Here is a 57,671-nt window from a genome sequence, read left to right as displayed (position 1 = left end):
CGGTGAGAGCGACCGCCGTACACCATTATCGGATAGCCAACAGTTCTATCAAGCGCTTAAGCTTCAAGGCGTGGATACGGCGCTTGTGCGTGTGCCAGGCGCTTACCACGGGGTATCAAGCCGGCCTTCGCGCATGATCATGAAAATCGAGCACGCGCTAGCATGGTTTGAGCAATATAAAAAATAGAGAAGAGGCAGCTACTGGCGTGGTAAGAAACTTTCACCATATTCAGTAGCTGGTAACCCTAGGTGGCTCGCTATGCTTTGGCCAATATCGGCAAAACTTGCGCGCCGGCCTATGTTGCCGCCACTTTCGGGTATGGTTAAATCTGGGCCAAAGCAAATTACAGGAATGTATTCACGTGTGTGATCGCTTCCAGGCCATGTAGGATCACAGCCATGATCTGCTGCAATAAACACTCTATCGCCGGGCTTTAAGGCCGCAATTAATTCCGGTAGGCGTTTATCAAAATCTTCTAGTGCTTTCGCATACCCGGCTACATTTCTGCGATGGCCATATTCCATATCAAAATCTACGAAATTCGGAAAAATAATACTTTGCTCTGGCGCTGTTTCAATTGCCTCAAGTGTGGCATCGAAGATAGCGTTGTTGCCGCTCGCTTTAACCTTTTGGGTAATACCCTGATGTGCATAAATATCGGCAATTTTGCCAATACTAATTACTTCGCCGCCAGCATCTACGAGTTTATCGAGCACAGTAGGAGCGGGTGGCAATACCGAATAATCGCGCCGATTTCCGGTTCGTTTGAAGTTCTCTGCACGGGTTCCCGCGAAGGGGCGAGCAATAACACGGCCTACGCGCAAACCATGGGCATCGAGCTTTTCTCGCGCGAGTTCGCAAAGTGTGAGCAAACGCTCTACACCAAAGGTTTCTTCATGGGCTGCGATCTGTAGCACGCTATCCGCTGAGGTGTAAAAAATAGGTTTACCGGTAGCCATGTGCTCAGCACCAAGGCGGGCGATGATTTCTGTACCGGAAGCATGGCAATCACCCAAAATACCCGGTAAATCGGCTTCTTGAATGATTTCATTAATGAAATCAGCAGGGAACGTAGGCACTGTAGTAGGAAAATAATGCCAATCGAATAACACGGGTACACCGGCTATTTCCCAGTGGCCGCTCGGCGTATCTTTGCCTCGGCTTAATTCTTGGGCGTAGCCATATAAGGATGGGCAAGGGCCAGCAAAAGCAAAGCCTGCAGGGCGCTCGCCGCCGCTTTCTTCGGCTAACAACCCTAAGCCAAGTTTCTCTAAGTTAGGTAACTTCAATGGCCCTTGCCGTTCAACATCTGCTTTTCCTGCTGCGCAGGCTTCGGCAATGTGGCCAAATGTATTTGCGCCCACATCACCAAAATCTTCGGCATCGGCAGAAGCGCCAACGCCAAAGGAATCAAGCATGAGAATAATTGCACGAGCCATAGGTTACTCCTTACGCATCATCTGCAGTAAGTGTCTCATAAACAACAGGATCAAGCTCAGGCAAAGTTTCGCTTAAGCCAATCGAAGCTTTCAACTCAACCGACGCGGCTATCGCACTTACTTCATCGCGAGCGTGAATCATAGCAATTGGACGATTGTTATCCACAAAGGTACCAATTGGCGCAAGTTCACTTAAGCCTACTGCATGATCAATGTTGTCAGCTGGGTTTGTACGCCCGCCGCCCAGGCTCACAACCACTAGGCCTAAATCACGTGTGGACACTTCAGCGATGTAGCCAGGAGAATCGGCGTAAACTGGCATAACTACCGGTGCTTTTGGTAAATAACCTTGCCAATTTTCTAGGAAATCACTGGGGCCACCCAATGCATGTACCATCTTTCCAAAAATTTCCGCTGCCCGGCCAGAATCGAGAACATCATTCAGTTTTGCTTTCGCTTCTTCTTTGCTTGCTGCAATGCCACTGAGCAACAACATTTGTATCGCTAATGTCATGGTTACTTGATGCAAGCGCGGGTTGCGGCGCACGCCTGTGAGGTATTCAATCGCTTCCCGCATTTCCGTAGCGTTACCGGCGGTATCGCCAAGTGCTTCGTTCATATCCGTAATTGTAGCTGATGTGCGCACGCCTGCACCATTTGCTACGGCAACAATGCTGCTCGCGAGTGCACGCGAATCTTCTAGGCTGGTCATAAACGCGCCGTTGCCGGTTTTCACATCCATAGCAAGGGCTTCAAGCCCGGCAGAAAGCTTCTTAGAAAGAATTGAAGCAGTGATTAATGGAATGGAATCTACCGTAGCGGTAACATCGCGAATGCTGTAGAAACGCTTATCAGCTGGCGCTAAATCTGCGGTTTGGCCAATAATGGCAACACCAACATCTTTCACAATACGTTGAAAATCAGCAAGATCCGGCTGAATATTATAACCCGGAATACTTTCGAACTTATCCAAGGTACCGCCCGTATGGCCTAAGCCACGGCCAGCAATCATCGGCACATAACCACCACAAGCTGCTACCATCGGACCGAGCATTAGGCTCACCGAATCACTTACACCACCGGTTGAGTGTTTATCAACGATGGGGCCGCCTAGATTAAAAGAATCCCAGTTGAGCACCGTACCGGAATTCATCATCTCTTCAGTAAGCGCTACCCGCTCAGGCATCGCCATACCGTTAAAATAAACCGACATCGCAAATGCGGCTACTTGGCCATCGGTAACGTTTCCGTTGGAAATACCTTTTACGAAAAAGGCAATTTGTTCGCGAGTAAGGGTTTTACCATCGCGTTTTGCTTTAATAATCTCTTGGGGCAACATCTCAGTATCCTCCTGATGCCGTGTGTTCTTGACCACCTTCCAAAGTGGCCACTAAATTTGCGCGTACCGAGCTTGCACCTAAACGAAAACGGCTCGGGTGTATGCCTTCTGCACCCAGCACGTTCTCGGCTGCCTGCATGTAAACGAGCGCATCGTCCAAATTTCGAATACCGCCGGCGGGCTTAAAGCCAATTGCGTGAATAGCGTGCGCTGCGCTTTTGCTAGCACGTTGCTTTTCAATGTGCGCCTGAATCACCGAAATCATAACTTTAGCCGCTGCTGGAGTGGCGTTTTCGGCTACTTTACCCGTCGATGTTTTAATAAAATCAGCGCCACCCGCGATAGCAATTTCACTTGCCTGCTTTATCAAATCCGGAGTTTTAAGCTCGCCGGTTTCAATAATCACTTTTAATTGCGCATGGTTCCCACATGCAGCTTTACACGCCTGAACCAATAGTAACGGTGTTTTTGCATCACCAGCGATGAGTGCTCGGTAGGGAAACACCACATCTACTTCATCGGCCCCATAGGCAATGGCAGCACGGGTTTCTTTTACCGCGATATCAATATCGTCGCTCCCATGCGGAAAGTTCGTTACCGTTGCTAATCGGACGGAATATAGATCTTGTTCATCAAGCAACTTGCGAGCCAGCGGTAAAAACCGCGGGAAAATACATAAAGCAGCTACTTCAATGCGTTTGCCATGGGCATCGCGCCAACTGGCATTATTAACTAATGCGGCAATATCATCGGCACTTTCTTGGTCAGTAAGGCTAGTTAAATCGAGTAGCGAGAATGCTTTGGCCGCCAAAGCTGATTTAGGATCCTGCATGCCTTTATTCCTTACTCGGTAATAATTGCTCAGGGCCGAACGAGTGAGGCAACAATTCTTGCATCGTCATTACGGCGCGCACACCCTCGGGGCCGCAAATATGAATCGTGGTGTTTGCGTTTGCGAATTCACGAATTCGTTGCCGGCACCCACCGCACGGGGAAACTAAGCCTTCGCCGTTACCGATCACGTAAATTTGATTAATTTGGGTTACGCCCGCCATTACCATGGCCGCGATTGCGCTTGTTTCTGCACAATTGCCCTCAGGATACGAGGCATTTTCCACGTTACAGCCACTAAAAATTTCGCCATTTGGGCCAACAATAGCCGCGCCCACTGGAAACTCTGAATAAGGTGCGTAAGCCTTTTTTTGCGCGGCTTTTACAGCGTTTAACATTTGCGTTTCTGATACAGCCTTTACTGAACTCATCTATGCTACTGCCATGTTGTTGAAACACCGGGGCAAAACACTACTTGTAAGTATTTCACCATTGTTTATTCCCATTATTCGCCCGTTACTTGCGTTCTCGGGCTATTCAGCCGAAAGCCCTTGGCAAGCATCATTTTTAAAATGGGGCAGTTATCTTACCTGACTTTTGCTATAGCCGCTAACCAACGTTTATGAAGGTGCTGTCGATCTGCTTTCGAGCTTTCCGGGGTGAATGTTCCTTTACTACCACAAAGCTTGGTCAACTCATTGAACGAATTGAACAGGCCAACTTCTAAACCGGCTAAGAAAGCAGCGCCGCGCACACTAATTTCGGCAGTGTCGGCGCGTACTACGGAATGGCCAGTAATATCAGCGAGTGCTTGCATAAACCAACCATTGTCGGTCATGCCACCATCCACTTTTATCATATCGATAGTTTGGCCATCGGCTACCATGGCTTGTAATAAATCGCGCGTTTGCAGCGCTACGCTGCGCAAAGCGGCAGCCGCCAGTTGTTTTTTACCGGTATCACGGGTCATTCCGAAAATGGCAGCTCGTGCGTTTGGATCCCAATACGGCGCGCCAAGGCCCGTAAACGCGGGAATAAGAATCTCGCTTTGTTCGCAATCAATACCTTCCGCTAGTTGCTCAGTTTCCGCAGCTGTTTGAATAATTCCGAGTTTATCGCGGAGCCACTGAACAATAGCGCCGGCCATAAAAATACTGCCTTCAAGAGCATAGGTGGGCTTGCCATCTATTTGGTAACCCAAGGTGCTCAATAAACGGTGTTCCGATTTCACCGGCTTATCACCCGTGTTCACTAAGGCAAAACAACCTGTGCCGTAAGTGCTTTTAATCTGGCCTGGTTCAATACATGCTTGGCCTACGAGTGCGCCTTGTTGATCACCAATCATGGCACCAATAGGTATCCCAGCCGTTTCGTGTTTATCTGCGTTTTGTGGAGAAAACCGAATCGATGCGCCTTCACGAAAGAGATCAGGATTCGCTACGCCAAATGCACTCGCATTATCTTTAATTTCTGGCAACATTTCGCTCGGCACACCGAAGGTCTCGCATAACTCGCTATCCCATTCGCGTGTATGTAGATTCATGAGTAAAGTGCGAGAAGCATTAGTGGCATCGGTTGCATGCACTTGGCCACCGCTTAAGTGCCAGAGCAAAAAGCTATCAATAGTGCCAAACGCAAGTTCACCTGCTTCTGCTTTTTGCCGCGCGCCTTTTACATGGTCAAGAATCCATGCAATTTTAGTGGCAGAGAAATATGGATCGAGTAATAAACCGGTTCGTTCTTGTACTAAGGCTTCGCAACCTTGTTCCCGTAACGTTTGGCAATGCGCTGCGGTACGCCGATCTTGCCAAACAATGGCGCGATAAATGGGTTTGCCGCTGGCCTTATCCCACACAACAGTAGTTTCCCGTTGGTTGGTAATGCCGATTACAGCAATATCGGTTACCTGAATTCCGGCATCTTTAATGGCTTTGCGGCAAGCAAGTAGCGTGGTTTCTAAAATATCACTAGGGTCGTGTTCTACTTGGCCATTGGCAGGGAAATACTGAGGGAACTCACTTTGGCCGCGGCCTTGTGCGCGCAACTTAGTGTTATAAATCATGGCGCGGCTTGAGGTAGTGCCTTGGTCGATCGCCAATATATATTGGCCTTGATGCTTGGCGGCAGAGCCGCCAGCAGAAGCAAAAGTGCTCATAGTAAACTCCTGAAAGGTCAGGCGATTACGATAGCACTTGTAATGATGGTGTCCAGTGTTTGCATAATGCTTCGGCGTCTGGCCGTGAAGAAATACGCATGTTTACGTGGCCAACTTTACGCCCAGGCCGCGAATCTTTGCCATACCAGAATGCTTGCGCACGGCTATCCTGCCATAACTCAGCGGGAATTTGTGCACAGCCGATAGCGTTTAACATCAGGGTGGGCTGAACCGCTAACTCCGGAAACGGCATATTGGTAAGGCTACGGATATGCAAATCAAACTGGCTAGCATTGCAGCCACTTAGCGACCAATGGCCAGAGTTGTGCACACGCGGTGCTATTTCGTTGACTAACAATTCCGCTGTGTCGCCTTCGCCTACCACAAAGAATTCAATGGCCAAAGTTCCTACGTAGCCAAGGTGCTCAGTGATACGGCGAAATGCTTCTTCTGCCGTGGCTTGCAAGCGCTCATCAATATGCTCAAAGCCGGCAAACGTGTGGCTTAAAATGCCATTCGTATGCACGTTCTCAACTAGAGGATAGCAAAGGATGCGGCCATCTTTAGCACGCGCACCCACAATAGACATTTCTTTGCTAAACGGAATCATCGATTCGATAATGCCTGCTTGTAGGCCAGCAGAACGCTCAAGCGCAGCAGCTTCTGTTTGCGCGGAAGTACTTTGTGGATTCCAGCGCCATTGGCTTTTTCCATCATAGCCACCAAAGGCAGCTTTTATGACCACCGGCTCTTGCCACGTTTGCAGTGCTTGGCTGAATTGATCCGCTGTTTGGAACGATTGCCATGGCGCGGTAGGAATGCCTAAATCATCGCACATCTTCTTTTCAAGTTGGCGGTGCGTAAGCGGCCGTATCTTATCGGCATCGGTGAGTAACTTGGCAGCGGCTAGGGCCACGTGATCAGGGTCAAGCTGCTCATGCTCCCAACTTACTATGTCGGCCCATTGCATGGCTTCTTCAATGCTTAAGCTCAAAGGAACATGCGCACCAGCGGGCATTACTTTGTTGGTGCGGGTATTTACTAATAAACATTCGTGGCCGAGTTGAATACTGCTTTGCGCAAGCATTTGCCCAAGTTGGCCATTACCGAGTATCAGAAGTTTCATGAATCAAGATCCAATTTACTATGAGCGATAACGGTTTCCCGTTGTTTGCTTCTAAATTCGCGAATTTTGTTCTGCACTTGCGGATCAGTAGTACCAATAACCTGAGCTGCGAGTAAACCAGCATTTGCGGCGCCGGCTTCACCTACGGCTAAAGTGCCTACGGCAACACCTTTTGGCATTTGCACAATGGATAAAAGGCTATCTAGGCCTTTTAGTTGCTTACTGGCTACCGGAACACCAAACACGGGTAGGCAAGTGAATGCCGCTAACATGCCCGGAAGATGAGCAGCACCGCCAGCGCCGGCGATAACTACGCGTGTTCCGTTCTGTTCTGCTTCCGCCATGGTGGTAGCGAGCAAATCAGGTGTGCGGTGCGCGGAAACAACACGCGCTTCCCAACTTACCCCAAAATCTTCTAACATGCGGGCAGCAGCCTGCATAGTTGGCCAATCAGAGGTTGATCCCATTAAGATAAGCACAGTGGCCATTTACAGCTCCTGCTATTCTTCGCGAATAGGTGAATATGAGGGTTGTATTTCTTGAAAGCCGCGGATTATAGCAGAAAAGTGGTTACTTCGCATACGTTTAATCGCATACCGAGGTGGCTTGTATCGAACTATTTAGATTTGAGTTCTTTTTACAGCGAAAAATGAAAAATAGGCTGAGAAAGGTTAAGGGGCAGGCTTTACCGCTAAAATATTAAAAATAAAATGTAAATCTGCGGTAAACTATGGAGTAAATCAACAGCCTCGTTGTGGAAAAGGTCTAAACTTAAGAGAACTACGTAAACAGCGATATTTACATTTATGGATAAGTGAGAAAAACGTTGATCAAACTGCAGTATCAAGGATGGCCAGCGCGGTTGTGGCGGCATTTACCCAATTGCAATTTTAAGGCGCGCAAACTCCGAGTAAAAGCAAAGTTCGTATTCATGGTAATGAGTATGGGCCTTTTTTGCAGCGCCCAAGCTGCGGAAGGTTTATGGCTGCCTGAACAACAACCTGATTGGCCGATTCAGCCGCATGGCTCTGCTGTATTAAAGGTGGGAGGTTGTACCGGTACATTTGTTTCACCCGATGGCTTAGTGCTGACCAACCACCACTGTATTCTTGATTTACTACAATACCGCTCAACCCTAGAAAACAACTACCTTTCGTTGGGTTTTTTAGCCATTAATAGAGAGCTTGAGTTGTTGGCGCCACCAGATTTCACGGTATCACAAACACTTGAACGAACCGATGTTACTGGCCAAGTACTGCAAGGTGTGAGCGATCGAACAACCGGCAGCGCGCGGTTTAATCTCATTGCTAGAAATCGGAATGAAATTCTACGGCAGTGTGAAACAGAGAGGGATGTTAGCTGTCGAGTGGTAGAGCATTACGATGGCCAAGGTTATTTATTGGTGCGCGATCAGAATTTTGCGCAAGTAAAACTGGTGTGGGCTCCACCGGTTAATGTGGGCCATTTTGGTGGCTTAGAAGATAACTGGCAGTGGCCTCGGCATAGTGCAGATTTGGCACTGTTGCGTGTTTATAATGCTGATGGCAGCGTATATACGCCAAGCCATTGGCTACCGCTTTCTCCTGCAGCGCCAGCTGATGGCGAACCTGTTTATGTTGCCGGTTTTCCGGGTATTACTCAGCGTTATCGCTTGCAGCAAGAAGCCGATATGGCCTTCAACGAATTTTATCCAAATCTTATTCAGTATTCAGAGCGTTGGTTAGCGCTTATTCAAACAGCCATGGAGAATAACCCGGATATCGCACTGCGATATATTCCAACTTTGGTGCGGCAGGGCAACCGCTTACAAAACTTAGTGGGTATGCTCGCGGCTGTTGATAAGTATGGAGCAAGTGATCTGCTCGCAGCCCAGGAGCGGGAATTACGAGATTGGATAGCAACAACACCGGATAAAGATCGTTTTAACACCGCGTTAAGGCAAACTGAAAGTGCGCTTGAATTTCGCCAAGCCACCCTACAGCGCCAGCTGTGGTGGAATTTTTTCCAAGAACTGCAATTACCGTTGGTTGCGCAGCGGCTCTATCGGTTGGCGGAAGAATCTGAGCGTGCGGATGCGAATCGAACGCGAGGCTTCCAAGTGCAACAAGTGCCAGCGATTCGTTCTCAGTTGATTAGTCAAGTACGTCAGTTTGCCCCAGAAGTTGAGATTAAACTACTAGTCGAATTGCTCATGCTGTATCAAGAGCTTCCCGAAGCGCAACGAATTCCGTTTATTGAAACGTTTTTTGGTTTAGATAGCAGTTCAACCCGTGAATCGATCTTACAGCGCGTACAAGTGATATATACCAACACAGCGCTTGGCGATTCTGCTGTAGTTGAAGCGTTAATGAAAACTTCGTTGGCTGATTTTCGGCGCAATAGCGATCCTTGGATTCAGTTTGCCGTTATGTCGGCAGAACAACGTTTGCAGTGGGATTTGCAAGAACGCGAGTTACGAGGCTTAGAACAGCAGGGGCGCTCTGTACTCATGGAGGCTTTTCGCCGGCATGCTCGCTCGAAAGGCGCTCGATTACCTGATAACGCGAATAGAACCTTTCGCTTAAGTGCGGGGCATGTAGCGGCAGAACAAACCGGGGTTACTACAAGTGAAGCCAACGCACAGGATACGCTAGACAACGAAGTGCTGGCTGAGCACCAGGCGCCAGCGGCACGAACCACATTGAAAACACTACTGGCGATAGCAGGCACCGAAGATCGTTATGAATTACCATTCAATATGCATGCGGCTGTTGCTGTGCATGGCGCGGGTTGCCTAGCCGAAAGTGCAGAACAGTTAACGTTGAACTTCCTTTCAACCGCAGATGGCACCGGCGGTAGTTCGGGTAGCCCTACCGTAAACAAGCGAGGTGAGTTGATCGGATTAGTATTCGATTCAACTACCGATGCGATTTTAAGTGATTGGCATTTTGATGAATCGCGGCATCGCCTAATACATGCCGACGTTCGCTATATTCTTTGGTTACTGCGGTATGTGTACCAAGCGCATGAACTAATGGCTGAACTGGGCTTTGAGGAAAATGCTGATGGTTGCAGCTTAAATGGGCAACCGATTATTCCAAGGCCAGCTCGAGTTGACGATTTTCATCAGGATCGGGAAGAGTAAAACCGATACCAATTAACCGCACTGGTCGGCTTTTGGCTCGAGGCCAAGCTTCTGTAAGCAGTTGATAGTATAAAGAGGGTGAAACGCGATTACTCACCTTACTCACTGTCGTTTGGTTGAAATCATTGAACTTCAATTTCAATGTTTGCCCTTTTGCATGGAGATCTTGCCAGCGATGTCCGCCAGCTCGCTTTTGCAATGATGGCAGTAGCGTATTTTCCAAGAAGCGTTCGGCGTCTTTGATTTGCTTAAAATCTCTATGTAACGTTTCTTCGACACTAATTTGCTTGCGCAACCGGGTAGTTTGCACCGGCCTATCATCTACACCTAAGCAGCGCTGAAATAACAGCATACCCGAATGCTCGCCAAGAAGGCGCTGTAGTTTCGTAGGGTCCGCTGTTTGAATATCGCGCACTAAGCGAAAACCAGCCGCATTGAGTCGCTCTTGGCTCTTTGGTCCTGCACCGGGAATACGCTTCAGGGGCAAGTTAGCCAAGTATTGAATTATCTGATCCGGTGGCACAACAAATTGGCCATCTGGCTTGTGTTCCTCAGACGCAATTTTCGCCACCATTTTCTGGCACGATATACCCGCGGAGGCGGAAACGCCGAGTTCACGTAGCTCGGCGCGGATAGCCTCAAGCGTTAAACTGGCGCTGCCTTGATAGCTTTTGTTCTCGGTTAAATCTATATAGAACTCATCAATCGAAGCGGGCTCAATGCGATCGGTATAACGCAGGAGTATGGTTTGCACCTGCTTCGACATCGCTTTGTAACTGGCCATATCGGGCTTCACAAAAACCAAATCAGGGCATAAACGGCGAGCTTGGTGTCCGGGCATAGCACTGCGAACACCAAATTTTCGAGCCAGGTAATTTGCGGTAGCAACTACTCCACGCTCACCGCCACCGCCAACGGCGAAAGGCCGGTGTGCAAGTTTTGGTTCTTTCAATACCTCTACAGCCGCGAAAAAGGCATCGAGGTCGAGTAGGGCTATTTTTCGGTTGCTGGTATGTTCTGACAAAGGAGGCTCATTCGTAATAAATTAGCAGATCAAAAATGGCTTTATTTAATCTAAATCACGTTTATTGCGTATACACTTAGGTACACTTTATCTGCTGAAAGTGTACCACAGCGAAGAAAATCAGCGCACTGAAAAGGCTAACCTGGATAATTAGTGCGCAAGGGAGTTTCACGAGAAGCAATTTCTCGTTATAATCGCTGCACGTAATCAGCACTCGAATTATTTTTCGCTCTAGTTGTTAATCGCATTAGTTGCGAACAGGAGAAAGCCGTGAAGTTTTTAAGCCAAATTAAGTGGAAGCAAGTATTAGCCGTGTTTGCCGGTGTTGCCGTTGCCGGTAGCGTAATGGCTATGTCTGTGGATATGTCGCGCGAAGCTATTGCAGAGCGCATCAAGCCTACTGCTAAAGTTCGTTTAGCAGGCGATGAAGTAGCGCAAGCGAATGGTGCTGCTCAAGAAGGTGAGCGTTCTGGTGAAGCGGTTTATAACCAAGCGTGTGCTGCATGCCATACGAGTGGCGTGCTGAATGCACCGCGGAAAGGTAATGCTGACGATTGGGAAGAGCGCATTGCCAAAGGTATGGATACACTTCTTGAACATTCAATTAATGGCTTTAATGCGATGCCACCACGTGGTACCTGTATGAATTGTTCAGACGATGAGATTTTAGCTGCTATCGAATATATGATCGAAGATATCTAAATTCGAGCTCGAATCCACTAAAGCCGCCTTTATAGGCGGCTTTTTTGTTTTAAATCAAGGTGCTTGGTTAAATAGAAGTTGTTGGCTTTTCATTCAATAAAAGTAGTAATATACTGGGTTATTGACATTATAATAACATTTCGATTTTTAGCACTCACGGAGTAACTCATTTACAAGTGAGTGCAAAATCGAGCGCATTAATGAATGCGGTACTAAATGGAACACCAAAGTTAAAGGTGCAGTTTTCTTTTTTAATGAGCAGATGAGAGTTTGCTTGCGAGATAAACCTACACTATGTTTGTTGCAATATTCAACAAAGCAGCGTAATACTGGTGTTGCAGGAAGTTTCCTCGTTTACAGGGGGGTTGCTCAAGGGTGAGCGAAAAGAACCAAGGTACTTCAGAACTGACACCGGCTACGCAAATACGTCGACTAGAACGCGTTGTAGCTCGATTGAAAGTTTTGACTCAGAAGTATCGGCAAGCTGAAGTAATTCAGCAGGCCCTTTTCCGTATTTCCGAATCTGCATCCTCTGCGCAAAACATGGAACAAATATATCGCGATGTGCACCGTATTATCGGTCAGCTCATGACAGCGAAAAACTTCTACATTTGCCTTTATACCGAAGACCGAAAATCGTTTACCTTCCCTTATTTTATCGATCAGTACGATGACGCGCGCATGGTTGCCGAAGTACCTGCCGAAGCATTGATGCGCGGGATGACAGGCTACGTGCTACGCAGGGGTGAGCCAATACTCTGTACTAAGAATGATATTGAAGCATTGGTGGAAGCCGGCGAAGTTAATTTCCTTGGTTCATTACCTGTTGATTGGCTCGGTGTTCCTCTGATTGCGAACGATGAGTTTATTGGTGCAATGGTGGTGCAAAGTTACGTAGAAGAAATGCGGTATAAAACGGAAGATCTTGAGTTGCTCATGTTCGTTTCACAGCACGTTGTAAACGCGCTAGAACGCTTCCGACACCGCGAGTACTTAGAATCTGAAGTAACAAAGCGGACCGCGGAACTAAGACAGACCAACGTTGAACTTCGCAGCGAAATAAAAGAGCGTGAAAAAGCAGAGTTGCAAAACGCGGTATTGTTTTCGATCTCAGAGTTAACCAATACTGCCGAAGATATGTCTACTTTCTATCGTCAGTTACATATTGAAGTTTCCCGCTTAATTCAAGCGGAGAACTTTTATATAGCACTGTTAACGGAAAATCGTCAGCAGGTTTATTTCCCATATTATGCCGATGAAAATGGCTTTCAAGCGCGACAGCGTAGCCTGCAAAAAGGCTTAATAGAATACGTTCTTCGTAACCGTAAACCGGCTTATATTGATGGTAAAATCCGAGATTCCTTGGTTGCTAAAGGTGAAGTAGTGCTATCGGAAGCACGCGGGATCCTTGCACATCAATGGTTAGGTTCGCCGTTAATGCTTGATGGCCGCACATTCGGTGTAATTGCTACGCAAACTTACGCGAAAGATAAACCTTTTTCCCGCGAAGATTTAGAACTCTTAAACTTTGTTGCTCACCATGTTTCTGTGGCTATTGATCGCCGGCGGGCATCTGAACAGCTTGCCAAAGCGAACAGCTTCTTGGAAAAACGAATTGCTGAACGTACCGAAGAGCTAGTAGAAGAGATTGAACGCAGAAAAGAGATTGAAGCCCAACTTTATCATGATGCTCATCACGATAATCTTACAGGATTACCCAATCGTGCTATGTTCGCTGATCGGGTAAATCAGGCTTTAGCGCGGCAAAAACGGCAGCCGAAAGATAATTTTGCGTTATTGTTTGTGGATCTCGATCGGTTCAAGAATATTAACGATACGTTAGGGCATTCCGCGGGCGATGAATTCCTACTCGAAGTAGCTCGGCGTATTCATGGCGCTATTCGAGAACCTGATTTCCTTGCTCGTTTAGGTGGCGATGAATTCGTTATATTGCTAGAGCCGGTAAAAACCGTAGACGATACCAAAGATGTAGCAAGCCGCATCATTGAAGTGATGAAGGCACCGTTCCGTTTGAATGGCCAAGAGCACTTTTCGGGTGCCAGTATTGGTATTGCAACCTGCCGGGGCCCCGATGATACAACCGATCGCTTGCTACGCGATGCCGATGCTGCCATGTATGAAGCGAAGAACCTTGGCCGAGGCCGGTATGTGGTATTTGATGAAGCGATTCGGAGTGGGTTGGTTGATGCACTGAATCAAGAAGCGGCGCTCCGCCATGCTAAAGCAAAAGAAGATTTCCGGTTGTGGTATCAACCTATCTTTGCGCTTAACAGTGATACCATTGAAGGTTATGAAATGTTAGTGCGGTGGCAGCGTGGCAAGCAAACAGTGCTTCCAGGCGAATTTATGGCCTTGGCCGAGCGTTCCGGTGCCATTATTGAAATTGATCTGTGGGTACTATCGGAAGCGTGCCGGCTAATGAAAACGCGGAAGGTGGGTGCTGATGCTACAGTACCGATTCACGTGAACTTGTGCGTACAACACTTGCTAAGGCCGCGCCATGTACAGTCGCTTATTGATCTAGTTGCGAGTAAAAAAGTACCGTACAAAAACATAGTGTTGGAGTTCGATGAAGATTCATTACAAAAAGAAGATTCAAGAAGGATTCTAGCAAGCTTACGTAAACTGAAAGAAGCAGGTTTCTTATTGGCCCTTGATGACTTCGGCAGAATAACGGGGCCGCTTCATTTCATTTACAATTATCCGTTCGATATCATTAAATTGGATCGCAATTTTGTTGCGCAAGTTGATCGGAAAGATCGTGCGCAGGCGATGGTTCGCCACATTGTAACCTTATGTAAGGAGCTTGGTATTGAGCTGAGCGCCGAAGGTATTGAAACGGATTCCCAGCGCAAAGAGCTAGAACTTCTTGGGGTTACAAAAGGGCAAGGTATTCTGCTTAGTCCTGCGCGAACAATTGAAGGCACGCATACGATTCCGCTTGCTACCCGAGCTCAACATGGCAAGCCGGAAAACAATCAAGATGCTGACCAAGACGATGATGCCCAGAGCGCTACTTCCGCAACATCTCGCGTAACCGAGCAAGATTAGATTCAGTTTTTTCCAACTGTTCTTCCTTACTCACTGGCTTCCGCTGATCTTCCCAATCTATATCATCTTGAGGCAACTCCATTAGAAACCGGCTTACTTCTGGCCGAATTGTTTCGCCATACTGCCGGCGTTGTTTGGCGAGCGTAAAAGTAAGTTTGCGCTGAGCACGCGTGATCCCTACGTAGGCTAAGCGCCGCTCTTCTTCAATATCATCATTATCAATGCTGGTTTGATGAGGCAGTAAACCTTCTTCCATGCCAACTAAAAACACATAGGGAAACTCCAAGCCTTTCGAAGAATGCAGCGTCATTAGCTGCACTTGGTCAGCATCGTCTTCTTCATCTTGGCGTGAGAGCATATCGCGAAGTACTAAACGTGAAACAACCTGATCAAGCGACATCGGGTCGTTCTCGGGGCTCCCCATAAGCATATCGCTGACCCAACGGAATAGCTCATTTACGTTTTTAATGCGCATTTCTGCGGCGGCAGGGCTACCGCTACTTTCAAATAACCAATCTTCATAATGAATGGCTTGGATCAAAGCTTTTACGGCCTGAGTAGCGTGCTGTTCGCCAGAATCGCTTTCCCGGGCAGTATGTAATATGAGTTGAGTGAACTCTTGAACATCATGGTAGGCCCGCGTAGCCAATAAGGTTTTTAAGCCTTGGTGTTGGCACGTAGCAAATAAGCTAAGGTTTTCTTGATGTGCGAGTTGGCCAATGCGCTCAATGGTATTCGGACCAATTCCGCGGCGCGGAGTATTGATGATGCGCAAGAAGGCATTATCATCGTTAGGGTTCACCACTAAGCGTAAATAGGCAAGAATATCCTTCACCTCAGCACGCGCGAAAAACGATTGGCCCCCCGTGATTTTATAAGGGATTCGGTTATTCATGAGTGCTTTTTCGAAAATGCGCGCTTGGTGATTACCGCGATACAAAATCGCGTAATCGCCATAACGCGTGCTATCCATAAAGCGCTCGCGAATAATTTCGGCCACTACCCGTTCGGCTTCATTTTCTTCATTTTTACCAAAAATAACCCGCAGTGGTTCACCATATTCCATGGCCGAAAACAGCTTCTTCTCAAATACGTGTGGGTTGTTGGCAATAAGAATATTCGCGTTTTTCAAAATTCGGCCAACCGACCGATAATTCTGTTCTAATTTAATGACTTTGAGCGTAGGAAAGTGTTGCTGTAACAATGCTAGATTCTCGGGCTGAGCGCCACGCCACGAATAAATACTTTGATCATCATCGCCCACCACAGTAAAGCGACCACGTTCACCAACCAAGAGCCGCACCAACTCGTATTGGCTCGTATTCGTATCTTGATACTCATCCACTAATAGGTAGCGAATGCGCTGCTGCCAACGTTGACGTACCTCAGGAACCTGCTTAAGTAATAATGTAGGAAGTAAAATGAGATCATCAAAATCAAGTGCGTTGCAGGCTTTTAAATGGCGTTGGTATGCCGTGTAGAGTTCGGCAAACACGGCATCATCGGGCATGTTGCTATCAGGCTGCACGTGTTCGGGCAGCAACATGGCGTTTTTCCAATGGCCTATTCGCTGCTGCAGGCGTTGCAACATAGCCTTATCAGCATCAATGGTATCTTCACTAAGCGCACTGAGTAGGGCGAAGGTATCTTGATCATCAAACAGCGAGAAACCGGGCTTGAAACCAAGCATTGCGGCCTCTCGGCGAATCATATCAAGGCCCAATGTATGGAATGTTGATACTCGCAAGCCACGGCAGTTTTTCCGGCCTAAGCGCTGTGAGATTCGCTCGCGCATTTCGCGAGCGGCCTTGTTGGTAAAGGTAACCGCGGCAATATGGTTGGCTTTATAACCGGCTTGATTAACAAGATATGCAATCTTTTCCGTAATAACGCGGGTTTTACCACTACCCGCACCTGCGAGCACAAGCGTAGGGCCGCTGATATACTCTACTGCCCCTTGCTGTTGTGGATTTAATTGCATGATTAAGCCGCCGCCAGATGTGAACCGTATTACTAAATACTGAAGCGCGCATTGTACCCGAATTCGGCAATATGCCATAACCACAATTTACGGTATGCTGTAGCTACGATGCTGTGGGTTACGAAACAGCAACAACAATCAAACGAAGTGGGTGATGAACATGATTGATGCGAAGAAAATTGAACAGATTGCAAAACAGATTACTGAAAGCATTCCACCAGGCGTACGTGGTATGGCTGATAACGTTGAGCAAAAAGTGAAGCAAGCCGTGCAAGGTCAGTTGAACAAGCTCGATGTGGTGACGCGCGAAGAAATGGAAGTGCAGCAACACTTGATTCTGCGTTTACGCCAGCGCATTGAAGCTTTAGAAGCCAAATTGGAAGAGCAAGAAAAGAAATAACATTCAGATTCTAAGAGGAATTCGCCGGTGTTCTCATCTTGGCTGCAGCGATTTAGTACCCGCACGCAATTTTTCATTGCGATAGCGGGCACGGGTGTTTTCTTGGTCGCAGTGGTATTGCTTGGTGTTCGTAGCTATTTTTTGAATAACTTTTCAAATTATATCGCAGAGCAAGAACAACAACGTTTGCAGCCGGTAGCCGCAGTATTTTCTGAATACTATGGCAATGTTGTAGCGCAACTTACTAACCGCGGAATTGCCGAAATTGATGAGGCCGAACTATGGCGAATGGTAGTAGCCAGCATTCAACGCGATCTTTTAATCAATCCAAGCCGCGTGAATCTCGATCCTGAACTCAGTTTCAGTGAACTCAATCTAGAAACGCTTGCCGGCTATCGCGTATTTGGTGTAGCCATTGAAGATCCGGTATCGGTGGCGGTATTAAGCGACGGTGAAATTATTGCAACGCTAAGCACCACCATGCCGCGAGGCCAAATGCAGCCGATTGATGCGGTATTTAGCCAGCAGCAAGAGAAAGCCATGCTCTGGGCTGGTGCTTTTGCGCTAGCGGTTGCCGCGTTGGTGGCTTGGTTACTCGCCACACAGCTGCGAAAGCGTTTGTTGTTGTTACGGAAAAACACGCAAGAAATCGCATCAGGCAACTATCAGTATTTTCAGAACGGCCAGCCAATCGCTGACGATATGTCAACAAACGATGATATCGGTGAGCTTTCAGTTGCTATCAATAGCCTTGCCGAAACCTTGGCCAACACAGAAAACCAACGCCGGCAATTCATGGCTGATATCGCCCATGAGCTTCGTACGCCCCTAACCATCCTAAAAGGCGAATTGGAAGCCGTTGAAGATGGTATTCGCACACCAAGCAAAGCGTTTTGCCAGTTATTGTTGCAGCAAACCGAACAGTTGAATCATTTAGTGCAAGATTTGCATTCATTGGCCCAAGCTGAAGCGATGCAATACCAGTGGCAGCCCGTAGATCTCAGCCAGCTTCTCGCCCGCACCATACAGCAAATTGCTACGCAAGCAGAAGCGGCTGGTTTGCATATCGATTACTTGGGGCTTTCAAGCCCCGTATGGATTCGTGCAGACGCTAGCCGCTTGCAACGCGCCTTGATGAATTTGCTACAAAACAGTGTGCGTTATACCCAAACTCCCGGCCAAATTACCGTTGAGTTGCAAGTTGATTCTGTTTCGAACTGCGCAGATATCGCTATTGAAGATAGCGCGCCAGGCGTTGGTGCAGAACATATTCCGCATTTATTCGAGCGCTTTTACCGCATTGATGAGCACCGACAACGCGCAACGGGTGGCAGTGGCTTGGGCTTGGCAATTGTGGCGCAAATTATTCAGGCGCACAGCGGTACTGTAAATGCACAGCCGAGCACGCTCGGTGGTTTGAAGATTGAACTTAAGTTGCCCCTGTTAGCTCGAACTGAAATACCGGAAGCTTAATGGGTAAAGGCAATGATTCTAAGGAGTAGGCGCGCGTGAGTTACTTGTTGGTTGTCGAAGATGAAGCGGCGATACGCCAGTTACTGGTTGATTATTTACAACAAGCAGGGCACGAAGTGAAAGCTGTTGAACGTGGTGATGATGCGCTTGCGCAAATCCGCGAAGCAGCGCCGGAGTTGGTATTGCTGGATGTTATGCTGCCGGGCGTTGATGGCCTCGAAGTGTGTCGGCAAGTGCGAGAATTCAGCCATGTACCTGTGATTTTCTTAACCGCCCGGCACGATGAAATTGATCGTATTGTGGGGTTGCGCCTTGGCGCTGATGATTACATTGTAAAGCCATTTAGCCCACGCGAAGTGGTTGCTCGAGTTGAAGCCATGCTTAGACGCAGCCGCTGGTATACGGAAGTAGCCGCAAAAGCTCCGGAACTAGGTTTGCATTTAAATATCAGTGATTACCAAGCCTTTTGGGGTGAACAGTTGCTTGATTTAACACCGGTGGAGTTTCGGTTACTTGCGGCTTTGCAGGAGCACCCAGGTCGGGTTTATCGCCGTGATGAATTAATAGATGTTGCTTACGATGATCATCGGATTGTGAGCGATAGAACGGTTGATAGCCATATTAAAAACCTGCGCCACAAGTTACACGCGGCTGGCGCTGAAGAAGTTATTCAGGCGGTTTACGGCGTAGGTTATCGCTACCTTTTATGAACCTCCATATTTTCTCCATATTTAACGCATATTCACTGCATCTTTGCTGGGCATACTGATTGCGAGTGATGAAGCCAATGTGGCTTATAAGGAGTGAGTGATGAAAAAATTAAACAAAGTAATGAATATCCTGGTTTGTTTGGTGCCTGTAATCGCAATGGGCGCAGCCATTGCAGATGAACGCGATGAACGTGGCGTTGGTATGCGTATAGTACATGGTGAAGCTTCGGCTGCCCCATCTGCGCCGCCAACACCACCAAAGCCAACTCGCATGATGTGGGTTGAACATATCAACGTAGATGGTGATATAGACAGCGAAGAGCTGCGCGGTCGTGTCAATGAAATACGGGCTGAGGCGTTGCGCGAGCAATTTCAGCAGTTTGATTTAGATGGTGATGGCTTCATTACCCAGGCAGAGTTTACTGAGGTATTGGTGCAACGTACAAAAGACACCGCCGAGCAAATGTTTCAACGTTTTGGTGACGATGGTACGGGTACCATTAGCGAAGAGCGATTTATCGAAAATTATCAAGAGCGCCGTATTCATGTGAGCCGTGGCCGTGGTGCGCGAGATCTTTCAACAGAAGATCGTGAGCGTATTCGTCAGGCTCGTGAGTTGGCGCGTGAAGCTGCGGCTGAGGGGCGGGAGCGCATGATTGTGTTGCGCGCTGATGAGCTTCGGCTGCAGTTTGAAGATGGTGAAGCTCTAAACATGGAAGGCGAAGAAGTTACACGCACCGTTGATGAAGACGGAAACCAAGTGATTATTATTAAGCGTAAACAGAAAAAAGAAGATTAATTTTCTACGCGTTTACCACGAAAAAGAGAGCTCATGAGCTCTCTTTTTTATTTTAAGAATACAGAACTTTGCTTGCCGTTAGCTTGGCAGTTTACTCAAGGCTTCCTTCAGGTTTTCATCGTTTTCAGCATTAACCTGCGCCTCAGCCTTCATTGCATTTGCCTCTTCAACAAGCCCTTGATGAAGATAGATTTGGGCTAACCGGTATTGCGTCCAACCCACGGGCATATTTTCTGGCACTCGGTTTTCTGCTAAAAGCGCTTGTAAATGGCGAGCACCATTTTCTAACTCTTCACCAGATTCCGCGGCAAGTTTACCCCATTGATAGGAAACCTGAGCCGCAAGCGCTTGGTGCTCTTCGTCATCAGCACTAACGTTATCAAGTACGTAATGCATCTGCGTGAGTGCCTCGGAATATTTTTCTTCATTTACCCGTTGGGAAATGTAGTTCACGCGAATATCTAGGTTCTCCGGCTGATCCTGAAACCATGCCAGCCAGGCAGCTTCCTCCGCAGCGAAATCTTCGGCTACTGCGGCTATGATGATATCGGCTTGAAAACGAAATGGGCTATTCAGTTCGTGTAGGCGTTCGGCGTGGAACTGCACTTGATCTTTATCACCACCGGCAATACCCGGTGCGTTGGCGTGAAATTGTAAGAGGCTTAAATGTGCAAGTTCGTGGTCAGGATCTTTCTCTAACGCCTCGCCCCATTGGTTTCGCATGCGGCGCGCTAAAAAAGGTAAACGAATGGCGCTTGCATCGTTCATTGAAAGTACGGTAACGATGCCTTCAAGAAAATGATAATCACCGGTATTGCCCATACTCCGGCGCAGCTGCTTCAGTGCTTTTTCGGCAGCTTTATGATCATTCTCGCTGAGCGCAGCTACTACAGGCTCGAAGCGTTCGTCGAGGTGATCAAAATTAAAGGATTGCTGTTGCGCGTTCGCGCTCGTTGCAATGCCAAACCACAATAACGCAATGACGAAAAGATGCGAAACGCGAACGTTCTTCAAAAATACCTGGAGCATAAATACCTACAGAATAAAAATTGGCCAAACACCAGCATAACTCAGAATATTCGCGGCAAGTTAGTGAAAATGTGTTTCAGAATATGTTCACTAACGTGCTTCGCTTATACGCTATGCTATGTATTCTTTAGTAAAGGTAAGATATCAACAAGTGGCATTGGCTTGTAGAAGTAGAAACCCTGAATGGCATCACACTTATGTGCCGAACTAAATTCAGCTTGTTTTTTCGTTTCAACGCCTTCAACAATTATTTTTTTATCTAAGCTTTTAGCTAAATAAATAACCGACTCAGCGATTTTTAAGCTTTCAGAGCTTTCAGAAATATCTTTTATAAACGACCGATCAATTTTAATGATATCTACCGGTAACCGATGTAACAGGCTCAAACTTGAGAAGCCGGTGCCAAAATCATCTAAAGATACCTGTACACCAAGCGCGCGTAGCTCATTTAATTTTGCTGATAAGTGCGCATGATCCTTGCTCAAAACGCTCTCGGTTAACTCTACGTGTAACGTATTTGGTGAAACTTTATGGTGGTTTAGCGTGCTAATAATTGAATTAACGAGATTGCCTCGGTCGAACAATTGCGCGGAAAGATTGATAGCCATGGTGAGCTGAGGTGCTAATTTTTGTAATTGCGCAAGCGATTCAACCGCTTCTTCTAGCACCAGTGCCGATAGTGCAATGATTTGGCCTGTTTGTTCCGCCACGGGAATAAATGCGCCCGGGGGAACAAAGCTGCCATCAGGTTGAGGCCAGCGAGCTAGCGCCTCAAATCCAATAATTTTATGGTTACAAGCTGAAACAACGGGTTGGAAATGAACACGGAATTCTCTATTTTCAATGCCGCGCTGAATTTTTGCCCGTAGCAAGTACTGCTGTTCATAACGCATTGCCATATCGTGGCTGAAAATAGAATACGTATTTCCGCCTTTAATCTTCGCTTCCGACATTGCCACATCGGCATTTTGAATTAATTTCGTGGCGGTTTCTTCTGCATCGCCCACCGAAGCAATTCCGATACTTGCCGTTAAATGGACACTTAGCGAATCGATAGCGAAGTTTCGCTCTATTTCCAAATTGAGTTGCATCGCAAGCTGTACGGCTTTGGCCTCAGAAGAGTTCGGCAAGAACACAATAAATTCATCACCACTGAAGCGAGCAGCTAGAGCATCGTCCGGTAAACAGCCTTCAATGCGCTTTGCTGTTTCTGCAAGTAAGCGGTTACCAACCGTTAAACCAAGGCTATCGTTGATTGGCTTAAAACCATCGAGGTCAATGAAGAGTACACGAATACTATGCGCCGTGTATTCCGATAATATCGATTTAATATTCTCCTCAAGAACATCTCTTCTCAATAACCCAGTGACGCCATCAAACTTCGCCATTCGATCGAGCTTCTGGCGCTCAGTTTTGAGTTTATTATTGGTATCAATGATGAAGATAAATAAAAGAGAGAGTACGAAGGCGAAAATGAGTACGAGTTGATTTGTACGCGCTTGAGTCCAAAGTAAACTGAAATCAGAAATCACAACCGTGAAATTAGGCGCGTACGCGTCCATTAAGTTACGCGAGCTTGAAAACTGAAATGGGTACCGATTGGCAAGGCCATTTTCCGTAAGTACTTGGAAATTCGGAGTGTTGATAGAAATGAGTAAATCATTATCTAGTTCTAGATAAAGTTGAAAGAATCTTAAATGTTCAACTTGCCGAAAAGTAGCAAACCCCATTAAATCTATCGCTACTAATATTTGCGCCTCAAGAATATCGTCTTCGAAAATAGGCTCTGAGAAAAATAGAATGGGATATTCTTTATCTAATGATGCTCCAGAAACAGCGAATGCTCGCACGCCTTGGTTCTCAGAAAACCAGCGGCTTACTAAACTCGTTATTTCTTGATCTGAGAATATTGTAGCATCGAGTTCATCACTAAATTCAGATTTGCTTGTATGCGTGAGATCTCCATTCGCATCAAACACGGTGATAGATAGAGCTTGATTATGATCGCGAATAAATAAATCTAAATCGAGTTGTTTCAAGGAAGGATTGGAGTCTGACAATACCCAGCGAGTGGCAACTTTTTCAATAGAATTGTTATATGTAGCAAGTTTTTGCTGGAGTTCATGTGTAGCTTGATTGATAAGTGATTGCGAGCGTTTTTCTAATTCTTCGGTATTGATAATTGACAGGGCAAGCCATAGCAATAAGCCGACAAAAGATACTAAAACAGGCGGTACTATGCGGGCTTTTATTTCCCGAAAAGGCACTGAGTAACAGCTACATCTTACCAACGATGCTAACCCGAGTATGCCGATAATAACGGCCAGCAACGAAATACCGAGTGGGTTATCAAGCGTTGTGGTGGGGGTAAACTGGAATATCCAACCGGTAATAATCACGATAAGTGAAAACAGAAGTGAAACGGAACCCAAGAATAACCATGCGATATCGCTTATCTTGCTCTTTAAGTCCAACAGGCTGCAAACGCCAAGAATAAATATGAAGGTTGCAAGAGCAAACGGTGCTATGCCGTATCCATTCGCTGCTATCGGAAGAACGGTGGGAAATAGAACACCGGTAAATAAAAAACAGGCGTAGGCGATACAAATAAGCGCACCGAACACACGCTTTCTGGGATTGCGGGAAACCCCTAAAAGCATTGTTGTGCCAACCACGATCATAGCAGTGCCGGAAACCACCATAAACTCAGGCCGTAAGAGGTCAACTTCCCCTAAAAAGCGATAAGTAATAGCGATTAATCCTGTTAACACCGCAGTAAGTGCTGCAGTTGCATAATATGCAGCTGATACCTCTTTGTTCTTGAGAATAAGCACTTTGAATTCTTCTGTGTTGAACCGTGAAAAGATAATCACTTGTTGGCTGAGTGATGCGAAACGGTGCGGTAGCCAGAGCAAGCGGGTATTCGGATGAAAAGGACAATCTCTTTAAATGTGATTCAAGAATAACAACGCGGAATTGGTTTATACAAGTGTTTTAGTGGTTAGATTTGAAAATACCTAAAACGAGGTAGATTTTATGTGCTTTTTCTACACCCATAACTGTCGATTTCGTACGCCGCTGGATGCGAGAAAGTCAGTAAATACGTACGTCACAGAACTTGTCGACTGAGTTCAGGAACGCTAACACTGTTAGTGTCCTGTCCCGGCGTAATGTGGCTTGTATTTAATTCCGGCTGCGTCAACTGCTGACGTTAAATTCATGTTCTCTACAGAGAACGAGATATGGTAATTACCGTCTACATCCACAGGAAGTTGAATTACATCATCGTATATGTACTCGTTTTCCGTAAATGCAACTGCGGTCAGCGAGAGAAAAATAATATAGGCGCTAGAGTTAGCGTGTAGTATATTTTTGAATGCACAGTATATTTCTTGTGTGAGTGATGTGATTTCCCATTCCATTATTAATTACACAAGAGCTTTCCGGATACAATGGTGAATAGCTGGAAATGTATTTGGTTACGTTTTTTGGTTTTTGAAGTTTATGAATTGTGCTGTAGAGGTAGGATTCATATGTGGTTAATACATCATTAATTTAAGGAAAAATAATGAAATTTCAAATAATGAATATCGATCTCGGTGTTATTTTAAGAAACATAGTAGCCTTTGGGCTTGCTTTGTTGCTAATTCAGAGCTTTTTGGAAGAGCCTTGGTCCTTACGTACGGTAGTGTGGACGACTGCGATTTTTGTAGTGGGTTATCTCCTTGGAATGTTCATAATGAGAAAGCCCAAAACACCTAGCTGAGATATCATTCCGCCGCAAAGATCTTTACAAGCAGCGGCCCAACAGTTATCAACATCTTTATTAGCAGCCAAGGTTTGGCAACTAAAATAATTTTTTCACTTCCATTGATTTACCGCTCACGCTATCAACTACACGCACGGTGGAACCAAACGGCTTCTCGCCATTAACACTTTCCCAATTGGCCGTGTCTGCAGCAATATCGAGTAATGCTTTATAGCTTTCTATATCTTCATTTCGGAGAGCCTGACATGATGCAGCGCATTCGATTTCATCACCGCTAGAGCCGTTACTAAAAGTGGAGTATGAGCTAGCTGAATCTGAGTTTCGCTGAGATATCTGCTGTTCGAGAAGCCTTTTACCACTTTCGAATGTTCTAATAAATGCCCGATAAAAAGGTGCAAACTTGGATAGTTCGACATCGGCTTCTTTCGCGAGCATCGCGGTCTCTATTTCGTACCGCTTCCATATAACCATCATGGATTCATTGGTTATTTCTGAATAAGGTTCAGCGTAAAAATCAATTTTACTTAGAATTTCGCTATCGGATAGAGCATCAAGTTCTGGGAGGGTTAGCATACCTGCTTGAAATTTGGATATAACGAGGAAGGCGCGGTTCAATTCAGCTTCATTCATTCCTAGTGAATGTGCGGAAACTCGCATCACTTCAGCAATTGGGTTTATTCTCTTTTGCTCAGTCTCAGCTATTCCCTCAAAGGTAATAAAGCATGAGAAAATTGCGAGTGAGGCCATTCTTATTATTGATTTGAACATTGGTTAATTCCTTTTAAATTTTAGCTAAATCTTACTCTATCAAGGCTAAATATTTTATAACGTAATTTAAACATAATAACAACGTGTGGCAATCAAAGCGCTAAATGACGCCTAAGAGCGCACTGGCTTTACCCGTAATTATCCGAGCCTCCAGAGATATCACTGGCTTTATCGATTCTTTCATACTTTATTTCGGCGGCATCAAACGCCGAAGTTAGATGTACTTCATTTGCAGAGAACCAAAAGTGGCTGCAAGAACTCGATTTTCTAGGGTTTTCAAAATAAATACAGAAAGCATAAGACTGAATTTTCCCATACTCATCTGTTTCGCTAAGCTCCCCAAATGGTTTTAGGGAGAAACTGCGCGGACGTTCCTTTGATAAATACTTAACAGCGCTAATGAAATCATCGATTCGCTCATCGGTAGTTGTGAGTCGTCCGTCTTTACGCATAAGAACGGAGGATCTATGCAGTGCTCGTTCTTGATTTTCCTGAGCAGCGGTCAAAGGTTCTAATTCATTAGCAAAAAACGAGATATGATAATTACCGTTTGCATCTACAGAAAGCTGAATTACATTATCGCGATGTGCGTTATCACTTTCATTTGCTGTAAACGCATTCGCAGTGAAAGGTGCTATTGCTAGCGCAGAGGCTAGGATAAGAGAGTTGATACTTGCTAACGTCATGTCATTTTCCTTGTATTTTATATGCTTGCAGTCCTTTCATTATTAAAATCATATCTTCTCGATAAGTACAAAATAAAAAGTGGTTTCCGCTCCGAATGGTGATCTATGATCTGTTTCAGCGATTAATTTTAGAGAGAAAGACAAAGTAAATTAGTGATTATCGGTATCATATTAATTTGTTGGCGATCGCGGAAACACTCGTTTGTTCGCGGTAGATGCGCTATTTCACGCTACACTTTTTGTTTTGCAGGAAGCAATCGAGGTAGCTATGGGATTGGCAGTGGTGTTAACGCGGGCGCAGCTAGGTATGGAATCGCCCTTAGTTCGGGTAGAAGTAAATGTAGCGCGGGGTGTGCCGGGTTTTCAGATTATCGGTATGCCAGAAACAACGGTTCGGGAAGCTCGCGATAGGGTTAAAACAGCGATTCTCAATAGCGGCCTAGAGTTCCCCACAGCAAAAATCACCATCAACTTATCGCCTGCCGAATTGCCCAAACAAGGAGCGCGCTTTGATTTAGCGATGGCGCTGGGTATTTTAGTAGCCGATGAATTAATTCAAGAAGGTGAATTAAGTCAGATCGAATGTTACGGAGAGTTAGCGCTGGACGGGGCTGTGCGACGCATTGATGGCGTTTTACCGGCTCTACTTGCTGCTAACACCGCAGGGCGCAGAGCACTGGTTCCGGCCGCGAATACAGCGGAAGCTGCGCTTCTGCGCGTGCCGAGTGCATATGCGGTTACTTCATTAGCGGCAGCGGTACGACATGTGGAGCAAACTTCGTTGTTAGGGCTTATCGAGCCGGTGGATCTGCCTTCGCATCCGCAGGGGGTTGGCGATATTGCTGATGTGGAGGGGCAAGAGCAAGCAAAGCGTGCTCTATTATTGGCCGCCGCCGGTGGACACAATATTTTGTTTGTAGGTCCACCGGGCACGGGAAAAACCATGTTGGCGAAGCGCTTAATTGGTTTAATGCCACCCCTTCCGGAAAATGAAGCGCTTGAGGTAGCGGCTATTAATTCGCTTACGGGTGAGAAGTTTAATCCGGATCAATGGCGACAACGCCCGTTTCGTGCGCCACACCATTCGTGTTCTGCCGCTGCTTTGGTAGGGGGTGGCAGTATTCCAAGGCCTGGAGAAATCACGCTTGCGCACCGAGGGATCTTGTTCATGGATGAGCTTACCGAAACACCAAGGCATGTGCTCGATTCTTTGCGTGAGCCTTTAGAATCTGGTCGAGTAAGTATAAGCCGAGCACGCCAGCAAGTAACTTTCCCAGCTCGCTTTCAGCTCGTTTGTGCGTTGAATCCTTCACCTTGCGGAACTTTTAATGGTGATATTCAAAGTTCGCGCTCCACACCGGAACAAATACTTAAATACCTTGGCAAAATTTCCGGGCCTTTCCTCGACCGAATTGATTTGCAGGTGGATGTGCCTCGCCAGCCAGATGCGCTGCGCAGCACGTCAAACCGCACCAAGGTCACGAGCGCTGAGCTACAACAAAAGGTAATTGCTGCGCAAGCATTGCAGTTGCAACGCCAGCAATGCCTGAATCATGCACTAGCGCCTAAGCAGTTGGCAGTCGCTGCAGAGCTGGAGGAGCATGATCACGATTTTTTAGTGGCGGCGATGGAGAAGCTATCACTGTCTCATCGTGCCTACCATCGTACATTGCGAGTAGCACGGACCATTGCCGATCTTGCAGGCCAAGCTCGGTTGACTCGCGAACACCTGCTGGAAGCGTTGAGCTACCGAGCTCTTGATGCATTGCTAATACAACTGCGCGCTTTGTAATTGAGCTTGTAGTGCATTTTCTCAGTGATGTTTGCTATTCTGCGTGTTCACTCGTTTAAATAGCAACACGCAAGAGGGTACCTATGCAGCGACAAGATACAGGTGGTAACGAACCTACACCAAAGCAGCCTCCTATGGCAGTGCAACAGCGTGTTATCTGGATCGGATTGGCGATCATCTTACTCACTATTCCAGTGTGGTTTGATGCTGTGGTTATGCCGGGTGACTATGTTTTTATTTGGCGCTGGACAGAATCACAGATAATTTTCGAGAGCCTGATCACGGTTGGCTTTTTAATCGCGGCTATTGTGGGATTCTTCGTTTTGCGCAAAGCAGCGTTGGATTGGCAGTATTGGAAGATCGCGCGATTGGGCGTGAGTATTTGGATTGCCATGCTGGTGTTGCTTACGCTGTTTAGTTTGCTTATTTATTACGCCGGTGATCAAGATGTACGCGCGGAGTTTGAGGGCGAAGGATTTACGGTATCGGCTTTGGGTTCAGGCGTAGAGGAAAACTCTCAATTCTTTGTAGTAATGAGCTGCGATCAAAGGGGCATGTATAAACGTGTCATTCATATCGACCGTTTTATTGGTGCCGATGATGTTGAGTTTCGTGCCGACGGTGAGAATTTAAACGCGCACTATACTATTGAAGGGCGCGAGCTGCGCTACCAAACCTACGTATTACCCGAACTATATCAGCAGTGCCTTACTGGCGAATCACCGCGGCCATTTGAACAGTAACGCCACGCGCTAGGTTATTCCCGAATCGAGTAGAGGTAATCGGAGCTGCATAAAAAACGCCGCATAGGAGTAGAATAATCTCCATGCGGCGTTATTGTGTTCGATCTTCACTAAGTAAATCGAACGTTAATATTGGTAGTTATCTTCCCAGCCCCAAGGCGCAGGAGGAGCTTCCACCTCTTGGCTTAAATCAACATCTACGTGAAACTCCCGATTCGGACGCGACAAGCGATATCGGAACGTGTTTTCATCAGGAAATGACATCCACCATGTGTTCGTAAGTGAAACCGTGGCGTCTAATTGTGTGAATAATTGTTTGCTGTATTCATCAGCGGGGAACGCTTGTGCGTCCGCCGTGCCCAAAGTAACAGTTGTACCACCGTACATTGTCATCGGGTCGTGGCTACCATCTTCTAAACGGTGATCATGCTTGAGCTCTAAACCCATTTGCGTTTTGGTAATGACCCAAGTGCGAGAACGATTATCGCCCACATGCAAAGGGATACGGATGCGATCTTCGGTGCATTCCCGTATTTCAATAACGATGCGGTTGTTCATCCAAGTGGCATCCGTTTCTGGATTACCGGACGTAACTTCGCCTTCGTAAGCTTTACCGCAGTGCTCTGCAATGGTGTTAAAAAAAACTTCCTGCGGATCAGGTTCCGCCGGCGTGCAGGCTGCAAGAGCGCTAGCCGCTCCTACTACGAGTAAATGCATTTTATTCAGGCGCATGGTTATTCCTCATATTTATCGAATCTGTTTCATTTAAAATAACATAGAAACAACTGGCATAGATAGTAAGCGTCTTGTCGCGTAGAATATGGCCAAAGTAAAATACACCGCAAAATGAAAAGGCAGGCTCATGAAGGTTTATAACAACGCTTTAGAAATGATTGGTAACACACCAATGGTTCGGGTGAACCATATCGATACTGGCCCTTGCGAACTGTATCTAAAACTCGAAACACAGAATCCAGGCGCCTCGATTAAAGATCGCATTGCTGTAACCATGATCGCGGCCGCAGAAGAGCAAGGCAAAATTAAGCCGGGCGATACCCTAATTGAAGCTACTGCGGGCAATACCGGTTTGGGCTTAGCGTTAGTGGCAGCGCAAAAAGGTTATAAATTAATTATTGTGTTGCCTGATAAAATGAGCCGCGAAAAACTATATAACTTGCGTGCTCTAGGTGCCGAAGTCATTGAAACGCGCTCTGATGTGCAAAAGGGCCACCCGGAGTATTACCAAGATTTAGCATTGCGTCTTTCAGAAGAACGTAACGCGTTTTACATCAACCAATTTGAAAATCCAGCAAACGTGCAAGCGCATTATGACACCACTGCACCAGAAATCTGGGAGCAGATGGAAGGCAACCTTGATGCCTTTGTATGTGGTGTTGGTTCTGGCGGCACACTTACCGGGGTTGGCCGCTATTTACGCGAACAGAAAGCAGATATCGATTTAGTATTAGCCGATCCAGATGGTTCAATTTTGGCGCCGTTGGTTAATGAAGGGAAAGAGGTTGAAGCCGGGAGCTGGCGCGTTGAGGGCATTGGTGAAGATTTTATCCCAGTGATCTGTGAAATTGCGCTTGCGGGCAAGGCCTATAGCATTAGCGATAAAGAATCGTTCGCTATGGCGCGTGAAGTATTGCTGAAAGAAGGCATTATGGTTGGATCTTCAAGCGGCACCTTGATAGCTGCAGCGGTGCAATATTGCCGTGATCAAACTGAACCGAAGCGCGTAGTTACGCTGGCCTGTGATACGGGTTGCCGTTACCTATCGAAATTATTTAACGATGAGTGGCTTGCCGCTCAAGATCTAAGTTAAGAGGTATTCAATTTATGCGCGATACAAAAAATTTAGCATTTGCCACTCGCACCATTCATGGTGGCCAAGCGCCAGAGCCAATTACCGGCGCGGTCATGCCGCCCATCGTAACAAGTTCTACTTATATTCAGCCAAGCCCCGGTGAGCATTCGGGATTCGAATACTCGCGCTCGCAAAACCCAACGCGTTTCGCGTGGGAGCGTTCTGTAGCAAACCTTGAAGGCGGTAGCCGTGGCTACGCGTTTGCCTCGGGTATGGCCGCAACAGCAACTATTCTTGAGTTACTCGATACTGGTGATCATGTAGTAGCTATGGACGATTTGTACGGCGGTAGTTTCCGGTTATTCGATAAAGTGCGTGGCCGTTCTGCTGGTTTAGATTTTAGCTATGTCGATCTAACCGATATGCAGGAACTCACGGCATCGTTTACGCCGAAAACCCGCATGGTGTGGATAGAAACGCCAAGTAACCCGATGTTAAAGCTGGTAGATATTCGTGCTGTGGTTGCTAAGGCACGGGAACACAACCCGGATATGATTGTTGTGGTTGATAACACTTTTGCTACGCCATACAACCAGTTACCGTTGGAACTGGGTGCTGATATCGTCATGCACTCAGCAACCAAATACTTGAACGGCCATTCCGATATGGTGGGTGGTATTGCGGTAGTGGGTGAACGCGAAGATCTGCAAGAGCAAATGGCATTTTTACAAAACTCGATAGGTTCAATTGCTGGGCCGTTCGATAGCTATTTGGCGCTTCGTGGTGTGAAAACCTTGGCTTTGCGAATGAAGCATCATAACCAAGCCGCACTAGAAATTGCCCAGTGGCTTGAACAACACCCACGCGTTAAAACTGTGATTCATCCGGGTTTAGAGAGCCACCCGCAACATGAATTAGCTAAACAGCAAATGAGTGGCTTTGGTGGCATGATTTCAATTTTCTTGGATGGCGATTTAGATACTGCGCGCCGGTTCTTGGAAGCTGTTGAAATCTTTGCTCTGGCTGAATCCTTGGGTGGTGTAGAGAGTTTGATTGAGCACCCAGCGATCATGACGCACGCTTCAATTCCGGCTGAAAACCGCCAGAAACTTGGAATTCACGATAACTTCGTACGTATTTCTGTGGGCATTGAAGATACCCAAGATTTGATTGCAGATCTTGAGCAAGCGTTGGAGAAAATGTAATGGCGGTTGCCCCATTTCATTTAGCTATTCCAGTAGATGATCTTGATAAAGCGCGCGCCTTTTATGGTGAGCTTTTGGGCTGCGGCGAGGGCCGTAGTAGTGATCATTGGATTGATTGGAACTTTTATGGCCATCAGCTGGTAACCCATGTTGCCCCTGACCGTTTACTGCCACCTGTGAGTAATCCGGTAGATGGCCATGATGTTCCGGTGCCGCACTTTGGTGTTGTGTTGGATATGGAAAGTTGGGAAGCCTTGGCGGCTCGTGTTCGTGCAGCCGGCATTGAATTTGTTATCGAACCCTATGTTCGGTTCAAAGGAAAGCCTGGTGAACAAGCCACTATGTTTTTTTACGATCCTGCCGGTAACGCGCTTGAATTCAAAGCGTTTGCAGATATTGGCCAGTTATTCGCCAAGTAGCTCTTGCGCTTCAATACAAGCGTGCAAGATTAAATTACCGTGCACTCGCCATTAAAGGCGGCCATCACCAAACAAGAATGAGCTGGAACGATGATTAATAAATCGCCCAGCTCTAATTCTTTCAGCATGCCTTCGGGCACGCGTACCTTTCCATGTTCTTGAGAAACCCCTACCAGCTGAGCCCCTTGAATAGGGCTGCCCCAGCCATTCGTGGTTTGGTGCATCACTTGTCCGAATATTTGTTTGCCATCAATCGTTACCGAATCCTTGCTAAAATGCACAGCTCCACCGTGAACCACTACTTCGTTACGTTCTGGATAAATGCCAATAACAGGGCAGGCTACGGCTAGCGCAACATCGGGCCAATCGCAGGCACCGATGCGTTGCTGCTGCCAATCATAGAACACATAATTTCCAGGTCGAATTTCATCGGCGCCGGGAAAGCTTTCCATGCGGCTACAGGTTGGCGTATCGCCTACGGAAACCCGTAGCTCACTGCGCGGAATGCTCAGGTTCTCGATTAATTCCGCCAGCCGTTGCAAACTCTCTTGATGAATTTGGGCAATGCCATGTTCACCGCGCATGGTGTAACTATTACCCGCATGTAATAGCAAACCAAGGCTGCGCACTTGTGGCATTTTCCGTGCCTGTTCTAGGATTAAATTAATACTTTCGTGTTCGCGCCAAGAGATTCCTGTGCGGCCATAACCGGCGTCAATTTCAACGTAAACATCTACTGGGCTTAGTAAGCGTGCAATAGTTTTTAAACTATCGGCATTTTCAATGGTAAGCCCAAGCTGAACTTCACGAGCTAAGCGGTTGTAGGCGGGCAATGCGCGGGGGTTTAGCGGAATCGCCATTAGAATATCGTTCCAGCCGGCATCAGCGAAAGTACGCGCCATGGTAGCAGAAGAAACCGCAATTGCTGTTTCTGCGGGCTTACCAAACCACTTGCCGATAGTAACCGATTGATGCGTTTTAAAATGCGGCCGTAAATCAACACCGGCGCTTTCGGCTTTTTCTTGCATGCGCTTAATGTTGCGTTTACTTTTTCGACTATCCACAAGCACTTGAGGGCCGGTAATCGTATTCCAGTTTAGGCTCATTCGGCTTTCTCCAATAAGGTAACCGGCCATGGCAGACGGCGAACATCAACATTACCACCACTGATAATCAACCCTAAGCGCTTGCCTTGAAAATATTCTGGGTATTTACAAACAGCCGCAAAAACCGTGGCTGAAGAAGGCTCTACTATAATTTTTAGCGCCTGCCAGAGCTGTTGCATCGCGCTAATAACTTCATCTTCGGTAACTAATAATATCGCGTTCACATAATCTTGAATCACGGGAAAAGTATGTTCGCCTAAGTTGGTGAGCAAGCCATCGCAAATACTTTTTGGCGGAAGGGCGCTTTGAATACTGCCAGCTTGCAGCGATAAATAAGCATCGTTGGCAAGTTCAGGCTCAATGCCAAATACCGAAATGTTCTGGCTATGGCCTACCATGGCGGTACCTGATAACAAACCACCACCACCGAGTGGGCTAATTAGCGCATCAAGATCGGGCACTGCTTTTACTAACTCTAGCGCCGCAGTGCCTTGGCCAGCCATAATTAACGGATGGTTGTACGGTGGAATGAATATGCGCTGGCTTTGGTTTTGTTTTTCTTCAATAAATGCTTCACGGGCGGCCATACCCGGCTCAATCTCAATAATTTCAGCACCGTTGTTGGCGATATTGTCCTTTTTAACGAGTGGAGCATTGCTTGGCACCGCTACTTGCACTGGAATATCTAAGATACTACCCGCTGCGGCGAGCGCGGCGCCGTGGTTACCGGAAGAAACGGTGTAAACACCTTGCTTGCGCTGTTCCGCGGTAAGATTTAAAAGCGCATGCATTGCGCCTCGAAACTTGAATGCGCCAGTGCGTTGTAGGTTTTCGCACTTGAAAAATAGCTGAGCATCGGCGATTGCGTTCAAAACCGTGCTCTCGAGCACAGGTGTTTGCACGATATATGGCGCGATCAGCTTTTCAGCTCGATTAATTAAATCAAGATTCAAGGCATCGGGCCCGGCAATGTGCTGCCATCCTGTCACGGTTTTGCTCCATAAAATGAATAAATGCAAAGGCAAAAAATTTATCTAGCAAGAGTATATCAAGCTAAGCGTCGCTCACCAGTTTTGTTTCCGCTTTTTCAGGGTTATACTGCAATTCTCGTGAACAAATTCAAAGCTTTAAAATACGCCCAACCAATCAAGGAATATCAATGGATACCGTTACGGCCGCAATAACATTGTTATTGATCATGAACCCACTCGGGAACTTGCCTATTTTCATTTCGGTATTACGCCATGTTGATCCTAAACGGCGAAGAAAAGTGCTCATCCGTGAGCTGCTGTTTGCGTTGGTGTTTATGTTGTTGTTCTTGTACCTAGGGACAAGTTTATTAACGTGGCTTGGTCTGCGCCAAGAATCGGTAAGTATTGCCGGTGGTATTATTCTATTCATTATCGCCCTTCGCTTAATTTTCCCCCAGCCGGGAGGGGTGTTAGGCTTACCTGCTGGCGATGAGCCGTTTATCGTACCTTTGGCTATCCCATTAATATCTGGCCCTTCATTGCTTGCTGCGTTGCTATTGTTGGCAAACCAAGCGCCTGATCAAATGGTTGATTGGACGATTGCATCGGTTGCTGCGTGGGCTATTTCGGCAACGATTTTGTTGTTTAGTGGCTTTGTGCTCAGGGCACTTGGTCAGCGTGGGTTAAACGCTATCGAGCGTTTAATGGGGATGATTTTGGTCATGATCTCGGTACAAATGTTCCTTGATGGCATTATGGCTTACCTTGCAAAATCGGCGGTTTAAGCTAGCCGGACGTATGGCAGGAAGTGAAGCAAAATAGGGCGGAGAAAATGGCACGAAAAACAACGTTTCAGCAAATACGCGAGCTCGATTTAAAACACCAAGGCGTGCTAGCGGCTTACTTATGTGAACGCATGCTGGCAAACTATGATTTATTCCATGAAAGCACCGGTTTTGGCGATCCAAAAGTGTTGCGAGGCGGGTTAAACGCGGTTTGGGATAAACTTGCCGTGAATAAAGGTAGTGATTGGCAACGCTGGCAAGAAAAATTAGAGGAATGTACACCAAACGAGCAAGATTTTGATGTGCTCGGTATGTTCCCAGCAATCGCAGCGTGTACAGCATTGAGTAGTTTAATGCAGGGTGTTGAAGATAAAGATGGTGCTCCTTTACTTGATGTAGCAAAGATCTCTCAAGGCTCGGTAGCACATTTTCTTGAGCTCGGAGAGTTTGCACATATCGATGATGCCGATGCGCGTGAACTTGCTATAGCTGAGCACCCATTGAGCACTTATGAAATTGAAGTTCAGCAAGCCATGGTAGGTTTTTTACAAGATACCGCGGTAATCGACAAAGAATTAGTGCGGGAAGTAAGAGCTATTGCACGTGATGAAGGCATATCGAACCTCGGCCTTTAAGCCGAGGTATCTGAATTTTGCCCACTCGCTTGTTGTGTTGGCTGTTGCTTTTGCAACGCCATCATCCAGCCAATAATGCCGAATAGGAAAATAAATAAATAATCTTTTCCTCCCGCTTTTATCGCGCTTTGAAAAGCCGCATAGAAAATCAGCATTTGTAATAAATGCAGCACAACTACGATTAATAAAAGCAGTAAAAACAGCGCAAACGCGTTACCAGGAAAAGGCACAAATAAATTGGCGAGCAGCACTAACCAAAGCACGGTAAACAATACTTGGCCGATTAAAATGACAGAGCGCATATTTTTCCTTTTTTCGTTAAGCATGGCGGTTCAGATAAGTTTCCCCGAAACCCGCTAGGCTACGTGATATAACCGATAATTCACTTGCCCAGCGTTCTTTTCTCGATGCAGGTGCCAATTAATCGGGGCGTTCACCGTAAGTGATTGCTCACTTTCAATGTATACCCAACTCCCTTTGCGAACCAAGTTGCCTTTGCACAAGCCCTCGATACAATCGTTCAGCAAGCCTTGGTGAAACGGCGGATCGAGGAAAACTATATCAAATGCACCTGCGAATTGCGTTAGGTTATGCATGATATCACCAGTGCGTACATCGGTGGCAGGTGGCATGTTTCCCTGCTGCAACGTTGCTATATTCTCGTTCAGTTGTTTGCTTGCCGCGGGCGATTTTTCAACAAAGACCACTTCGGAAGCACCGCGCGAGAGCGCTTCAAGGCCTAAGCTACCGGTACCTGCAAAAGCATCGAGAACGCGGGCGTTTGGTAATTCAAATTGTAGCCAATTAAATAACGTCTCTTTTACTCGGTCAGTTGTGGGCCGCAACCCTTCAAGCGCAAGAACAGAGAGTTTACGGCCTCGCCATTGGCCACCGATAATGCGAATCTGTCCGGCTTTTCCGGCATTTTGCGCAGTTGGTTTTCGATGTTGTTGTGCCATTCTTACCTCGATGCATTGAATGCTGAGTATTGTACCTACTCTCACTTCTTTTGTCGCGGGCTTGAGCCGTACACATAAGCTCGGAACAATGCTATTATCAACGCCTCGCATTGATGTATTTGGAATTCTTAGTTATGGCAAAAAAACGTTCTCTTTTTTCCTCTTTATTTGGCCGCAAACAGGCGGACGAAGAGCTAGAACAAAAGCAACAAGAGAAACAAACAACGGATGTAGATTCAGCAAGTTCTGAAGAAAAATCTGATCATGCCAGCGCCGTTGATTCTGCTGCTAGTGCTGCAAAAACTGAGCAAGAACCCGAACAACCCAATCAACGCGAAGGCACAGATTTGCCCAGTGCGGTAGATGACGCTGCGGCAATGCAAAGTAAAATCACGCCACCGCCTACTTCATCCCCAGAACCCGTAGTTGAAGCCAAACCTCCGATTGAGCAAGAATCTATCGAGCAAGCCCCGGTAGAAGTAGCGCCGCCTGCAGCGAAGAAAACGACACAAGATCGCCCGCAACGCACGAGTTGGTGGCAACGCTTGCGCCAAGGGTTGCAAAAAACCTCAAGCTCGTTAGGTTCGGGGTTAGCCAACTTGTTTGTTGGCAAAGAAATTGATGAAGAATTGTTTGAAGATCTAGAAACTCAGTTACTAATGGCCGATGTGGGTGTGGAAACGACCGCTAAAATTATCGACCAGCTCACCGATCATGCTTCCCGTAAAGAATTGAAAGATGCAGGCCTTTTATACACGAAATTAAAAGACGACATGGCCGCCATGCTAGCGCCCGTGAGTGAGCCACTGAACCTTGAAAAGAGTGATGGTCCGTTTGTCATTCTTATGGTGGGTGTTAATGGTGTTGGTAAAACCACTACGATTGGTAAATTAGCGCGGCAGTTCCAAAGCGAAGGTAAATCGGTAATGTTGGCCGCTGGTGATACGTTTCGAGCGGCAGCGGTTGAGCAGCTGCAAGTTTGGGGCGAGCGCAATAGCATTCCGGTGATTGCTCAGCACACAGGTGCGGATAGCGCCTCGGTAATATTCGATGCCGTGCAGGCCGCAAAAGCTAGGGGTGTTGATGTATTAATTGCAGATACCGCGGGCCGTTTGCAGAACAAAGCAAATTTAATGGAAGAGCTTAAAAAGATTGTTCGTGTGATGCGCAAACTCGATGATGCTATGCCCCATGAAGTATTGTTGACGTTAGATGCGGGAACAGGACAAAATGCTATTAGCCAAGCAAAGTTATTTAATGAAGCGGTTGGTGTTACTGGCTTAGCCATGACGAAACTTGATGGTACCGCGAAAGGTGGTGTAATTTTTGCTTTGGCGAATCAATTTAAAATCCCAATTCGTTATATCGGTGTGGGTGAGAGTTTAGAAGATTTAAGGCCGTTTGTGGCTTCGGAATTTGTGGATGCCTTGTTTGCCAATGCAAGTGGCACTAACGCAAGCGCACCAAACTCACCGCAAGAAGGTACGCAATAAACTTAAGCTGAAGGGCCTCTGATGATTCGTTTTGAACAGGTAAGTAAAACATATCCAGGTGGCTTTCAGGCCTTAAACCGCGTGAACTTTCATGTGGCGGCAGGAGAACTCGCTTTTCTCACGGGCCATTCTGGTGCGGGCAAAAGTACGCTACTTCGCCTCGTGGCATTGATGGAACGGCCTACCATGGGCCGTGTGTTGATTAACGGCCATGACCTCAACAAAATAAACCGTCGGCAGATCCCTTATTTACGCCGTGATATCGGTATGATCTTTCAAGACCACCGCTTACTCATGGATAAAACCGTATTTGATAATGTGGCATTACCGCTATATATCGAAGGTTACACGCAATCGGAAGCGCGTAAGCGCGTGCAGGCTGCGTTGGATAAAGTAGGTTTGGGTGGGCAAGAGCGGAAATACCCAATCATGCTTTCCGGTGGTGAACAGCAACGCGTGGGCATCGCACGCGCCATCGTGAACAAGCCGCCGCTCCTGCTCGCAGATGAGCCGACAGGTAATCTTGATCCCACGCTTTCGTTAGAAATTATGAACCTGTTTGAATCGTTTCACCAAGTAGGTGTTTCCGTATTGATTGCTACTCATGATTTAGCACTTGTAGCACGTATGCGGCACCGCAATTTAGTATTACGAAACGGCGCTATGATAGATGATGGCCTAGCCTCTGGCGGGTATGAGCCGCTTGATGAAGGGGCCTACTAATGGGTTTTTTAACGCGTAAAGCTGATCAGCGGAAAGGCGCCAAGGCGGTAAAGATATCGGCAGGCCGTAGATTTGTAATGTTCTTTGTTAACAATTTTCAGCAAGCCATTGGCAGCCTGGGTGAGCTTTCTCGCACACCCATGGCGTCGTTAATGACCATTGCAGTACTCGGGCTCAGCCTTACATTACCTACTACGCTCTATGTGGTAGTAAAAAACGCGCAAAGTATTAGTGCTGAATGGGATAATGCCGCCGAGATCAATGTGTTTTTAAGAAAGGATTTAGCGCCGCAGGAAGTTCAAACTTTTCGTGAACGAGTGCGCCTAATGGCTGAGGTGGATCGCGTAGAGTTTATTGATAAAGAAGCAGGGCTTGCCGAATTCCGGACAAACTCAGGCTTCGGTAGCGCAATTGATTACCTAGAAACAAATCCGTTACCTGATGTATTGGTTGTAGTACCGGCGGCTGATTTTCAAAGTGTTGAACGCGCGCGAATGTTGCTCACCACCCTGGAGCAAGAGCGCGAAGTAAGCTCCGCAAGCTTAGATTTGAAATGGCTTGAGCGGTTACAAGCCCTAGTTCGCGTGATTGAGAACAGTTTCGCGGCGTTAGGGCTGTTACTGTGCACGGCGGTAGTATTGATCGTGGGGAATACGATCCGATTGGCTATTTTGAATCGCCGTGATGAAATTATGATTATGAAACTAGTGGGTGCAACCGATTCCTACATCCAAAGGCCTTTTTTATATACCGGATTTTGGTATGGCGTAGTGGGCGGTATTATTGCTTGGTTGGCCACTACGATTTTAGTGATCTGGATTGATGCCTCAATCGTAAAATTTAGCAGTTTGTATGAAAGTGATATGAGCTTACAGGGCTTGAGTTTGAACGATATGCTCGTTGTTTGGCTGGTTGCCATTGGCCTTGGCTTATTTGGCTCTTGGATAGCGGTTCGCCGCCATGTAAGCGCAATTGAACCTCGTTAAGCAATCATGGTCGAAGCAATGAGCACTGTCATCAAATGGTTACATTATTAGGGTATAACATACTTGCACAGGCCTGTGGCTCTGATAGAATGTTTTTTTGATGTTTGAAATTTTACTATACGAAATTGTATTCGATTCGCCTTAATAGCTATAAAAAATAGTAGCTTAAGAAGCACTAGCAGTATTAACAGCGTAATTGGAAGTGAGGTAAGTAAATGACTGCACACACTGAATCAATGGGTTTAATGGTTCCCCGCACGGGCAGCCTAGATGCCTATATATCATCGGTAAACAGTATTCCGATGTTAAGTGCAGAGGAAGAGAAATCACTGGCAGAGCGCTTACAGCAAGATGGCGATTTACAGGCAGCGAAACAGCTGATCATGTCGCATCTGCGCTTTGTAGTGCATGTAGCGCGTAGCTATCAAGGTTACGGGTTACCACAAGCGGATCTTATTCAAGAAGGGAACATTGGCCTGATGAAAGCGGTTAAACGTTTTGATCCAACGGTTGGTGTTCGCTTAGTATCTTTTGCGGTGCATTGGATTAAAGCTGAAATTCACGAATTTGTTTTGCGCAACTGGCGCATCGTGAAAGTAGCAACCACAAAAGCACAACGAAAATTATTCTTTAACTTGCGCAAAGCTAAGAAACGCCTTGGCTGGTTCACTAATGATGAGGTGAATACCGTTGCGCGAGAGCTTGGTGTGAGTAGCTCAGAAGTGATGGAAATGGAATCGCGGATGAGTGCCCACGATGCAGCTTTTGATATGGGTGTTGATGAAGACGATAACAACGAAGTTGCATTCTCGCCTTCTCAATATCTCGAAGATAAATCATCTGATGTAGCCGCTACTGTTGAAGCTCAAGATTGGGAAGCACAAGCAAGCAAGCGCTTGGCTTACGCATTATCTAGTTTAGATGAACGTAGCCAACATATTGTGCGTGCGCGCTGGTTAGATGATAACAAAACAACGTTGCATGATTTAGCCGATACTTTCCAAGTATCAGCTGAGCGTATTCGTCAGCTTGAACAAAACGCGATGAAGAAATTGCGTATGGCAATGCAGTAAGCAAACTGTATTGGCAATTGGATATTAAATGAAATGTAGAGCAGGGTGCGGTGCTTGTTGTATCGCGCCCTCAATTTCTAGCCCCATCCCCGGCATGCCTGCTGGAAAACCAGCCAACACTCGCTGTGTTCAGCTTGATGAAAATAACCTTTGTAAGATTTTTGGTAAGCCGGAACGGCCAATTGTATGTGAGCAATTTAGCGCTCAGGAATACGTGTGCGGTGATTCACGCGAGCAAGCCTTGATACTATTAGCGCAGCTAGAAATTGATAGTGCTCCATAACACCACGTTCGCGCCGTTAATAAGTTTTTTCTTATAAAAGCAAAGTATTAGCGCGCAATATAAGGTGTTGGATTAATAGGGTTACCTTCGTGGCGTATTTCAAAATATAAACCGCTCTCTGATTGGCCACCACTACGGCCAGCCAACGCCACGGTTTCACCTTTTCGCACAGGCTCACCAATATCTTTTAGTAATGCTTGGTTGTAGCCATAAAGGCTCATGTAATTCTCACCGTGATCGATAATCACCACCATACCGAAGCCACGTAACCAATCTGAAAAGATAATGCGGCCATCGGCAATCGCTTTTACCGGGGCTTCTGCGGTGGCTTCAATAACCACACCACGCCAACGAATTTCGCCGCTACGTTGGCTCCCGTAGCTGTGCTTAATGTTCCCAGCGGTTGGCCAACTCAATTGACCGCGCAAATTAGCCAAACCGGTAAGGTTAAAACCTTGCCGGGACATGACTTCTTGCAGTGCGGCCAGCATTTCCGTGAGTTCTTGTTCATTTCGCAGCATATTCTGCAATGCCGATTGTTCGGTTTGCTGCTCGCGCTGTAACCGAGATACCAGTTGCTCTTGTTCTTGCTGGCGGCTTGCTAACTGGCTACGTTGTTGCTCCTGCTGTTGCAAGGTAGCATTTAAAGTATCACGCTGGGCGGATACTTCTTCCCGCACCGCTATGAGTTGCGTTTCTAAAGCGTGCAGTTCTTCTAGCTGCTCGAGCCGGGCTGTGCTTAGGTGCTGGTAATACTCTAGCATTCGCTCAAAACGGGCCGGATTATCTTGATTTAAAAGTAGTTTTAAAAAACCATGATCGCCATTGCGATAAGCTGATTCAATCTGATCCGCTAGGGCCTCGGCCTGAGTTTTAACCTCGGTTTGCAAACGGCTTTGCTCTTGTTCCAACTCGTAAATATGGCCTTCTACGGATGCAATTTTAAGCTCAGTTTCCCGTAACGAACGGCTGGCGCTTTGTACTTGAGTTTCCAAGTTTTTTAATTCGCGTTCGCCACTACTCAAACGCTGCTGCCGCTGTTCTAAGCTACGCCGACGCTGTTGAATTTCACGTTGTAGTTCTTGCAGTTGCCGCTCTGCACGAGCATGTTCGGCTTGTGTATCGCCGTCCTGAAACGCACTAAATGCAGCCGTGAATAAAAGTGGGCTGCTGCTCGCGACACGTTTTCCCAAGCTGGTGCTTTCCGCAATTGCCATGTTAGGCGCTAGTGCAAGTAGGGTAGCCCCTGCAATCACATTTACAATGCTTAGCTTTATGGCAAGACGCCGAGGTAGCATGGTTAATCCTTCAGCTGCATTAGCGTTTTTCCGGTCATTTCTTCCGGCTGCGGCATGCCAAGTAGGTGCAGCATCGTAGGGGCAATATCGGATAACCGACCACCAGAAACGGGTGTTGCATCGCGGCCCACATAAATGAACGGCACTAAATTGCTCGTATGTGCTGTGTGCGATTGTCCCGTAGCGTGATCATTCATTTGCTCGGCATTGCCATGATCAGCGGTAATTAAACACTCGCCACCATTTTTGCGAATCGCTTCGACAACACGGCCAACTGCGGTATCAACGGCTTCGCAAGCTTTCACCGCTGCGTCGAAGTTACCGGTGTGGCCAACCATATCACCATTAGGGTAATTACAAATAAGCACATCAAATTCGCCGCTATCAATTGCAGCTACTAGCTTATCAGTAAGCTCCACAGAGCTCATTTCAGGCTGTAAATCATAGGTGGCTACCTGCGGTGAAGGCACTAGAATGCGCTTTTCCCCGGCAAATGTATCTTCTCTACCGCCGCTGAAGAAAAACGTAACATGCGCGTATTTTTCGGTTTCCGAGATACGTAATTGGGTTTTGTTGTGCTTGGCTAGCCACTCGCCTAAAACATTGTTTAATGGTTCTGGCGGAAACGCTACGGGGGCTGCGATATCAGCTGCGTATTCGGTAAGCATTACAAAGGCTGAAAGTTTTGGCCTCGGATTGCGATCAAACGCGGAAAAATCAGAATCCACAAAACAGCGAGTCAGTTCACGGGCTCTATCAGCGCGGAAGTTCATAAAGAAAACTGCGTCATTGTCGGCAATCGGTTTAGCACCGGAAACCCATGTAGGGGTTGCAAATTCATCGCTTTCGTCACGATCATAAGCGGCGGCTAGGCCAGCAGATGCTGAATCGGCCGCTTCACCGTGCCCTTGAGTTAACAAATGCCATGCTTTGCTGACACGATCCCAACGGTTATCGCGATCCATCGCAAAATAACGGCCGCATAAACTAGCAAATTGAATGCCTTCAAGTTGCGCAAATTCCTTTTCAAAGCGTTCAATAGATGCCCCGGCAGAGCGTGGTGGAGTATCGCGGCCATCCAAAAATGCGTGTACAAAAACCTGTTTAGCGCCTTTTTCTTTCGCTAGTTTTGCCATTGCTAATAAATGATCTTCGTGGCTATGAACACCACCTGGCGATAAAAGCCCCATCACATGAACATTGCCATTCGCTGCAATGGCCTGGTTTAAGCCTTTATTAATCTCGGTGTTCTCTGCAAACTCACCATCTTCGATAGCTTTCGTAATACGCGTGAAATCTTGATAAACAATGCGGCCGGCACCAAGGTTCACATGGCCAACCTCTGAATTCCCCATTTGTCCATGAGGCAAACCAACCGCCATGCCTGAGCCATCAACCAACGTGTTCGGCACGGTTGCGTAAAGTTCATCTAAATTGGGAGTGTGCGCATGGGCTATGGCGTTATCAGGGGCCGCATCACGGCTTCCCCAGCCATCGAGAATTAATAATGCTAGTGTTTTTTTGCGAGCTTCTCCGGTAGACATGCAGCATCCTCGATAAGTTTGGCAATTGTTCAGAAATTACGCCTTAGTTTACTGCATTTAGGGTTGAGAAGCACCTGCTCAGGGTAGATTTTACTGGTATCTGTGCGCTGAACCGTTATACTCTTCGGCTATATTTTTAGTCGGTATATTCGCACCCATTCGGGTTGCCGTAACAGTTAGTCGGGAGAGGTCATGGACCAACTAATCGAATTCGCAACAGAGCATTATATTCTGAGTGCACTGTGGGTTTTGGTTTTTGTAATGTTAGTCATGGATATTGCAAAGAAACGTTTTTCATCAATTCAACCATTGAAGCCGCAAGAAGCTGTTTTAAAGGTGAATCGTGGCGGCGTATTTGTTGATGTGCGTAACGATGAAGATTTTGCGAAAGGCCACATTCAGGGCTCAAAGCAAATTTCTGTAGAAAAAATTCGCGCAGGTGAAGTAAAAAGCCTTGAGAAATTCAAAGACGCCCCCATTGTTACCGTATGCAACTATGGAAATACTGCCCGAGGCGCTGCATCAGCACTAGTAAAAGCAGGATTTACCCAAGTGTATGTGCTGCAAGGCGGGCTGCAAGCATGGCAAGGTGCCAGTTTGCCAGTTTCAAAAACGCAGTCAAAAAACAAAAAATAAAACAACAACGCAGATTTTTATCTTTCATTCTAAATTAAGTAAAGCAGGTAAGTATTATGGCTGATGAACAGCAAACTCAAGCAAACGGCGCGGCTCAAAACGAACAGCAAGCGGGCGGCCAATTTTCAATTCAACGTATCTACGTGAAAGACGTTTCTTTTGAAGCGCCAAACACGCCAGCTATTTTCCGCAAAGAGTGGAAGCCAGAGCTGAACGTTGATATGAACGTGAGCAACACTAAATTAGATGATAACGTTTTTGAAGTAGTACTTAGCTTAACAGTGAAAAACACTGTTGAAGGTGAAGTAGCATTCTTATGTGAAGTAGCTCAGGCTGGTATTTTCTCAATCCCTGCTGATCTTCCAGAAGATGGTTTAGCGCATACACTAGCTGCGTTCTGCCCGAATATTTTGTTCCCGTACGCACGTGAAGCAATTTCTGGCTTGGTAAGCAAAGGTACATTCCCACAATTGAACCTTGCACCAATTAACTTTGATGCTGTGTTTGCTCAACACATGCAGCAGCAACAACAAGCTGCGCAAGAGCAACCTAAAGCTGACGCGTAAGCATTAAGGAAACTTAGTGGCTGATACAACATCAGTAACAGTATTGGGGGCGGGGTCGTATGGCACCGCCCTTGCTATCTGTATTGCTAGAAAAGGCCAACGCACGGTGTTGTGGGGGCGAGATCAAGCGCAAGTTAACGAAATGCAAGCCGCGCGTGAGAATACTCGCTACCTCCCCGATTGCCCGTTCCCAGATCTGTTAGAGCTGGAAACCAACCTTGAAACAGCAGTGCAAGCTTCGGATACCATTCTTGTGGTAGTGCCGAGTTATGGTTTTGCTGAAGTTCTGCAACAAATTGCGCCATATTTGCGTGAGCACGCAGGTGTAGCTTGGGCAACGAAAGGCCTTGAGCCAGAAACCGGGCGTTTACTTTCCGAAGTAGCCACCGATGTTTTAGGGCCGAATCGTGCTTTAGCGGTACTTTCAGGGCCAACCTTTGCTGCGGAAATGGCCAAAGGTATGCCCACGGCAATTGCTGTGGCTGCGAATAAGCCTGAGTTCGTTGATGATTTATCAAAGGCGTTGCATTGCGATCGATCGTTTCGTGTTTATTTAAACGACGATTTTATTGGTATGCAGCTTGGCGGTGCAGTTAAAAATGTAATTGCCATAGGTGCTGGTATGGCCGATGGCTTAGGCTTTGGCGCGAATACACGCACAGCTCTCATTACACGCGGTTTAGCAGAACTAACTCGGTTGGGCGTGGCGCTTGGCGGCAAACCAGAAACCTTTACAGGTATGGCAGGTTTGGGTGATTTAATTCTCACATGTACTGATAACCAATCGCGGAATCGTCGTTTTGGCATGGCAATTGGCCAAGGCAAAACCGTAGAGCAAGCGATGGCGGATATTGGCCAAGCTGTAGAAGGTTACCGTAATACGCGTGAAGTTGTGGCATTAGCCAAACGCTTTAATGTTGAGATGCCAATTTCTGAGCAACTCTATAAAGTTTTATATGAGGGTAAAGAACCGCTGCAAGTGGCCCAAGATCTACTCGCTCGGGCGCAAACCAGCGAGAAAGGTTGAATGTAACCTCTACTTTCATTAAGTGTAATCATTGAAAAGCGCCGCCTTATTTTGAATTAGGCGGCGCTTTTTTGTTTTCGCTTTCTGAATGTTTTACTTACGCGAGTAAAAGCTGCTGTTCGAGTAATTGCCACTGAGCAGTAAATTCAGTGGTTGGTTTTTTCTTAAAGCCAGAACGGACATATTGGCTCAATTTACCTTCGGCGTAAGCCATTACTATGTTCGCTAGCATGCCTTCATCAGCTGTAAATTGAACGCCTTCGCGCATGCGCCGTTCGCGCAGAATCTGTTTTATCTGGCTCTCTAGGCGCTCAAACAGGCTCACTACGCGTGCGCGCAATCGTTCGTTTTCACCCATTAAGGCATCGCCAGTAAGCACGCGTGTCATGCCGGGGCTTTGTTCGGCAAACTGGAGCAACAAACCAATAATTTGTTGCACTCGCGGCATGGTTTGTTTTTCGGTTTCTAGCACTTTATTCACACCACCAAGCACAATCTCTTCGATGTAGGTGATAAGGTCGTCGAACATTTTCGCTTTTGACGGAAAGTGCCGATACAACGCGGCTTCAGAAACGCCTACTTCAGCTGCTAATTTTGCGGTAGTAATCGGTTGCCCAAGATGAGTTTCTAACATGTACGCGAGCGTACCGAGAATCTCCTCGCGGCGATTGGATTTCCGTTGTGTGGTCATGCGTGTTTTCCCTGAATTATTTTACGGCTTATTATGTTGCCGTTTATTTTGATTTATTTTTGTTTCATTTCTTCTGTAACTAAGCTTTTAATGACGGCCGGATGAGCCAAAACCGCCGGTGCCGCGATCACTATCACTGAACTCACTTACTAAATTAAAATCGGCTTGAACCACCGGAATAATCACTAATTGCGCGATACGCTCACCCGGTTCAATGGTAAACGCCGAGTTTCCGCGGTTCCATACCGATACTTTCAATTCGCCTTGATAATCAGAATCAATTAAGCCCACCAGATTTCCCAATACGATTCCGTGCTTATGGCCTAAGCCCGAGCGGGGCAGAATGGTGGCGGCCAAGCCAGGATCAGCGATATGAATCGCTAAACCAGTACCCACAAGCTCTGTTTGCCCAGGCTCAAGCACAATAGCCTCGCCGATACAGGCCCGCAAATCTAGGCCAGCAGAGCCGGGTGTAGCATAAGTAGGGAGTGGGAATTCTTTGCCTACACGTGGATCAAGGATTTTTACATCAATTGCTTTGCTCATACGTTGCTCATTTTCTAGTTAGCGTAAAATCTAGTGAGAATAAAATGTAGTAAATAGTAAAACCTAAAATAATCGTTACAGTTTGCTGCTAATCAGCGCAATAAGCTGCTTTGCTATTTCAGCTTTGGTGTTCGTTGCTATATGTTGCTCTGAATCTGCAGAGATAGCCACCACGGCATTGTTATCGCTATTGAAGCCAAGATCTGAGTTGCTGACATCATTGGCAATAATCATTTGAATACCTTTTCGTTCAAGCTTTTTGCGAGCGTACGCTTCAACATTTTCCGTTTCTGCGGCAAAGCCAACACAATATGGGGCACCTTCTTGTTGCGCAACCCAAGCTAGAATATCGGGGTTTTTTACCAGCGCAATGTGCATTTCGTTTTCGCCATCTTGTTTTTTCATTTTTTGTTCAGCAATGCTTGCCGGACGAAAATCGGCTACAGCTGCGCACCCAATGAAAAGATCTTGCTGAGCCAAAGCATTCGCAACCGCTTCGTGCATTTCGTTCGCACTGATCACATCGATTCTGCGCACACCTGCGGGCGTGGAAAGTTGGCAAGGGCCTGCCACTAACGTTACCTCAGCACCTTCACGTGCCGCGGCAGCTGCAAGCGCAAACCCCATTTTTCCAGAACTGTGGTTGCTTAAGTAGCGTACTGGGTCGATGGCTTCCCGAGTAGGGCCTGCGGTAATTAATACGCGTTTACCTAGCAATAAGCCTTCGTTCTCCGTGCTCTCTTGGTGTAGTGAGCGCGTAGCAGTAAAGAATTCTTGAATTTGCTGCAGAATTTCGTGAGGTTCTAACATGCGCCCGGCACCCGTTTCGCCACAGGCTTGAGAACCTTCATTCGGCCCCCAAATTAGTTTGCCATCATCTTGCAGCAGTTCCAGGTTGCGTTGAGTCGCTGGAGCCGACCACATCAAGCGGTTCATTGCGGGTACTAGTGCAACCGGAGCATCGGTAGCAAGGCAAAGGGTGCTGAATAGGTCGTCAGCGAAGCCATGAGCTAAGCGTGCCATGGCACTCGCAGAAGCAGGGGCTACCACGATAAGATCAGCCCAACGTGCCAATTCTATATGGCCCATAGCCGCTTCTGCGGCGGGATCAAGCAAATCATCATGCACTGGGTTACCGGAAACAGCTTGCAGCGTGAGTGGTGTTATAAAGGCTTTTGCGCCCTTTGTCATCACGACACGCACTTCGGTGCCTTCGTCTTTTAAACGCCGCACTAGCTCAGGCGTTTTGTAGGCTGCGATACCGCCGGTAACAATCAGCAATAACTTACGGTTTGTAAGGCTCGCCATAGTTGTATCCATGTAAGTAAATACTTACCGTAAAGATAACACGATGCGGATTGTTTTGACGAGTGTGGATTGAAACTAGTAAGGGGAACAGGAGGTTCCAATGGTAACAAAATGTACGGAAACAGCCATTGCCAGTAACGTAGCAGAAGTGGCAGCAAACCAACCCGAGTTGGATTTAGGCAACGGCAGCGAAGAATGGCGGCGGGATACATCCGGTTCGCGAGCGCCCATACTACCGGAAACGCTCGCAGGCGGTTTGTTGATGCCACACGCTGCGCCTGATTTAGAAGCACCGGCAAAGGTGTTGATTAAAGAGTGGGAAGCACATGAACGACCTCGCGAGAAGCTTGCTACATTTGGCTCGGCAAGCCTTACCGAGGCTGAATTACTCGCGGTGTTATTTGGCACCGGCAGTGGTGGCAAAGATGTAATAACTTGGAGCCGCGATGTATTAAAAACGGCGGGCGGATTAGGTGGGCTGTTATCACTATCGAAAGAGCGCTTACTTGAAATTCCCGGAATCGGGTTGGCCCGCTCAATGCAAATTCAAGCCATTTTAGAGCTAACTCGGCGTTACTTGGCTAGCTCGCTACGAAGTGGCGAAGGGTTCACTCGGCCGGAGATGGTAAAAGATTATTTGGCGGCGCAACTCCGGCATCAAGATCGCGAGGTTTTCGCGATACTATTACTGGACAGTCAGCATCGTTTGCTGCATTATTGCGAGCTGTTTTACGGCACTATCAATGCGGCTCCTGTTTACCCACGGGAAATCATTAAATTAGTGATGCGCCACAATGCAGCTGCTGTAATCTTAGCGCACAACCACCCCTCAGGTGTGGCTGAGCCGAGTCAAGCAGATCAACGAGTAACAACTCGAATCCGAGAAGCACTCAGTACCATTGACGTGGCCTTGCTAGACCACTTTGTTATTGGTGCTGGCGAAACTGTCTCTTTTGCTGAAAGAGGTTGGTTATAAAGGCTTTTCCATGCTGGGAACACTTATTGAGCATAAAAAATATCCGGTAAAGCTTGTTTTTAGCGGCGTTTTTTAGTATAAATTGCGCCCTCGATTTATAGGGCAAGGCCATCAGGGCGATTAGGCGAGCTTGCAAAGCAATTTCGGAGTAACGAACATGTCACGAGTATGTCAAGTAACAGGAAAGCGGCCAGTGGTTGGTAATAACCGCTCACACGCGAACAATGCGACCCGCCGTCGTTTCCTGCCAAACCTTCAAAGCCACCGGTTTTGGGTTGAAAGCGAAAAGCGTTGGGTGAAACTACGCATTTCTACCAAAGGTATGCGTATCATCGATAAAAACGGTATCGATTCCGTATTATCTGATTTGCGTGCGAAAGGCGTCCGGGTTTAATACCGGCTAGAACGAAAGGAATAATACGATGCGCGATAAAATTCGTCTGGTTTCTTCTGCTGGTACTGGATTCTTCTACACCACAGATAAGAACAAACGTAACATGCCTGAGAAATTCGAGATCAAGAAATTTGATCCAGTAGTTCGTAAGCATGTAATGTTTAAAGAAGCTAAAATCAAGTAATTGAACTTGGTGTTAGTTTGTTTTAAACATAAAAAACCCGCTCAGGCGGGTTTTTTTGTGCCCGCAGCACGAGAATTAGGTGCACTTTTGTTACATTTTATTTCTTGCCGAAATCTACGTTAGCTACTAATCTTTTTCCGTTTTCACAATATATGTAGCTCCCATAACAATACTTAAAATTAGAGGCTCACTATGAGTACGGCAACCCCCATTGCGCCCCAAGAGCGCATTCACTTACTCGATATAATTCGTGGCTTTGCATTGCTTGGCATTTTGCTGATGAATATTGAATACTTTCAGCGGCCTTTAGCGGAAATGATGCATGGCTTTAATACGGAACAAGTTGGTTTGGATTATGCTACTGCATGGGGCGTTTACACCTTTGTGCAAGGTAAATTCTACACCATGTTCTCGTTATTGTTTGGTATGGGCTTCGTATTGTTCCTTGATCGGGCAATGGAAAAAACCAATTCACCACGCTTTCTGTTCTTCCGGCGTATTTTTGTGTTGGCGTTGTTTGGTTTAGTGCACATTGTTTATATCTGGGGTGGCGATATTTTGTTGAATTACGCCATTGTTGGTGTGTTCTTATTATTATTTGTTAAAACCTCGCCCAGGCATTTATGGAAATTGGGAGCGGCATTCATCATTATTCCAGTATTGCTGTTTTGTCTCGGCGCCTGGGGAATTCAGATGGGCTTGAATTCTGCCGCCGGTCCGGAAATGCTCGCCGATTTCGAGCAATCTAGAATTGAAATGCAGCAAATGATAGCTATGGGCCACGAAGTGTATATTGGTGGTACTTATGCTGAAGTAGTGCAGTATCGGTTATCTGAAATCGCGCTCCTGTATGGCGGTGGTGGTATTATATTCTTTATACCTACAATTCTAGGAACAATGCTTATAGGTGCTGCGTTTGCTCGGGCAGGAATTTTTACCAATCCGCGTGAACATCGTAAAGCCATTCGTAATATGGTGATGTTTGGTGGCCTATTTGGTTTACCGAGTGCTTTAATTATCGGTATCTATGGCTTAGATATAGAGATGATGATACCCGACTATCAGGGCGCGTTGATTTTCTTGCTGCAGGCCATTGCAAACATTGGCTTATGCTTTGCCTACATGGGTATCATTGCTCTACTTTTCTTAGGTGGTAAAAAGTGGCTTCAGCACCTGGCTCCCGCAGGGCGTATGGCTCTTACCAATTACCTTACTCATTCGATTGTATTTACCACGTTATTTTACGGTTACGGCTTTGGCCTATACGGTGAGTTTGGCCGCTTTGCTACTACGGTAATGGCGATTGCATTGTATGCTGGCCAGTTGTGGTTTAGTACTTGGTGGTTACAGCGTTATCAATACGGACCGATGGAATGGTTATGGCGTAGTGCTACATACATGAAGTTGCAACCCATGCGTAAAGCATAAGCGCAAACAAAACCGCCAGCACAACGTGCTGGCGGTTTTGTTTTCAATCATTGCAAAGTAGATTTATACCGGAGGATCTACCCTGTGCGCGTTCGATGCATTGTGGCGGAACCAGCCAGTTATGCTGAACCGCTCTCGATAAGCGGTTTTTACTTCGTGCACGAAAGTATCGCTTAAAAACACCACTAGCGTATTTTGTTTCGGCAATACCGTTTCCAGTATTTCGTCGTTTGCCCCATAAATAACTAATTCTCCACCATCTTCGGCACGCCACTCCGGATTTAAATAATACACCGTAGTAAGCACGCGGTTGCTGCGGCCTTTAAATGCATCTAAGTGCTTTTTATAAAATGCGCCGGGTTGGTAGCGTGCTAGGTGGCACTCATAGTCGAATAATCCCATGAAGAGGCGGCGGTTCAGGCGTACCCGTAAGTTGTTCAGGGTGTTTAAATAAATAGCCTCAGCGGGTACTTCGGGGTGTAGCCAACGAATCTGATCACTGCGCACGCGCGTATTCAATGTATGCTGTTGCTCACGGCCAATACCGGCAATATTCCAATCAGGTTCGCTAAGGTTTGCCGCATAGTTATAGAGTGCGGCGGCTTCGTGATTTGGTAAAAAATTCTCAATGATCACATAGCCAAAATCGGCGAGCGCATCGAACTGAGCAAGCCATTGCTCATCATCGATCTCGGTAGTGAGCTCGCCTTGTGCTTCATGCAGTGAATCAAGAACCGGGTTCATGTATGCTTTGTTTCCGTGAAATGCTGTGAAAATGCCACGTTTCGATTTATTCGGAGCGCTAATATACGTTTCAATAGCGCCCGAGGGTATAAAAATAGTTAGTTATAATTCAATTGGATAGTGTATGCCTGAATTACCAGAAGTTGAAGTAAGCCGTTTAGGGATTACGCCGCACGTATTACAGCAAAGAGTTAAAGCAGTTCGTGTATGGTTCCCCACCTTACGTTGGCCCATTCCAGAAACCGTGCAGTTACTGCAAGGTGAGGAGATAGTGGCTATTCGCCGGCGGGCAAAATATTTATTGCTAGATTGCGTGCACGGCACGCTCATTATTCACTTGGGAATGTCGGGAAAATTGCACGTACTTCCTACTGAGGCACCGCGGCAAAAGCATGATCACTTTGAGCTGGAACTTGAGAATGGCTATAGCTTACGCTTAAACGATGCAAGAAGGTTTGGTGCGGTGTTATGGCAAGCTCTTGATGAAACCCATGTGCTGCTTGCCAGCCTTGGCCCCGAACCTTTAACCGATGATTTTGATGGTGCCCGATTGTTCGCACTTTCTCGTGGCAAGGCTACGCCGGTGAAAAGCTTTATTATGGATAATGCGATCGTGGTGGGAGTAGGCAACATTTATGCCAACGAAGCATTATTTGCTACGGGTATTGATCCACGCCGAGCGGCTGGCAAAGTGAGCAAGGCACGATACCAGCGGCTGGCTGATGTAATCAAAGTGGTTCTTGCTCGCGCCATTCAACAAGGTGGTACAACGTTAAAAGATTTCACCCAAGCCGATGGTAAACCGGGGTATTTTAAGCAGGAGCTGGCGGTTTATGGCCGCGCCGGAGAACCTTGCTTAAACTGCGAAACGATTATAAAACAAGTTCGCATTGGTCAGCGGAACTCGTTTTACTGCCCTAAGTGCCAACGATAGAGTTCAGCAACGAACTTATCGGGTTCTGTGAAAAACGGTGCGTGTGCACTTTCATTAAATTGAATGGGTGCAGGCGCATTGATCATGTTTGGTGCAAGCGCTTGCGGCTCAGAAAAGGTACTTGGCAGATATTGCGTTACCGCATCGCTAGTTGCAACAGGTACTAGGCTATCCCGTCGGCCATACATGCGCAATAAGGGCACTGAAAGCTGCGCTATGGATTCGCGAAGATCAACCTCTGCCAACCAACGCAATCCTGCAATTAAAGCCTGAGGATGCGGTTCTGGACGCTCCGCAAGTAATTTACGCATGGTTTTAATTTCTTCTCGCGCTGCAGGGCTACCTAATGCCTGCACCGCCAGAAAGCGTTCGAGTGTTTTTTGGAAATCGTTGGTGAGTTGATAGCGAAACGCTTCTAAGGTTTCTTGTTTAATTCCCGGCCAATCGCCACGTGCCATAAAGCAGGGTGAACTGGATATCGTAGTAAGACGCTTAATATACGTTGGATAATCAAGCGCCATTTGGGTAGCGAATAAACCGCCTAAAGACCAGCCCGCCAAATGAAAAGGCTTCTCGATGCAATCAATTAATTGCTCCATCACGCGCGAACATGCCTGTTGAAAATCGTCATCACCTGCGTTCCAACCTGATTCACCAAAACCTGGAAGATCAACGGTAATCACTTGAAATCGTTGCACGAGAAGTTCACGAATAGGAAACCAAATCGCTTGGTTCAACCCCCAGCCATGGAGTAACACGATAGGCTCGCCAGAACCTTGTACGTTAAGGCTCAAATTTGCGGAATGCTTTGCCATTAATAACTACCTTGAATTTGAATGCTGTAACGGGAGATAGTGGCTATGTTAAAGCTTTGGCAAGAATTGCGCAAAATCGGAAACAGCGGAATATGTTGGTTGTGTGAGCAACCTGCGGTTTTGCAGTTTGGTGTTTGCGAATTCTGCTTCACCGATTTACCGCGCTTGCCACCGCGTTGTTGTGGTGATTTAGCAGCGCAGCTAAACCACGAACAAAAGCCGATTAGCCCCTGCCGTTTATGGTGTGCTGCACTTTCGTACGAAAACCCGGTAACGCGCTGGGTGCAGCAGTATAAATATAGCCGCCAGCCCGCTTTGGCCGATTGTTTTGCGCCTTTATTAGCCGCGCAAGTAGTGAGTTTGTATCGGCAGGAAAAGATCTATTTACCCGATGCCCTAGTGCCGGTGCCGTTAGGGAATTTGCGCTGGTATAAACGTGGTTATAACCAAGCTGGTATTATTGCGGAGAAGCTCGGCCAAATACTAGGTATTCCCGTTATCTATCCGATGCGCAGGCGCCCCACGCGCGCGAGCCACCGCTTAACCGCAGCTGAACGGAAAACAAATGTCAGCGGAGCATTTCGATGTATTGAAAAACCAGGCTATGCCCGGCTCGCCATTATCGATGATGTGATTACGAGCGGCGCAACAGTAAACGCCGTTGCGGCTGCATTAAAACAACAGAGGCCTTGTTTAGTAGATGCTTGGGCTCTGGCCTATACACCGAAAAAACGTACGTAAACGCAGCTGAAGGTTAATCTTGGTTATGAAATGCCTTTTAAAAACGCGACTACACTGCGGCCCAGAGAACTCATATCGTACCCGCCCTCAAGCATAGCCAATATGCGCCCTTGGCAATGGTTATCAGCGAGCTTTTTCAATTCCTTGCCGATCCAAAAATAATCATCTTCGCGCAAATTGAATTGCGACATATCATCTTCCATGTGGCCATCAAAGCCAGCTGACACCAAAATAAGATCAGGCGCAAAAGCATCAATAGCCGGAAACCAGCGTTCAGCCACTGCAGCTTGCCATTCAAATCCTTCCGAACCGGCAGGCATAGGAATATTGATAATGTGAGGGCTAATGGTATCAGCCCCAGTGTTTGGGTAGAGCGGGTGTTCAAACGACGAGCAAAATAGCACGCGCTCATCTTGGCTAAAAATATCTTCGGTGCCATTGCCGTGGTGGACGTCGAAATCAACAATAGCAATACGCGCAACCGGATATTTCGCCATAGCATAGCAGGCTGCTACGGCGATATTGTTAAATACACAAAAGCCCATAGCGGCGCTACGAGTAGCGTGGTGGCCGGGTGGCCGTACCGCGCAAAAGGCTTTTTGATTATCGCTTGTCATAATTTCGTCAATGCCGTTAATGCCACTGCCAGCAGCGTGCAGAAAGGCTTGTAATGAGCCGCTACTCATCAGGGTGTCAGGATCAAGCCAGATGTGCTCCTCGTCGTTTTGGGGAGCTCTAGCGAAGACATCGTTTACGTAGCTAACATCGTGAGCGCGATATAAATCTTCCTTGCGCGCGGGCGTGGCTTCTTTTTGCGTTAATACATACTCCATACCAGAGCGAATCAATTGATCATTTACAGCGCCCAATCGCTCGGGGCACTCTGGGTGAACTTCAGTAACCTTGTGCAGGTTACAAGCGCTATGGCTAAATACGGTAATCGACATTACTCACCACACCTCAACGTTAGGTTTTGATTAATGAAAGCTCTAAATTGACTTCACCTGGCTCGTCTGCTGGCGTTCGAACAAATCCAGCTTTCTCAAATACTGCCAACATCTTCTGATTTTCAGCTCGAACATAAGCGAGCATAGTTTTCACACCGCGAATTTTGGCGATACGAATCATTTCAGTTAGTAACAATTTAGCCATGCCTTTGCCTTGATTGTTTTCTCGAGTTACGAAGGCTGCTTCACAGTTCTCACCATCGCGGCTCAGGTAGTAGCGGCCCACAGCTTGTATTTGTGACATGGATCCTTTCTGGCGCACGATACATAATGCGAGATCTTTGGATTGGTCAACGCTCACGAGATTACACGATTTTTCTCGGTTCATCTGAGTAGGAATCGTGTTGTAACGCATTTGCAGGGTTTCTTTGGTGTGGGAATAGAAAAACTCTTGTAGGCGCCGTTCATCACTCGGGTTTAACGGGCGCAAATCGTATGCTTCGCCGTTGATATCAATTTTCTTAAAGCCCACATCGCCGAGCTCAGGAATTTCGACTGGCGTGTGCACCTGATAATGAGGAACATAATAGTGTTTACGCACTTCTTCGAGTAATTGCGGACGGAACTTTGGATGCGCTACACGAATGAGCTCAAGTGCTCGTTCGCGGATACTTTTTCCGCGTAAAGAGGCCACTCCAAATTCAGTGACTACGTAATATACATGCGCTCGCGAGGTTACCACGCCACCACCTTCGGTAATATGCGGCACAATGCGCGATATAGTACCGTTTTCTGCGGTTGAAGGCAGTGCGATTACAGGCTTCCCGCCTTGGCTCATAGAAGCGCCACGGCTGAAATCCACTTGGCCGCCGATACCTGAGTAGAACTGATAGCCGATGGAATCGGATACAACTTGCCCGGTTAAATCGACTTCAATGGCACTGTTAATCGAGATCATATTCTCGTTGCGTGAAATATTGGCCGGTGAATTTACATACTCGCTGGGATAAAAGCCGATATGCGGATTGTGATTCACATAATCATATAAGCGTTGCGTGCCAATACAAAAACTCGTGACTACTTTATGTTGATGGAAAGTTTTCTTGCGGTTGTTAATAACCCCACTGAGCATCAGCTCCATAATGCCATCGGTAATGAGTTCACTGTGTACACCAAGATCTTTATGGTTATTTAAATATCGCAGTGTAGCTTCACATACTTTTCCAAAGCCTATCTGAATGGTGGCACCATCATTGATTAAAAGCGAAACATATTGGCCAACGCGTTCGGTAACCGGATCGAGCTCCGGAGGATGAATTTCTAACAATGGTTCGCTGGCATAGAAAAGAGCATCGATCTGCCCACGGTGAATAAAGGCTTGGCCAAAAGTTACTGGCATTTGCGGGTTTACTTGGGCAATAACCATTTTTGCGCTGCGTAAAGCGGCGGAAACGATATCCACGGAAACACCCAAAGAATGA

The 57,671-nt window shown here is 46.8% G+C and carries 56 protein-coding genes (2 of these 56 only partly in view); 29 read left to right on the top strand and 27 right to left on the bottom strand.

Features of this window, described 5'->3' with window-relative positions; all coding sequences use genetic code 11:
- Positions 1–187 carry the final stretch of a S9 family peptidase gene (locus tag CWE13_RS07260; protein ID WP_126807243.1) on the top strand. 1,874 nt of this gene lie to the left of the window's left edge, so only the last 187 of its 2,061 coding nucleotides appear in the window; its start codon lies off the left edge, out of view; its stop codon occupies positions 185–187.
- Between the two features lie 11 nt (positions 188–198).
- Here CWE13_RS07260 and CWE13_RS07255 read toward each other — a convergent pair whose 3' ends face one another.
- From CWE13_RS07255 to purE, 7 genes are all read right to left on the bottom strand, one after another.
- Entirely contained in the window at positions 199–1,440 is a 1,242-nt protein-coding gene (locus CWE13_RS07255) for a phosphopentomutase (protein WP_126807242.1), read from the bottom strand.
- A 10-nt stretch (positions 1,441–1,450) separates the two neighbouring features.
- Positions 1,451–2,779, bottom strand: coding sequence for a thymidine phosphorylase (deoA, locus tag CWE13_RS07250; protein WP_126807240.1), 1,329 nt, complete (start codon positions 2,777–2,779; stop codon positions 1,451–1,453).
- A gap of 1 nt (position 2,780) precedes the next feature.
- On the bottom strand, positions 2,781–3,611 hold the full coding sequence (deoC, locus tag CWE13_RS07245; RefSeq protein WP_126807238.1) for a deoxyribose-phosphate aldolase: 831 nt from the start codon (positions 3,609–3,611) through the stop codon (positions 2,781–2,783).
- 4 nt (positions 3,612–3,615) lie between these two features.
- Positions 3,616–4,041, bottom strand: a complete 426-nt coding sequence (cdd, locus tag CWE13_RS07240) for a cytidine deaminase (protein WP_126807236.1) — start codon at positions 4,039–4,041, stop codon at positions 3,616–3,618.
- A gap of 155 nt (positions 4,042–4,196) precedes the next feature.
- On the bottom strand, positions 4,197–5,765 hold the full coding sequence (gene glpK, locus CWE13_RS07235; protein ID WP_126807235.1) for a glycerol kinase GlpK: 1,569 nt from the start codon (positions 5,763–5,765) through the stop codon (positions 4,197–4,199).
- 25 nt (positions 5,766–5,790) lie between these two features.
- The gene (locus CWE13_RS07230) at positions 5,791–6,891 is read right to left on the bottom strand and encodes an ATP-grasp domain-containing protein (RefSeq protein ID WP_126807234.1); all 1,101 of its coding nucleotides are present in this window, start codon (positions 6,889–6,891) and stop codon (positions 5,791–5,793) included.
- Positions 6,888–7,379, bottom strand: a complete 492-nt coding sequence (purE, locus tag CWE13_RS07225; protein ID WP_126807233.1) for a 5-(carboxyamino)imidazole ribonucleotide mutase — start codon at positions 7,377–7,379, stop codon at positions 6,888–6,890. Before purE ends, CWE13_RS07230 begins: the two co-directional genes overlap by 4 nt.
- A gap of 455 nt (positions 7,380–7,834) precedes the next feature.
- Here purE and CWE13_RS07220 point away from each other — a divergent pair, with 455 nt between their 5' ends.
- Complete coding sequence (locus tag CWE13_RS07220) at positions 7,835–10,015, top strand: S46 family peptidase (RefSeq protein ID WP_157980945.1); 2,181 nt, start codon at positions 7,835–7,837, stop codon at positions 10,013–10,015.
- Here CWE13_RS07220 and dinB read toward each other — a convergent pair.
- Positions 9,963–11,039: a DNA polymerase IV gene (dinB, locus tag CWE13_RS07215; protein WP_126807231.1), complete on the bottom strand. Its 1,077-nt coding sequence runs from the start codon at positions 11,037–11,039 to the stop codon at positions 9,963–9,965. The two genes, CWE13_RS07220 and dinB, sit on opposite strands and share 53 nt — an antisense overlap.
- 270 nt (positions 11,040–11,309) lie before the next feature.
- Here dinB and CWE13_RS07210 point away from each other — a divergent pair, with 270 nt between their 5' ends.
- Together CWE13_RS07210 and CWE13_RS07205 are read left to right on the top strand one after the other, a co-directional pair.
- Positions 11,310–11,741: a c-type cytochrome gene (locus CWE13_RS07210; protein WP_198677907.1), complete on the top strand. Its 432-nt coding sequence runs from the start codon at positions 11,310–11,312 to the stop codon at positions 11,739–11,741.
- 375 nt (positions 11,742–12,116) lie between these two features.
- The gene (locus CWE13_RS07205; RefSeq protein WP_126807229.1) at positions 12,117–14,813 is read left to right on the top strand and encodes a sensor domain-containing phosphodiesterase; all 2,697 of its coding nucleotides are present in this window, start codon (positions 12,117–12,119) and stop codon (positions 14,811–14,813) included.
- Here CWE13_RS07205 and rep read toward each other — a convergent pair.
- On the bottom strand, positions 14,776–16,794 hold the full coding sequence (gene rep / locus CWE13_RS07200; RefSeq protein ID WP_126807227.1) for a DNA helicase Rep: 2,019 nt from the start codon (positions 16,792–16,794) through the stop codon (positions 14,776–14,778). The genes CWE13_RS07205 and rep overlap by 38 nt on opposite strands.
- 154 nt (positions 16,795–16,948) lie before the next feature.
- Between rep and CWE13_RS07195 the strand changes: the two genes are divergently transcribed.
- The 4 genes from CWE13_RS07195 (at position 16,949) to CWE13_RS07180 (ending at position 20,176) form a co-directional block, all read left to right on the top strand.
- Positions 16,949–17,194: an accessory factor UbiK family protein gene (locus CWE13_RS07195; RefSeq protein ID WP_420837037.1), complete on the top strand. Its 246-nt coding sequence runs from the start codon at positions 16,949–16,951 to the stop codon at positions 17,192–17,194.
- Between the two features lie 27 nt (positions 17,195–17,221).
- Positions 17,222–18,667 (top strand): ATP-binding protein, encoded by a 1,446-nt coding sequence (locus tag CWE13_RS07190; RefSeq protein ID WP_126807225.1) that lies wholly within the window; start codon positions 17,222–17,224, stop codon positions 18,665–18,667.
- 35 nt (positions 18,668–18,702) lie between these two features.
- Positions 18,703–19,377: a response regulator gene (locus CWE13_RS07185; RefSeq protein WP_126807223.1), complete on the top strand. Its 675-nt coding sequence runs from the start codon at positions 18,703–18,705 to the stop codon at positions 19,375–19,377.
- A 100-nt stretch (positions 19,378–19,477) separates the two neighbouring features.
- Entirely contained in the window at positions 19,478–20,176 is a 699-nt protein-coding gene (locus CWE13_RS07180) for an EF-hand domain-containing protein (RefSeq protein ID WP_126807221.1), read from the top strand.
- Between the two features lie 78 nt (positions 20,177–20,254).
- On the opposite strand, the gene CWE13_RS07175 is transcribed toward CWE13_RS07180, so the two are convergent.
- From CWE13_RS07175 to CWE13_RS07160, 4 genes are all read right to left on the bottom strand, one after another.
- On the bottom strand, positions 20,255–21,205 hold the full coding sequence (locus tag CWE13_RS07175) for a hypothetical protein (RefSeq protein ID WP_126807219.1): 951 nt from the start codon (positions 21,203–21,205) through the stop codon (positions 20,255–20,257).
- Positions 21,206–21,321: 116 nt separating this feature from the next.
- Entirely contained in the window at positions 21,322–24,039 is a 2,718-nt protein-coding gene (locus CWE13_RS07170) for a putative bifunctional diguanylate cyclase/phosphodiesterase (RefSeq protein WP_126807217.1), read from the bottom strand.
- Between the two features lie 1,013 nt (positions 24,040–25,052).
- Positions 25,053–25,742: a hypothetical protein gene (locus CWE13_RS07165; protein ID WP_126807215.1), complete on the bottom strand. Its 690-nt coding sequence runs from the start codon at positions 25,740–25,742 to the stop codon at positions 25,053–25,055.
- Positions 25,743–25,870: 128 nt separating this feature from the next.
- Entirely contained in the window at positions 25,871–26,428 is a 558-nt protein-coding gene (locus CWE13_RS07160) for a hypothetical protein (protein WP_126807214.1), read from the bottom strand.
- Between the two features lie 268 nt (positions 26,429–26,696).
- Between CWE13_RS07160 and CWE13_RS07155 the strand changes: the two genes are divergently transcribed.
- Positions 26,697–28,220 (top strand): YifB family Mg chelatase-like AAA ATPase, encoded by a 1,524-nt coding sequence (locus tag CWE13_RS07155; RefSeq protein WP_126807360.1) that lies wholly within the window; start codon positions 26,697–26,699, stop codon positions 28,218–28,220.
- 83 nt (positions 28,221–28,303) lie between these two features.
- Entirely contained in the window at positions 28,304–28,963 is a 660-nt protein-coding gene (locus CWE13_RS07150; RefSeq protein ID WP_126807212.1) for a hypothetical protein, read from the top strand.
- A gap of 126 nt (positions 28,964–29,089) precedes the next feature.
- Here the strand turns inward: CWE13_RS07150 and CWE13_RS07145 are convergent, their stop codons facing one another.
- Positions 29,090–29,695: a hypothetical protein gene (locus tag CWE13_RS07145; protein ID WP_126807210.1), complete on the bottom strand. Its 606-nt coding sequence runs from the start codon at positions 29,693–29,695 to the stop codon at positions 29,090–29,092.
- A gap of 130 nt (positions 29,696–29,825) precedes the next feature.
- Between CWE13_RS07145 and CWE13_RS07140 the strand changes: the two genes are divergently transcribed.
- From CWE13_RS07140 to CWE13_RS07130, 3 genes are read left to right on the top strand one after another with little or no spacing between them, the layout of a single operon-like run.
- Complete coding sequence (locus CWE13_RS07140) at positions 29,826–30,791, top strand: PLP-dependent cysteine synthase family protein (protein WP_126807208.1); 966 nt, start codon at positions 29,826–29,828, stop codon at positions 30,789–30,791.
- Positions 30,792–30,805: 14 nt separating this feature from the next.
- Entirely contained in the window at positions 30,806–31,978 is a 1,173-nt protein-coding gene (locus CWE13_RS07135) for a trans-sulfuration enzyme family protein (RefSeq protein WP_126807206.1), read from the top strand.
- Positions 31,978–32,397 (top strand): VOC family protein, encoded by a 420-nt coding sequence (locus tag CWE13_RS07130; protein WP_126807204.1) that lies wholly within the window; start codon positions 31,978–31,980, stop codon positions 32,395–32,397. Before CWE13_RS07135 ends, CWE13_RS07130 begins: the two co-directional genes overlap by 1 nt.
- Before the next feature lie 29 nt (positions 32,398–32,426).
- Here CWE13_RS07130 and CWE13_RS07125 read toward each other — a convergent pair whose 3' ends face one another.
- Together CWE13_RS07125 and CWE13_RS07120 are read right to left on the bottom strand one after the other, a co-directional pair.
- Positions 32,427–33,503, bottom strand: a complete 1,077-nt coding sequence (locus tag CWE13_RS07125; protein ID WP_198677906.1) for an alanine racemase — start codon at positions 33,501–33,503, stop codon at positions 32,427–32,429.
- Positions 33,500–34,492, bottom strand: a complete 993-nt coding sequence (locus CWE13_RS07120; protein WP_126807200.1) for a threonine ammonia-lyase — start codon at positions 34,490–34,492, stop codon at positions 33,500–33,502. Before CWE13_RS07120 ends, CWE13_RS07125 begins: the two co-directional genes overlap by 4 nt.
- Before the next feature lie 170 nt (positions 34,493–34,662).
- On the opposite strand from CWE13_RS07120, the gene CWE13_RS07115 reads away from it, so the two are divergent.
- Together CWE13_RS07115 and CWE13_RS07110 are read left to right on the top strand one after the other, a co-directional pair.
- Complete coding sequence (locus tag CWE13_RS07115) at positions 34,663–35,259, top strand: YhgN family NAAT transporter (RefSeq protein WP_126807199.1); 597 nt, start codon at positions 34,663–34,665, stop codon at positions 35,257–35,259.
- Between the two features lie 47 nt (positions 35,260–35,306).
- Positions 35,307–35,894, top strand: coding sequence for a YjaG family protein (locus tag CWE13_RS07110; RefSeq protein ID WP_126807197.1), 588 nt, complete (start codon positions 35,307–35,309; stop codon positions 35,892–35,894).
- Here the strand turns inward: CWE13_RS07110 and CWE13_RS07105 are convergent.
- Positions 35,891–36,196 carry a DUF1145 domain-containing protein gene (locus CWE13_RS07105; RefSeq protein WP_157980944.1) on the bottom strand — a complete coding sequence of 102 codons (306 nt, stop codon included), beginning with the start codon at positions 36,194–36,196 and terminating at the stop codon, positions 35,891–35,893. The two genes, CWE13_RS07110 and CWE13_RS07105, sit on opposite strands and share 4 nt — an antisense overlap.
- Before the next feature lie 54 nt (positions 36,197–36,250).
- A complete protein-coding gene (rsmD, locus tag CWE13_RS07100; protein WP_126807193.1) occupies positions 36,251–36,853 on the bottom strand; it encodes a 16S rRNA (guanine(966)-N(2))-methyltransferase RsmD in 603 nt (200 codons plus the stop codon).
- Between the two features lie 134 nt (positions 36,854–36,987).
- Between rsmD and ftsY the strand changes: the two genes are divergently transcribed.
- From ftsY to CWE13_RS07075, 5 genes are all read left to right on the top strand, one after another.
- Entirely contained in the window at positions 36,988–38,346 is a 1,359-nt protein-coding gene (gene ftsY, locus CWE13_RS07095) for a signal recognition particle-docking protein FtsY (protein WP_126807191.1), read from the top strand.
- 21 nt (positions 38,347–38,367) lie between these two features.
- Positions 38,368–39,069: a cell division ATP-binding protein FtsE gene (ftsE, locus tag CWE13_RS07090; RefSeq protein WP_126807189.1), complete on the top strand. Its 702-nt coding sequence runs from the start codon at positions 38,368–38,370 to the stop codon at positions 39,067–39,069.
- On the top strand, positions 39,069–40,055 hold the full coding sequence (gene ftsX / locus CWE13_RS07085) for a permease-like cell division protein FtsX (protein WP_126807187.1): 987 nt from the start codon (positions 39,069–39,071) through the stop codon (positions 40,053–40,055). Before ftsE ends, ftsX begins: the two co-directional genes overlap by 1 nt.
- Before the next feature lie 215 nt (positions 40,056–40,270).
- Complete coding sequence (gene rpoH / locus CWE13_RS07080) at positions 40,271–41,128, top strand: RNA polymerase sigma factor RpoH (protein WP_126807186.1); 858 nt, start codon at positions 40,271–40,273, stop codon at positions 41,126–41,128.
- 28 nt (positions 41,129–41,156) lie between these two features.
- Positions 41,157–41,411: a YkgJ family cysteine cluster protein gene (locus CWE13_RS07075; RefSeq protein ID WP_126807184.1), complete on the top strand. Its 255-nt coding sequence runs from the start codon at positions 41,157–41,159 to the stop codon at positions 41,409–41,411.
- Between the two features lie 47 nt (positions 41,412–41,458).
- Here CWE13_RS07075 and CWE13_RS07070 read toward each other — a convergent pair whose 3' ends face one another.
- Positions 41,459–42,709, bottom strand: coding sequence for a murein hydrolase activator EnvC family protein (locus CWE13_RS07070; RefSeq protein WP_126807182.1), 1,251 nt, complete (start codon positions 42,707–42,709; stop codon positions 41,459–41,461).
- A gap of 2 nt (positions 42,710–42,711) precedes the next feature.
- Positions 42,712–44,253, bottom strand: coding sequence for a 2,3-bisphosphoglycerate-independent phosphoglycerate mutase (gene gpmI, locus CWE13_RS07065; protein ID WP_126807181.1), 1,542 nt, complete (start codon positions 44,251–44,253; stop codon positions 42,712–42,714).
- Positions 44,254–44,445: 192 nt separating this feature from the next.
- Here gpmI and CWE13_RS07060 point away from each other — a divergent pair, with 192 nt between their 5' ends.
- From CWE13_RS07060 to gpsA, 3 genes are read left to right on the top strand one after another with little or no spacing between them, the layout of a single operon-like run.
- On the top strand, positions 44,446–44,889 hold the full coding sequence (locus CWE13_RS07060) for a rhodanese-like domain-containing protein (protein WP_126807179.1): 444 nt from the start codon (positions 44,446–44,448) through the stop codon (positions 44,887–44,889).
- Positions 44,890–44,945: 56 nt separating this feature from the next.
- Complete coding sequence (gene secB, locus CWE13_RS07055; protein WP_126807177.1) at positions 44,946–45,455, top strand: protein-export chaperone SecB; 510 nt, start codon at positions 44,946–44,948, stop codon at positions 45,453–45,455.
- 16 nt (positions 45,456–45,471) lie between these two features.
- Positions 45,472–46,482: an NAD(P)H-dependent glycerol-3-phosphate dehydrogenase gene (gpsA, locus tag CWE13_RS07050; RefSeq protein ID WP_126807175.1), complete on the top strand. Its 1,011-nt coding sequence runs from the start codon at positions 45,472–45,474 to the stop codon at positions 46,480–46,482.
- Between the two features lie 97 nt (positions 46,483–46,579).
- Here the strand turns inward: gpsA and slmA are convergent, their stop codons facing one another.
- The 3 genes from slmA to coaBC all read right to left on the bottom strand — a co-directional run bounded on the left by slmA (position 46,580) and on the right by coaBC (position 49,027).
- Positions 46,580–47,173: a nucleoid occlusion factor SlmA gene (gene slmA, locus CWE13_RS07045; RefSeq protein ID WP_126807173.1), complete on the bottom strand. Its 594-nt coding sequence runs from the start codon at positions 47,171–47,173 to the stop codon at positions 46,580–46,582.
- An 87-nt stretch (positions 47,174–47,260) separates the two neighbouring features.
- Positions 47,261–47,719 (bottom strand): dUTP diphosphatase, encoded by a 459-nt coding sequence (dut, locus tag CWE13_RS07040; RefSeq protein ID WP_126807171.1) that lies wholly within the window; start codon positions 47,717–47,719, stop codon positions 47,261–47,263.
- Between the two features lie 75 nt (positions 47,720–47,794).
- On the bottom strand, positions 47,795–49,027 hold the full coding sequence (gene coaBC / locus CWE13_RS07035; protein WP_126807169.1) for a bifunctional phosphopantothenoylcysteine decarboxylase/phosphopantothenate--cysteine ligase CoaBC: 1,233 nt from the start codon (positions 49,025–49,027) through the stop codon (positions 47,795–47,797).
- Positions 49,028–49,328: 301 nt separating this feature from the next.
- Between coaBC and radC the strand changes: the two genes are divergently transcribed.
- The 4 genes from radC (at position 49,329) to CWE13_RS07015 (ending at position 52,009) form a co-directional block, all read left to right on the top strand.
- Positions 49,329–50,003: a RadC family protein gene (radC, locus tag CWE13_RS07030; protein ID WP_126807358.1), complete on the top strand. Its 675-nt coding sequence runs from the start codon at positions 49,329–49,331 to the stop codon at positions 50,001–50,003.
- A gap of 157 nt (positions 50,004–50,160) precedes the next feature.
- Positions 50,161–50,397 carry a 50S ribosomal protein L28 gene (rpmB, locus tag CWE13_RS07025; RefSeq protein WP_126764948.1) on the top strand — a complete coding sequence of 79 codons (237 nt, stop codon included), beginning with the start codon at positions 50,161–50,163 and terminating at the stop codon, positions 50,395–50,397.
- A 28-nt stretch (positions 50,398–50,425) separates the two neighbouring features.
- Positions 50,426–50,581, top strand: coding sequence for a 50S ribosomal protein L33 (gene rpmG, locus CWE13_RS07020; protein WP_007420939.1), 156 nt, complete (start codon positions 50,426–50,428; stop codon positions 50,579–50,581).
- Positions 50,582–50,773: 192 nt separating this feature from the next.
- Positions 50,774–52,009: a DUF418 domain-containing protein gene (locus tag CWE13_RS07015; RefSeq protein WP_126807167.1), complete on the top strand. Its 1,236-nt coding sequence runs from the start codon at positions 50,774–50,776 to the stop codon at positions 52,007–52,009.
- A gap of 63 nt (positions 52,010–52,072) precedes the next feature.
- On the opposite strand, the gene CWE13_RS07010 is transcribed toward CWE13_RS07015, so the two are convergent.
- Positions 52,073–52,753: a 2OG-Fe(II) oxygenase gene (locus CWE13_RS07010; RefSeq protein ID WP_198677905.1), complete on the bottom strand. Its 681-nt coding sequence runs from the start codon at positions 52,751–52,753 to the stop codon at positions 52,073–52,075.
- A gap of 124 nt (positions 52,754–52,877) precedes the next feature.
- Between CWE13_RS07010 and mutM the strand changes: the two genes are divergently transcribed.
- The gene (mutM, locus tag CWE13_RS07005) at positions 52,878–53,687 is read left to right on the top strand and encodes a bifunctional DNA-formamidopyrimidine glycosylase/DNA-(apurinic or apyrimidinic site) lyase (protein ID WP_126807165.1); all 810 of its coding nucleotides are present in this window, start codon (positions 52,878–52,880) and stop codon (positions 53,685–53,687) included.
- Here mutM and bioH read toward each other — a convergent pair.
- A complete protein-coding gene (gene bioH / locus CWE13_RS07000) occupies positions 53,663–54,502 on the bottom strand; it encodes a pimeloyl-ACP methyl ester esterase BioH (protein WP_126807163.1) in 840 nt (279 codons plus the stop codon). The two genes, mutM and bioH, sit on opposite strands and share 25 nt — an antisense overlap.
- Before the next feature lie 45 nt (positions 54,503–54,547).
- On the opposite strand from bioH, the gene CWE13_RS06995 reads away from it, so the two are divergent.
- Positions 54,548–55,243: a ComF family protein gene (locus CWE13_RS06995; RefSeq protein ID WP_126807161.1), complete on the top strand. Its 696-nt coding sequence runs from the start codon at positions 54,548–54,550 to the stop codon at positions 55,241–55,243.
- A 23-nt stretch (positions 55,244–55,266) separates the two neighbouring features.
- Here the strand turns inward: CWE13_RS06995 and CWE13_RS06990 are convergent, their stop codons facing one another.
- Both CWE13_RS06990 and CWE13_RS06985 read right to left on the bottom strand, forming a co-directional pair.
- Complete coding sequence (locus tag CWE13_RS06990; protein WP_126807159.1) at positions 55,267–56,190, bottom strand: histone deacetylase family protein; 924 nt, start codon at positions 56,188–56,190, stop codon at positions 55,267–55,269.
- Between the two features lie 19 nt (positions 56,191–56,209).
- Positions 56,210–57,671, bottom strand: partial view of a GNAT family N-acetyltransferase gene (locus CWE13_RS06985; RefSeq protein ID WP_241973648.1) — the 3' portion only. It continues 431 nt past the right edge of the window; only the last 1,462 of its 1,893 coding nucleotides appear in the window; the start codon falls outside the window, past its right edge; its stop codon occupies positions 56,210–56,212.

Source organism: Aliidiomarina shirensis (assembly GCF_003987345.1).
In the GTDB taxonomy this organism is placed as follows: domain Bacteria; phylum Pseudomonadota; class Gammaproteobacteria; order Enterobacterales; family Alteromonadaceae; genus Aliidiomarina; species Aliidiomarina shirensis.
Note: the sequence above shows the minus strand (reverse complement) of the source record. Positions and strands in the feature narration are given on the sequence as shown.

Bases quoted from the DNA above. Each gene is read 5' to 3' on its own strand.
- CWE13_RS07255 (WP_126807242.1), bottom strand. From the start codon at position 1,440: ATGGCTCGTGCAATTATTCTCATGCTTGATTCCTTTGGCGTTGGCGCT.
- deoA (WP_126807240.1), bottom strand. From the start codon at position 2,779: ATGTTGCCCCAAGAGATTATTAAAGCAAAACGCGATGGTAAAACCCTT.
- deoC (WP_126807238.1), bottom strand. From the start codon at position 3,611: ATGCAGGATCCTAAATCAGCTTTGGCGGCCAAAGCATTCTCGCTACTC.
- cdd (WP_126807236.1), bottom strand. From the start codon at position 4,041: ATGAGTTCAGTAAAGGCTGTATCAGAAACGCAAATGTTAAACGCTGTA.
- glpK (WP_126807235.1), bottom strand. From the start codon at position 5,765: ATGAGCACTTTTGCTTCTGCTGGCGGCTCTGCCGCCAAGCATCAAGGC.
- CWE13_RS07230 (WP_126807234.1), bottom strand. From the start codon at position 6,891: ATGAAACTTCTGATACTCGGTAATGGCCAACTTGGGCAAATGCTTGCG.
- purE (WP_126807233.1), bottom strand. From the start codon at position 7,379: ATGGCCACTGTGCTTATCTTAATGGGATCAACCTCTGATTGGCCAACT.
- CWE13_RS07220 (WP_157980945.1), top strand. From the start codon at position 7,835: ATGGGCCTTTTTTGCAGCGCCCAAGCTGCGGAAGGTTTATGGCTGCCT.
- rep (WP_126807227.1), bottom strand. From the start codon at position 16,794: ATGCAATTAAATCCACAACAGCAAGGGGCAGTAGAGTATATCAGCGGC.
- CWE13_RS07195 (WP_420837037.1), top strand. From the start codon at position 16,949: ATGAACATGATTGATGCGAAGAAAATTGAACAGATTGCAAAACAGATT.
- CWE13_RS07180 (WP_126807221.1), top strand. From the start codon at position 19,478: ATGAAAAAATTAAACAAAGTAATGAATATCCTGGTTTGTTTGGTGCCT.
- CWE13_RS07175 (WP_126807219.1), bottom strand. From the start codon at position 21,205: ATGCTCCAGGTATTTTTGAAGAACGTTCGCGTTTCGCATCTTTTCGTC.
- CWE13_RS07165 (WP_126807215.1), bottom strand. From the start codon at position 25,742: ATGTTCAAATCAATAATAAGAATGGCCTCACTCGCAATTTTCTCATGC.
- CWE13_RS07160 (WP_126807214.1), bottom strand. From the start codon at position 26,428: ATGACGTTAGCAAGTATCAACTCTCTTATCCTAGCCTCTGCGCTAGCA.
- CWE13_RS07155 (WP_126807360.1), top strand. From the start codon at position 26,697: ATGGGATTGGCAGTGGTGTTAACGCGGGCGCAGCTAGGTATGGAATCG.
- CWE13_RS07150 (WP_126807212.1), top strand. From the start codon at position 28,304: ATGCAGCGACAAGATACAGGTGGTAACGAACCTACACCAAAGCAGCCT.
- CWE13_RS07145 (WP_126807210.1), bottom strand. From the start codon at position 29,695: ATGCGCCTGAATAAAATGCATTTACTCGTAGTAGGAGCGGCTAGCGCT.
- CWE13_RS07140 (WP_126807208.1), top strand. From the start codon at position 29,826: ATGAAGGTTTATAACAACGCTTTAGAAATGATTGGTAACACACCAATG.
- CWE13_RS07135 (WP_126807206.1), top strand. From the start codon at position 30,806: ATGCGCGATACAAAAAATTTAGCATTTGCCACTCGCACCATTCATGGT.
- CWE13_RS07130 (WP_126807204.1), top strand. From the start codon at position 31,978: ATGGCGGTTGCCCCATTTCATTTAGCTATTCCAGTAGATGATCTTGAT.
- CWE13_RS07125 (WP_198677906.1), bottom strand. From the start codon at position 33,503: ATGAGCCTAAACTGGAATACGATTACCGGCCCTCAAGTGCTTGTGGAT.
- CWE13_RS07115 (WP_126807199.1), top strand. From the start codon at position 34,663: ATGGATACCGTTACGGCCGCAATAACATTGTTATTGATCATGAACCCA.
- CWE13_RS07110 (WP_126807197.1), top strand. From the start codon at position 35,307: ATGGCACGAAAAACAACGTTTCAGCAAATACGCGAGCTCGATTTAAAA.
- CWE13_RS07105 (WP_157980944.1), bottom strand. From the start codon at position 36,196: ATGCGCTCTGTCATTTTAATCGGCCAAGTATTGTTTACCGTGCTTTGG.
- rsmD (WP_126807193.1), bottom strand. From the start codon at position 36,853: ATGGCACAACAACATCGAAAACCAACTGCGCAAAATGCCGGAAAAGCC.
- ftsY (WP_126807191.1), top strand. From the start codon at position 36,988: ATGGCAAAAAAACGTTCTCTTTTTTCCTCTTTATTTGGCCGCAAACAG.
- ftsE (WP_126807189.1), top strand. From the start codon at position 38,368: ATGATTCGTTTTGAACAGGTAAGTAAAACATATCCAGGTGGCTTTCAG.
- ftsX (WP_126807187.1), top strand. From the start codon at position 39,069: ATGGGTTTTTTAACGCGTAAAGCTGATCAGCGGAAAGGCGCCAAGGCG.
- rpoH (WP_126807186.1), top strand. From the start codon at position 40,271: ATGACTGCACACACTGAATCAATGGGTTTAATGGTTCCCCGCACGGGC.
- CWE13_RS07075 (WP_126807184.1), top strand. From the start codon at position 41,157: ATGAAATGTAGAGCAGGGTGCGGTGCTTGTTGTATCGCGCCCTCAATT.
- CWE13_RS07070 (WP_126807182.1), bottom strand. From the start codon at position 42,709: ATGCTACCTCGGCGTCTTGCCATAAAGCTAAGCATTGTAAATGTGATT.
- gpmI (WP_126807181.1), bottom strand. From the start codon at position 44,253: ATGTCTACCGGAGAAGCTCGCAAAAAAACACTAGCATTATTAATTCTC.
- CWE13_RS07060 (WP_126807179.1), top strand. From the start codon at position 44,446: ATGGACCAACTAATCGAATTCGCAACAGAGCATTATATTCTGAGTGCA.
- secB (WP_126807177.1), top strand. From the start codon at position 44,946: ATGGCTGATGAACAGCAAACTCAAGCAAACGGCGCGGCTCAAAACGAA.
- slmA (WP_126807173.1), bottom strand. From the start codon at position 47,173: ATGACCACACAACGGAAATCCAATCGCCGCGAGGAGATTCTCGGTACG.
- dut (WP_126807171.1), bottom strand. From the start codon at position 47,719: ATGAGCAAAGCAATTGATGTAAAAATCCTTGATCCACGTGTAGGCAAA.
- coaBC (WP_126807169.1), bottom strand. From the start codon at position 49,027: ATGGCGAGCCTTACAAACCGTAAGTTATTGCTGATTGTTACCGGCGGT.
- rpmB (WP_126764948.1), top strand. From the start codon at position 50,161: ATGTCACGAGTATGTCAAGTAACAGGAAAGCGGCCAGTGGTTGGTAAT.
- rpmG (WP_007420939.1), top strand. From the start codon at position 50,426: ATGCGCGATAAAATTCGTCTGGTTTCTTCTGCTGGTACTGGATTCTTC.
- CWE13_RS07015 (WP_126807167.1), top strand. From the start codon at position 50,774: ATGAGTACGGCAACCCCCATTGCGCCCCAAGAGCGCATTCACTTACTC.
- CWE13_RS07010 (WP_198677905.1), bottom strand. From the start codon at position 52,753: ATGAACCCGGTTCTTGATTCACTGCATGAAGCACAAGGCGAGCTCACT.
- mutM (WP_126807165.1), top strand. From the start codon at position 52,878: ATGCCTGAATTACCAGAAGTTGAAGTAAGCCGTTTAGGGATTACGCCG.
- bioH (WP_126807163.1), bottom strand. From the start codon at position 54,502: ATGGCAAAGCATTCCGCAAATTTGAGCCTTAACGTACAAGGTTCTGGC.
- CWE13_RS06995 (WP_126807161.1), top strand. From the start codon at position 54,548: ATGTTAAAGCTTTGGCAAGAATTGCGCAAAATCGGAAACAGCGGAATA.
- CWE13_RS06990 (WP_126807159.1), bottom strand. From the start codon at position 56,190: ATGTCGATTACCGTATTTAGCCATAGCGCTTGTAACCTGCACAAGGTT.